This window comes from Bacillus sp. T17B1 (genome assembly GCF_026796395.1).
Taxonomy (GTDB): domain Bacteria; phylum Bacillota; class Bacilli; order Bacillales; family Bacillaceae; genus Bacillus; species Bacillus spizizenii_A.
The window spans coordinates 1-54,682 of record NZ_JALAYA010000005.1; the positions used below are offsets into that span (position 1 = coordinate 1).

Consider the following 54,682-nt stretch of genomic DNA (forward strand, 5'->3'; position numbering starts at 1 on the left):
TAAAATGGATCACAGGTTAAGTTCACCGCATCCTGCGGTGACACCTGTGTGACCTGCGTCGTGCAGGCCTTAGTTTGACTGACTACGCACATCGCTGTGCGATTTTATAAAAATGAATTAACAGGTACGTTTTGTCTTGTTTAGTTTTCAAAGATCATTTCGTTGCTTCTCAATGAAGCAGCTTTATTACTATAACATTTAGCTTCTGTTAAGTCAACAACTTTTTTCAAAGTGTTTAATGAAGCTTTTAGTTATGCCGGCTGTTTATCAGCGACGAATAATAATATATCACGGATATTATCAAAAGGTCAACAACAAATTTAAGCTGTATGTAAAGAGACATTTTATCGGTTATATTCAATCGGCCATGCTCATAAGATGTAACACAGGAATGATGGACAAGATAAGGAGGCATCATCAGTGAATCACTTCTATGTGTGGCACATTAAACGAGTGAAGCAATTTATTATTATACTTATCGCTGCATTCGCAGCAGCCAGTTTTTTTTACATTCAAAGAGCTGTCCCGCTTCCCGTGTTTTCAACTGACACTGGACCTAAAGCCATCTATAAAGGAGAAACGGATTCGAAGGACATCGCACTTACGTTTGATATCAGCTGGGGGGATAAGAAAGCAGAACCCATTCTTGACACCTTGAAAGCGAATGGGATTAAAAATGCGACATTTTTCCTTTCCGCTTCTTGGGCCGAACGCCACCCTGACACAGTGGCACGTATAGTGAAGGATGGTCATCAAATCGGGAGCATGGGGTACGCCTATAAAAACTATGCTAATTTAGAAAGCAGCGAAATCAAAAAGGACATTAACCGTGCACAAACCGCCTTTGGAAAGTTAGGAATCAAAGACATACAGCTATTAAGACCCCCTACCGGACAATTCAATCAGAATGTTCTAACGGTCGCAAAGCAATACAATTATACAGTTGTGCATTACAGTGTGAACTCTCATGATTGGACAAATCCCGGGGTTGATAAAATCATCAACAATGTGACCAAGCAAGTTTCCGGAGGAGACATCATTCTTTTACACGCCTCCGACTCGGCAAAACAAACAGAAGAAGCGTTACCCGATATCATCCACCAGCTGAAAGAAAAAGGATTAAAAAACGTAACCGTAGGTGATCTCATTGCAAATGCAGATGCCAAATCCGCAGAGGTAAAGTAATCACTTCGCTGCAAATTTTGGCAGCATCAGCAGTTGAAAAGCATTACACGCCATTAACGGGAAAAGCATTAAATAAAGCCAGTCCTCATCATTTACTCTTAGCGCAGGGAACCATTCTAATGCGGTAATCACAACCATTAGAAACAACGATGACACAAACGTTTTCTTAGAGGACTGCTTTTGCTTTATATAAGCTGTAATTACTCCAAAAATCAATAAAAACAAAGGTAACCACGCATAGCCAGCCAGCAAATCCCCGCTCTCTCCAAAAAATAAAAAACGCACATACATTAAATCAAAAGCAACAAACAGGATAAAAAACAGCTGAAGCAAGTTCCACATAGACGAGGACCTTAATATCTCAAGCGCAAACCGGTGAACTGTTAAAAACACAAAAAAACCCATTTGGCTGATTACACTGAATATCATGCCTACACCGATAAACCAAAATAAAACAGAGAAAATCTGTCCCGCTTCAAAAGCAAGAAACAGTCCCCTATATTCTCCCCATTTTAGAGCAAAACCCACAATACTCGTGATAACCGCTCCAACAGCTAAAATAGAAAAGAAAAAACGAACTAAACCACGGCTTTTCATTTCTTTATTCATCCCCTCAAAAATCGCAAAGGCGATATTTTGTTATGTATAAATCCAAACAGATGAATCATATTAAAAGTAAGACAAGTATGTGAAAGGAGCTTATGCATGTCAAAAGCCAAAATGCTATTGATGAGCTGTTTTTTGTTATTATCTGTAACAGCTTGCGCTCCAAAAGACCAAGCAGCGGATATGGACTATGATCAGACCAAAAAAATGGTTGTTGATATATTAAAAACTGATGACGGAAAGAAAGCGATTAAGGAATTATTAAACGATGATGCGATGAATGAAGCGCTGGTGATTGATCAAGATGCAATTAAAGGAACAATAGAAAAAACACTCACCTCTAAAAAAGGTGAAGAATTCTGGAAAAACATCTTTGAAGACACTGATTTTGCTCAAGGCTTTGCCAAAACTCTTCAGACAGAGCATGAGAAAGTGATTAAAAAACTGATGAAGGATCCGGATTACCAGAAGATGCTGATGGGCGTTATGCAGGATCCGGGCATGAACAAAAAGTATAGCGAACTGGCAAAAAGCCAAGAATTCCGCAGTTATTTAGAAGAGGTTATTAATGAGACACTTTCTAGTCCGCTTTACAAAAAACAGTTCGAAGATGAGCTAAAAAAAGCAGCAAAAGACACTGCCAAAGAAAGTGAATAAAGGGAGAGCCGGGATCTAGAATCCCGGTTCACCTTTTTTATACTTGCACTGACAATTTTGCAACTATATTTTTTGCAATGTCCTGATATATTTCTCCAATTGGATGATTTTCATCGTAAACAGACGGCGCAAATTGGTCCTGATTCCAATCAGGCTGTTTCAACGGGATTCTGCCGAGCAAAGGCACGTTGAGTTCCTCAGCTAGTTTATCTCCCCCGCCTTTTCCAAAGACATATTCTCTTTCCCCTGTCTTTGCACTTTCATAATAAGCCATGTTTTCTATGACACCAACGACCTCATGATCGGTTTTAATCGCCATAGAACCCGCTCTCGCTGCGACAAAAGCAGCTGTTGGATGCGGAGTCGATACAATGATTTCTTTGCAGCTTGGAAGCATAGTATGTACATCGAGAGCAACATCCCCCGTCCCAGGCGGAAGATCAAGAACGATATAATCTACTTCTCCCCACTCTACTTCGTGGAAAAAGTTGTTTAGCATTTTGCCAAGCATCGGCCCTCTCCACACGACCGGAGCATTTTCTTCTACGAAGAAGCCCATTGACATCACCTTTACCCCAAAGCGTTCAACAGGAAGCAGTTTCTCTCCTTCAATAGTAGGGCGCACAGTGATACCCATCATGTCCGGCACACTGAAGCCATAAATATCCGCATCAATTAAACCGACCTTTTTCCCAAGACGAGCCAGAGAAATAGCAAGGTTTACTGACACAGTTGATTTGCCTACGCCGCCTTTTCCGCTTGCTACAGCAAGAAAGACTGGTGGGTTATCCATATTTAACAATGTTTTTTTCTCAGCTGACGGCGCCCGGAATTTTGCAACCGTTTCTTCAGGCAGCTCTTCAAAACGAAGGCCGACCGTCTCAGCGCCTGCCCCTTTTAAGATGTTTACGATCTCTTGCTGAATCTGCATTTGTTCTGCAGTTCCGGTTTTTGCAAGAGCGACTTTTACACTAACATGCCGTTTTTCAGGCTTTATTTTAATTTCCTTAACGGCATCCAATTCTCCCAGAGGTCTTTGAAGAAAAGGTTCGCGCATTTCACCGACTAGTTTTCTTACTTCATCTTCTCTTATCATCGAACCTCACCCTTTTGTGTATTCGTTTACAAGCATTATTATATCATACATAAATGGCGGGTGTCTTATGCTTAGAACCTAAGAAAACCCTCCTTTACTCCGGAGGGTCTCCTTTTTCTGTGAAATATCGCAAAATGCCTTTATATATGGAAGATGCCACCTTGTCCTGATATTTCGACTTCCCGAGCAGCCTTGCTTCATTTGGATTGGATAAAAATCCGATTTCTACAAGCGCCCCCGGTTTGGTGACGTTTTGCATTAAGTAGATACCATGAATCCGCTTTGCTTTCCGAGTGGTGTTTTCCAAGTTTCTTCTCAACTCATCCTGAATGTATTTCGCGACTTTCTCATTTTCCGCAAATTTTCCATAATAGAAACTTTGGGCTCCGCTCCATTTTTGTGACGGAATCGCATTGAGGTGAATGCTGATATAGAGTTCAGCCTCTGAATGGTTTATTAAATGAACTCGCTGCCTTAAGTCCTCCGCTTTTCGTCTGCTGTAGCCCTTCGTTCCTTCTGGAGCGAGATCAGTATCACTTTCTCTGGTCATGATGACAAGCGCGCCTTGTTCTTGAAGATAATCCCTGACTCTAAAGGCCACTTCCAGGGTTACATCCTTCTCTAACAGCTTTCCGCCGACTGCTCCGCCGTCGGGCCCGCCATGACCTGGATCCAAATAAATAATTTTCCCGCTCAAGGGCAGACTCCACGGCTTCCAAGAATCGTTATCGCTGAACTGATACTTGAATAGAAATAGTAATACGATGAAGCCTAGCAAAAAACCAAGCCATTTAAGCTTTTTCCTCATCCCTTCCCCTCCCGCTTGTCCGTTACTACATAACTATGGGACAGGGCAGGGAAATATGATTAACGCATGCGAAGCTTACACTGTTTTTCTCGTTGGACAAACCCCTCTGTCCACCAGTCTTTAATGAACTTGCGTGCTGCTTCGTATACCGTATTTTTATCAAATGCTGCGTATTGCTCGTGTGTCCAATTATAGAGATAATCAAAAAACTCCATACGAAGCTCTTCTTCTTCTCTTGCAGAGCGGGCACTGATGCTTTGCATGGATTCTCCGTAATAACCGAATATCCCAAATCGCCCGCCTAACAAATAGGCTTCTATCGCAAAATCAATACAGCCTTCGGTAATAATATCTCTTTCATCATGTAGGAATGGAAATAATGGTTCCAAACAGTCCTTAACAGACTGGATAATTTGTCTCAGAGAGAGTTCTTTGAGCAAGTTCTTTTCTAATTCAAAATCCTTTTGGCGTTTCACATCCATAAAAGACAGTACTTCTGCCATACAATTCACTCTCCTTTTACCGGTTATTTTGAGGTTTGGGTGGTGAATCAATGCCCGAATTCGATTGGAAATTCGCCCAAATGAAGGTGCCGAATCGATAATAAGGAGAGGAATAGCAGCTTTCCGCAGATCCAGAACGAACGTTCCTGTTAGTGGTTATTAAAAAAGCAGCCCTTTAACAGGTCGCTGCTTTTTCATAATTTCACGCTTCTTGTTGCAGAATATGTATGAATATACTGGTCCAATACAAACCCGCCTTTATCTTCATAAAAACCTGTGACGATAAAACCGGCATCAATTTGGCCTTTGATTTGGTCTTCTAGAGAATGGCCGAATTCCAGAGCCTCCTGATTTTCAATCAATTTTTTCACTTTATGTTTTGGGAGATCTTCTGAGTCGGCATATGGAATGGAGTGTTTGACTTTTAAAATCCCTTGCTGTTCCAATTCAACATCAAACAGGAACACGACTGGATTTACAAACCCTGAAATGAGAGCGCCGTTTCTTTTCAGCACACGGTGCGCTTCCTTCCATACCGGGAGAACATTCTCAACAAAAACATTGGCAACAGGATGTACAATAACATCAAAAGATTCATCCTTAAACTGACTGAGATCGTCCATGCTTCCTTTGACAGTATGTATTGTGAGACCGTCGCGCTTAGCAACCATTCTATCCTGATCCAGCTGTTTCTCCGAATTATCCAATACAGTGACATCCGCTCCTGCAGCTGCTAAAATCGGGCCTTGCTGGCCGCCACCTGATGCTAAACAGAGTACTTTCAGTCCGTTGACAGGGGGAAACCAATCCCTCGGTACATCTTTCATTGGTGTTACCCTTATATCCCAATTGCCTGTTTTCGCTTGTTCGATGACATGCTGATCAACAGCAACAGTCCATTCATTGCCTGTTTCTACTTTTTGATCCCAGGCTTTGCTATTATGGTTTATTAACGCATTCATGAATCGTTCTCCTTACTTTAATGTATAGAGTATAACAAATATTTCTAGGTTGTTATCGCTTTCCCTTTGTATATCTAGAAAAAAGTTCATAAAAACGCAAAAAAATCACAAAGGAAATGTGATTTTTTTGGCCAGTGAATATCATATCATTTTTTTGAATCATATAAGTGGCAAAACACTTGGTGCTGCTTGGACATATTGCTTAGCATCAGCATCTTTGTTTTGCATTGCTCCATGACAGCAGGGCATCTGGTATGAAATGGACAGCCGGCAGGCGGATTTGAAGGGCTAGGCAAATCACCTTTAAGCAAGATGCGTTCCTTTCTGCGATGCGGGTCTGGGATCGGGACAGCTGACAGCAACGCTTTTGTATACGGGTGCTTCGGATTCTGTATAATTGAATCGCGATCGCCAACTTCAACCAGTTTGCCAAGATACATCACACCTATACGGTCACTTATAAAATCAACGACACTTAAATCATGTGCTATAAACAAATAGGTTAAACCAAATTCCTTCTGCAGGTCCTTCATCAGGTTAAGTATCTGCGACTGAATCGATACATCGAGTGCGGAAACAGCCTCATCGGCAATAATTAGTTTCGGATTAACAGCAAGAGCCCGGGCGATTCCGATTCTTTGCCTTTGCCCGCCGCTGAATTCATGCGGAAAACGACTGCCGTGCTGGCGGGACAGCCCCACTGTATCCAAAAGCTGATGCACTTTTCTTTCACGTTCAGAAGAAGTCATGAGTCCATGAACAATCAACGGTTCTTCTATGATTTCTTTCACTCTCATTCTGGGATTCAATGAGGCATAAGGATCTTGAAACACCATTTGAAAATCTTTACGCAAATTACGCACGTCTTTCTCATTCATTTTCGTAATATCCTGTCCGTTAAACAGAATACTGCCTTCTGTCGGCTCCAGTAGCTTCATTAACATCCGTCCGGTTGTCGACTTTCCGCATCCGCTCTCTCCGACAAGGCCGAAAGTTTCTCCGCGATTAATAGTAAATGATATATCATCCACCGCTCTCACGGGCTTTGATTTTTTAAAAAGGCCGGATGAATCTGCAAAGATTTTTTTCAAGTGTTTCACTTCAACTAAAGGCTCATCATTCATATGCTTGCCCCTCCTTTCCCTCATTTTCATTCAGCCAGCATCGGCTTGTTCTTCCTTCCCCCACGTTTAGCAACGGCGGCTCTTTTTTCAGGCATTTATCAAAGACAAACGGACAGCGTGATGCAAATTTGCATCCGGCCGGCCAATCCTCTGCCATCGGGACATTTCCTTGGATAGAATGCAACCGTTCCTGTCGCCTTCCGATACGAGGGATGGATTCCAGCAGCCCTTTTGTATACGGATGCTTTGGATCATCAAACAGATCATAAACCGAGCCTTGTTCTACAATTCTCCCTGCATACATTACAGCCAGTCGGTCACACGTTTCAGCGATGACGCCAAGATCATGTGTGATCAACAATATCGATGTGCCGTGTTTCTCCTGCATATCTTTCATGACATCTAGTATTTGGGCTTGAATCGTCACATCAAGCGCTGTCGTAGGTTCATCGGCGATTAATAATTTAGGCGAGCAAGACATGGCCATGGCGATCATGACGCGCTGCCTCATTCCTCCGGACAATTGGTGAGGGTACTGCTGTAAAATTTCATCAGCCCTTGAAATACCGACTTGTGTCAGCATTGAAACTGCATGTTGATCCGCTTTCTTGCGTGAATAATTGAGGTGCTTTTTAATCGCCTCTCTTAGCTGATTCCCTATCGTTAAAACAGGGTTTAATGAAGTCATCGGCTCTTGAAATATCATGGCGATCTCATTCCCCCTCAGTTCCCGTACTTCTTTTTCTAAGAGAGCTAATAGGTCTCTGCCGTCAAAATGAATCGATCCGCCGACGACTTTTCCCGGTGTGTCTTTTAACAGTTTCATAATGGATAAAGAGGTGACGCTTTTTCCGCTCCCGGATTCACCGACAATACCCAGAATCTCACCTTCGTTTATCGTAAAATCAACTCCGTCAACTGCAGGAATTTCCTTACCGTTTACAAAAAAGCTCGTCCGTAGCTGATTGACGTTTAATATCGGTTTCATTCATTTACCTCCTAATCCTTTATCTTAGGATCAAGCGCGTCCCGGAGTCCGTCACCAAGCAGATTAAAAGCTAAAACGGTGAGAAAGATTGCAAGGCCCGGAAAAATCGTCACATGCGGAGCTGTGTTTAAGTAGTTGTGCCCATCACTCAGCATAGCGCCCCATTCAGGAGTAGAGGGATCTGCTCCTAATCCTAAAAAACTAAGTCCTGCCGCTATTAAAATAGCGGAACCGATTCTCATTGTGAAATACACGATAATCGTTGAGAATGTACCCGGCAAGATGTGTTTAAGAATAATGCGTGTATTTTTAGCACCTGTTGATTTTGCCGCTTCCACATACAGGCTTGATTTCATATCCAGTACACTGCTTCGAACAATCCGCGCAAATACAGGCACACTGAATATAGCAACTGCAAAGACCACATTCATTAAACCTGTTCCAAGGATTGCGATAATGCCGATGGCCAGCAGCATTCCCGGAAAAGCTAATAAAATATCGCAAAATCTCATAATCAAACTATCAATCCACTTACCAAAATAGCCGCTTATAATGCCAAGTGCACTCCCGGCTAAAGCTCCCAAGAAAACAGAAGACAAGCCAACAAACAACGAAATTCTGGCTCCTACTAAGATCCTGCTGAAGATATCCCTTCCGTATGCATCAGTCCCCGCCAAATGAGCCGCTGAAGGCTTTAAAAATAATTGGCCATAATCTACTTTTGCAGGGTCGTATGGCACAAAATACTGGCCGAATAATGCAACAAGAAATAATAGTAAAAGAAATACAGCGGATATCATCGATACTTTTTGTTTCTTAAAAGAAATCCAAAAATCGTGTAATCTGTTGCTTTTCGCCGGCTTCTCAACATGCTTTACCTCCATTTGAAATCCTCCTTCCTATGATCCGTAGCGTACTCTCGGGTTCAGCCAGCCATATAATAAATCAACAATTAAATTAATGAGTAGAAATTCAAAAGAAAATAATAAAAGTTCAGCTTGTATAACCGGATAATCCCTTGACACAATTGAATTAATTAATAGACGTCCCAGTCCAGGCCAGCTGAATAATGTTTCTGTAATAATTGATCCGCTCAGCATAAACCCGAACTGTAATCCAGTCATCGTGACTACCGGAATCATTGCATTTCTGAAGGCATACTTCATAAGAACCGTATATTCATGCAGGCCTTTGGCTCTGCTCGTCCGGATATAATCATTCTTTAACACATCCATGACTGCAGATCTTGTAAAGCGGGCAATGATAGCTGCAACTCCTGCTCCTAACGTAATAGAAGGGAGTATATAATGTTGCCAAGAGTCCATCCCCCCTGTAGGAAGCCAGCCTAACTGAACGGAAAATAACTGCATAAGCATAAGCCCCAGCCAGAAAGAAGGAATGGATATCGCAGAAACAGCAAAAATCATTGTGGCATGATCCTGCCACTTGTTTCTTTTGACAGCTGAAACTAAGCCGATCGGAATTCCGAATAGCAGTGACCAAAACATGCTGACAACTGTCAGCCAAAATGTCGGCATAAACCGCTCAGACAGCATCTCTGCCACAGGTCTTCCTGCCTGAATAGAGGTTCCCAGATCTCCTTGAAAGAGATTGGACATATATGAAATGTATTGTTGATATAAAGGCTGATCCAAGCCATATTTCTCTCTAACTAATTTGATTTCATCCATTGTTGCATCACTGCCTGCGATTAACCGGGCAGGGTCTCCGGGAATCATATGCACGAACATAAAGACAATGACAGTAATAATGAACAAAAGAGGAATCATCAGCAATAAACGGTTGATTGAGTATTTTATCATTAGGCGCCCTCCTTGACTTCAATAAAAGGAGGCTGACCCACATGAGTCTGCCTCCGGAACACGCTGGATTGGAGTCACCCAAGCGAGCATTATTTTTTTTCAGCCCCGCGAACATCCATCACACCTGATGGCTGCATCACCACTCCATCTACACTGTCTTTTTTCGCATAAATCAAATCTGGTACAGCAAGGAAAACCCACGGAGCATCTTCCCAAATCTGTCGCTGTGCCTTTCCATATAATTCTTTGCGTTTCGCCGTGTCAGAAGTTTGTAACGCTTGGTTCAGAAGACTGTTTACAGTACCACTTTGATAGTAAGACGTGTTATAAGAATTCGGCGGGAATGCTTCTTCTCCGCCAAAGACTGGGCGGAGACCCCAGTCGGCATCGCCGGTAGACGGAGACCATCCACCATTATAAAGCTCTAGATCAGCATCTTTCGCATTTGTAACGCCCCAGATTTTATCCCCTATTGTACCGCTTTCCATAGGAACTGTTTTTAATGTAATTCCTACTTTATCAAGCTGCTGCTTATAAAATTCCATCATTTTAACCTTATCAGAGCTGTTTCCGCCCCAGATTGTTGCCTCAAACCCATTTGGATAGCCCGCTTCTTTTAAAAGCTGCCTTGCTTTTTTGATGTTATATTCGTATGGTGTTTGTTCAGCGTAAAACTGTGTATCAGGTGCAATAGATGACTTCGCTTCAGAAGCATATCCGTTATATACAACTTTCAGGAAAGCTTCTTTATCAATTGCATAGTTAATAGCCTGGCGGACTTTCACATCATTAAAAGGCTTTTTCATTGTATTCATTGAAAAGTACTTCACAATTAAAGACGGCTTTGTAACCAGTGACAGTCCGTCGGTGTTCTCAATCGTTTTTGTATCTGTCGGAGGTACCGGATAGATAAAGTCAGCTTCTCCTGTTTGAAGCATCGCAATTCGTGCCCCATTTTCAGGAACAGGCTTAAAGACAATGTTATGTACCTTTGGAAGGTTCTTGTTCCAGTAATCTTTATTGGCAGTTAATTTAAGATATTCGCCGTGCTGCCATTTTTCTAATGTAAATGGTCCTGTTCCGACCGGGTGCTGTGATACTTTGTCGCCATATTTTTTAATCGCATCAGGACTGATCATCATAGCTGCCGGATGGGCAAAGTTGTTGATCATCGCCGCAAATGGCTTACTTAAAGTAATACGCACGGTATCATCATCTATTACTTTCGTTTCCTTTACTAACTCAAATAAACTATGTCGTTTTAGCTTGGAGTCAGGATCGGCAAGACGGTCAATGTTTGTTTTTACCGCTTGGGCATTAAAGGCCGTTCCGTCTTGGAACTTGATTCCTTTCTTCAGCTTGAACGTAAACTCAGTCGAGTCTTTGTTCACTTCATAGCTTTTGGCTAGCACAGGAATGACTTTGTTATCCTTATCAAAGCCTAAAAGTCCTTCCATCATAGCTGATTCAGCCGTATAAGAGGCATTATCGTTTGTATCATGAGGATCAAGCGTTGTCACATCACTTTCTAAAGCAACCGTGAATGTATCACTTGATGAACCCGTACTTTCTGAGGCTTTATTATTTTTATCGTCGTTACCGCATGCTGCTAAGAAAATACTGGCTATAAGTACAAATGATAAGCTGAATATAAACCGCTTTTTCACTTTAAACCCCCCGTATAAAATTGTTAAAATTTAAACTAATTGAACAATAGTGTATACTACAAGAGAAGCGAGATATTGTCAATAATGCGGATAAGTTTAATAAGCTTTATGGCAGTCTGCAGTAGAGTCAGTTGGAAGGAATGATTTTAGATGAAACCTGTTATCGGCATATCAGGAAGTATCATTATTGATCAAGGCGGGCGTTTCCCAGGTTATAAGCGTGCCTATGTGAATGATACATACGTTCAATCTGTTTTAGATGCGGGAGGCGTCCCTTTTATCGTACCAGTCGTAAATGATGAAGAAACAATCAATCAGATGATACAGCAAATAGATGGGCTTGTGATGTCTGGAGGACATGATGTTAACCCACTCCTTTACGGTGAGGAGCCTCTTGCTAAGCAAGGTTCAGTTTTCCCCGAGCGAGATGAATTTGACCAATTACTAATAAAAAAAGCCATTGCTGCCGGCAAGCCCGTATTTGCTATTTGCAGAGGATTGCAAATTTTGAATGTCGCGTTTGGCGGCTCTATTTATCAGGATCTGTCTTATATGGAGAATGCATCTATTAAACATGATCAGTACAATAATACCGAGGTACCCACTCATACCATTGATATTGAAACGGGTACACACCTTCATTCTGTATTTGGTGATACAGCGCTGGTCAATTCGTTCCATCACCAAGCGATTAAAGATGTGGCTCCCGGGTTTCTCATATCTGCCCGGGCACGGGATGAAGTCATTGAAGCAATTGAAATGGAAAACGGCACATTTGTGCTTGGGGTTCAGTGGCATCCAGAAATGTTGACAAAAGGGTACCCGCTCATGCTGAAGCTATTCGAAACTTTAGTGGAGAAAGCCAAACAGCAAAAAATGGCCGTATTATAAAGTAAAAAGCAGAAGCACTCATATAGAGGCTTCTGCTTTTTTAAACAATTTATAAAAGCTCCCAACACAAGGTCGAGAGCTTTTGAAAACGCAAAATTAACGTTTTGAGAACTGAGGTGCACGACGAGCGCCTTTAAGACCGTATTTTTTACGTTCTTTCATACGAGCGTCACGAGTCAGAAGACCTGCACGTTTAAGTGTTGCACGGTATTCTGGATCTGCTTCAAGCAAAGCACGAGCGATACCATGACGGATTGCTCCAGCTTGACCAGATAAGCCGCCTCCATGTACGTTTACTAAAACATCATAAGTGCCAGCTGTTTCAGTCAAAGTTAATGGTTGTTTGATATCTTCGATTAGAGCTGGAGATGGGATGTGCTCGCTGATTTCACGATTATTAACGACGATACGACCTTCTCCTGGAACTAAGCGCACACGCGCTACAGAACTTTTACGACGGCCAGTACCGTAATATTGAACCTGTGCCAAATTGGTAACCTCCTTTTTAATTAACCGCGAAGTTCGTAAACTTCAGGTTTTTGTGCTTCATGTGGATGCTCAGAACCACGGTATACGTTCAATTTTTTGAACATTTGACGACCTAGAGAACCTTTTGGAAGCATGCCTTTGATAGCAAGCTCAAGCATTTTCTCAGGGTAGTTTGTACGCATTTCAAGAGCAGTTCTTGATTTTAATCCGCCTGGATGTTGAGTGTGACGGTAGTAGATTTTGTCAGTTAACTTTTTACCAGTTAACTCGATTTTTTCAGCGTTGATGATGATCACATGATCTCCTGTATCAACGTGTGGTGTGTAAGTTGGTTTGTGTTTTCCGCGAAGGATAGCTGCAACTTCTGAAGAAAGACGGCCTAAAGTCTTGCCAGCAGCATCAACAACTAACCACTTGCGTTCAATAGTACTTGCGTTAGCCATAGGTGTTGTACGCATTGAATTTCCCTCCTAAATGATCTGTCATTTTCAATAAACTTCGATTACGTTCTATTTCACAACACAATAAGTTCCGGGGCTTATCGTGGGGTTGAAATACATACCATATGATATCTTATAACTTTATGCAGACTCTGTCAAGAAAATATTATACACCTGGTTTAGTTGTCATAGTAAACGTTCCATAAATATAGCCCATGCCCCGGTGCTGTACGCCCTGCCGCTTCGCGATCCTTCGCTGCCAGCATGGATTTCACATCATCGGGAGAAATTTTTCCAATACCTGCATCAAGCAAAGTACCCGCAATAATTCTGACCATATTATATAAGAAACCGCTGCCTGTGATCCGCATTTGCAGGCCGTCATCCGTCTCAGTCCAATCAAGTTCGTAAATCGTTCTTACCTTGTCCTGCACTTCTGTTTTAGCCGCGCAAAAGCTCGTGAAATCATGTGTGCCTATAAGATGCTTTGCCGCTTCTCTCATGCTCTGCACATTTAGTTGATATGAAAAATGGTAAGCGTAATGCCGTTTAAATACGTCCGGGTGTTTCTCCGTATATACAAAGTAGCGATATTCTTTTTTAACTGCGCTAAATCGTGCATGGAACCCATCATCCGCAATTTCTGCCTGTTTGACTGCGATATCGTCCGGAAGCAGTGCATTTAAAGCATATGGCCATCTCTCCGCCGGAATAGACAGCGGAGTATCAAAATGAATCACCTGTCCTGCTGCATGAACCCCGCTATCTGTTCTTCCTGATGAAACGACCGAAATTCTGTCTTTCGACTTATGAAGGACAGCCAAAGCCTTCTCCAGTTCATCCTGAACCGTTCTTTTGCCCGGCTGCACCTGATACCCATTAAACAAATGTCCGTCATAAGAAATTGTGCATTTCAATCTCATACAGCACCTCTACGTTCTTAAGAAAAATAACAAAGCAGCCAAAACCATCAAGCTCACAATGACAGAAGTGTCTTTTCCTGTCCATACAAGCTTTCTGTATTTCGTACGTCCCTCTCCGCCTTGATAGCCCCTGGCTTCCATTGCCACAGCAAGCTCTTCGGCGCGTTTGAATGCACTGACGAAGAGAGGGACAAGAAGCGGGACAATAGCCTTCACTCTGTCTTTGACAGGTCCGCTTGTAAAATCAACGCCCCGCGCCATCTGAGCCTTCATGATCTTATCCGTCTCCTCCATCAAGGTCGGGATAAACCGCAAAGAAATTGACATCATAAGAGCAAGCTCGTGAACAGGAAGCTTTATTTTTTTCAATGGATTCAGCAGCTGCTCCATTCCATCGGTAATCTCAATCGGTGTTGTCGTCAGCGTTAATAAGGTTGTCATAAAAATCAAATAGACGAATCTAAGAGAAATGAATATCCCTTGAGCCAAACCGCCCTCATAGACTTTGAAAACGCCTAATTGAAAAATAACCGGTCCTTCATGTGTCATTAAAATGTGAAGAATGAACGTAAAGAGGACAATCCAGATGATTGGCTTTAGGCCTTTCATTAAAAAAGAGAAAGGAACTCTAGTTAAAGAAACGACGCCTACAGTAAATAATCCAAGCAGCGCATATGTCTGTACATTATTGGCTAGGAATACGATGCAGACAAATAAAAAGATCGTAATGAGTTTTGTTCTGGGATCAAGCCGGTGTACAAGTGAGAAACCCGGTACATACTTGCCGATAATCATGCTGTCCATCATAAGGGCTTTTCCCCCTGGAAAAGTGCACGGATTTCAGCAGCGGCATCTTCCATTGTGAGCATAGGCTCTTTAAATCTGACGCCAAGTGCAGCTTCCAGCTGCCTTTGGAATTTTATCGTTTCCGGAAGATCCAGCCCCCAGCCAGCCATCTCTTCACCTTTTAAAAACAAATCATGCGGACTGCCTGATGCCTGTATCGTTCCTTTATGCATGACGATCATTTCATCAGCGTATGCAGCCGCATCCTCCATACTGTGTGTTACAAGAACCGTCGTCAGGTTTCCTCGTTGATGAAGCTCATAAAACATGTCCATAATCTCTTTTCGCCCTCTTGGGTCCAATCCTGCAGTCGGTTCATCCAAAACAAGCACTTCAGGATCCATTGCAAGTACGCCGGCAATTGCAACTCTGCGCATTTGCCCCCCGCTTAATTCAAAAGGCGATCTGTCCAAAAGCTCATCTGATAAACCTACAAGCTTCAGAATCTCTCTGGCTTTTTGTTCAGCATCCTCTTTTTTCACACCAAAATTCATCGGTCCGAACGATATATCTTTGAGAACTGTTTCTTCGAATAATTGATGCTCCGGAAATTGGAAAACGATTCCGACTTTTTTACGAAGGGTTTTCAGCTCTTTATTCTTTCTCCCTGCCTGAATGACAGTGCTACCTAGTGATATCTGTCCCTTCGTCGGCTTCAGAAGACCATTCAGGTGCTGAAGAAGAGTGGACTTGCCAGAGCCTGTATGCCCAATAACGGCTACGTAGCTGCCTTCTTTAATCGATGCATTGATATCATACAATGCAAGGCGCTCAAACGGCGTCTTCATCTGATAACGATGTTCTACATCTTTGATCGTAATGTCCATAGCTCTTTCACCAGCCCTTCCTGAGTCAAATGATTTTCTTCCAATGCCAGTCCATTTTCTCTTAAAAGCTGGCTAAGCTGGAATGAGAAGGGTAAATCAAGCCCAATTCGAACAAGTTCTTTATTCAATTTGAAAATTTCTTCAGGCAGCCCTTCGGCATATTTCTTACCGTCATTCATCACAATGATCCTGTCTGCTTTTGCTGCCTCATTCAGATCATGTGTGATGGATATGACAGTCGCCATGCCCTGGCCCTTTAAATGTCTTACCGTCTCTAGCACTTCTTCTCGCCCAATCGGGTCAAGCATGGATGTTGCTTCATCTAAGATAATAATATCAGGACGTGCGGCAATAACCCCCGCAATCGCAACTCTCTGCTTTTGGCCTCCGGAGAGATGGTGCGGCTCTTGATCGAGAAAATCTTGCATGTTCACCTGTTTTACTGCCCAGTCTACTCTCTCAATCATTTCTTCGCGCGGTACACCATTGTTTTCTAAACCAAAAGCCACATCATCGCGAACAGTCGTTCCGACAAATTGGTTATCCGGATTTTGAAAGACCATACCTATCTTCTTTCGCACTTCCCAAACCGATTCCTCTGTCAATTGAATCCCGGCAACCTCGATATTGCCTGATTCAGGAAGGATTAAACCATTCAATGCCCGGGCCAGTGTTGATTTCCCTGAACCATTATGACCTACAATTGCAAGCCATTCACCCTCATACACCTGCAGGGAGACGCCGTCAAGTGCCCGTCTTTCTGCGTCTTTCCGATATCGAAAAACGATATCCTCTACCGATATCAACTGATTTTGATTCATGGAAAACCGGCCTCCTCTCAGCTCATGCTCTGCTTTTCTCTTTATATAAAAAAGTTGCAGTATCTAAAAAAAGGGCATAGATCCAGTTAGAAACTGTCCCGCCCTTCTTTAGACACACAAAAATATGTGATTAAACCAATTCGATAATTGCCATTGGTGCTCCGTCACCACGGCGAGGACCAAGCTTCATAATACGTGTGTATCCACCTTGGCGCTCCTCGTAACGAGTTGCAATGTCAGAGAATAATTTTTGAAGTGCATCTTGGTTATTTTCTTCGTTAGCAACCTCGTTGCGGATGTATGCAGCAGCTTGACGGCGAGCGTGAAGATCACCGCGTTTGCCAAGCGTGATCATTTTTTCAACTACAGAGCGAAGTTCTTTCGCACGTGTTTCAGTTGTTTCGATTCTTTCGTTGATGATCAAATCAGTTGTAAGATCACGAAGCATAGCTTTACGCTGTGCACTCGTACGTCCTAGTTTTCTGTATGACATGTGATGTCCCCTCCTTTATTGAAATGCTGTTTCTGAATAATAAACACACGAAAATCCTAGTTCACAAGGGAAACTAGTCAATCGTCTTTGCGAAGTCCGAGTCCAAGTTCTTCTAGTTTCGCTTTCACTTCTTCAAGTGATTTCCGTCCTAGATTGCGAACTTTCATCATATCTTCTTCCGTCTTGTTCGCAAGCTCTTGAACCGTGTTAATACCCGCACGCTTTAAGCAGTTGTAAGAGCGAACAGAAAGATCCAATTCTTCAATTGTCATTTCAAGAACTTTCTCTTTTTGATCTTCTTCTTTTTCAACCATGATTTCAGCATGCTGAGCTTCGTCAGTTAAACCAACGAATATATTAAGGTGTTCAGTTAAAATCTTTGAACCAAGCGCAATAGCTTCTTTCGGTCCAGTGCTTCCATCAGTCCAAACATCAAGTGTAAGTTTATCATAGTTTGCAACTTGGCCTACACGAGTGTTCTCTACCTGATAAGATACACGAGAAACTGGCGTATAGATAGAATCGATCGGAATCACGCCGATTGGCTGATCGTCTCTCTTGTTTGCGTCAGCAGGCGTATACCCACGTCCTCTTTGAGCAGTAAGGCGAACTCGGAAACTCGCATTCTCACCAAGAGTCGCGATATGAAGATCAGGATTTAAGATCTCTACATCACTATCGTGTGTAATATCAGCTGCCGTTACAGTTCCTTCACCCTGTACATCAATTTCTAGCGTCTTCTCTTCATCAGAGTAGATTTTCAATGCAAGCTTTTTAATGTGTAAGATAATCGTTGTAACATCTTCCACAACGCCTTCAATTGTCGAGAATTCGTGCAGTACACCATCTATCTGGATTGATGTTACAGCGGCACCAGGGAGTGAGGATAAGAGGATACGACGTAAGGAGTTACCCAGAGTTGTACCATATCCACGCTCAAGTGGCTCTACGACAAACTTACCAAATTTGGCATCGTCGCTGATTTCAACCGTTTCGATTTTTGGTTTTTCAATCTCGATCATTACTTAAAACCCTCCTTCAAAACGTCGAAACCTCGAATAGAATCATATGAGATTCCATCCGAAATTCCCCATTGTTTAGTCCCGTATGTGCTCAGGCAACGAGTCGGTGCATTCGTTTCATAAATAACTGTATCATAACCCATTATTGACAGGGACACAAAATCTATACAAACAAATTACACGCGGCGACGTTTTGGTGGACGGCATCCGTTATGAGGAACAGGAGTTACGTCTCTGATAGCAGTGACTTCTAGTCCAGCAGCTTGAAGTGCACGGATTGCAGCTTCACGGCCTGAACCAGGGCCTTTAACAGTAACCTCAAGTGTTTTAAGACCATGTTCGATTGAACCTTTAGCAGCTGTTTCTGCAGCCATTTGCGCAGCAAAAGGAGTAGATTTACGAGAACCTCTGAATCCTAAAGCTCCGGCACTTGACCAAGAAAGAGCATTGCCATGAGTGTCAGTGATCGTAACGATCGTGTTATTGAAAGTTGAACGAATATGAGCAATTCCAGACTCAATATTCTTTTTCACGCGACGTTTACGCGTGTTAGATTTACGAGCAGCAGCCATTGTTTAAGAACCTCCCTTACTTATTTTTTCTTGTTAGCTACAGTACGACGCGGACCTTTACGAGTACGCGCATTGTTTTTAGAGTTTTGTCCGCGAACAGGTAATCCTCTGCGATGACGGATTCCGCGGTAGCTTCCGATTTCGATCAGACGTTTGATATTAAGAGAAACTTCACGGCGAAGGTCACCTTCTACTTTCAGTTTGTCAATAATATCACGGATTTTACCAAGTTCTTCTTCAGTAAGATCGCGCACACGAGTATCTTCTGAAACTCCAGCTTCTTTTAAAACTTGCTGAGCCGTTGTGCGGCCAATTCCGAAGATGTAAGTTAAAGAAATAACAACACGTTTGTCACGTGGGATATCTACACCAGCAATACGAGCCATTCTCTGGGCACCTCCTTATAAATTATCCTTGTTTTTGTTTATGCTTTGGATTTTCACAGATCACCATTACTTTTCCTTTTCTGCGAATAACTTTACATTTTTCGCAGATTGGTTTAACTGATGGTCTCACTTTCATGTGTTTCCAACCTCCTTCAGTTTCCGGAGTGCTTTATTTGTAACGGTACGTAATCCTGCCACGAGTTAAGTCATATGGAGATAATTCTACCGTAACTTTGTCTCCAGGTAAAATGCGAATGAAGTGCATGCGGATTTTACCAGATACGTGAGCCAAAACAGTGTGGCCATTTTCAAGTTCAACTTTGAACATCGCGTTTGGCAGTGTTTCGACTATCGTACCTTCCACTTCAATTACATCGTCTTTCGCCATTCAAGTGTTCTCCCTTCTTCAAATCAGTAACTTGCTTTCTGACAAATTTCAAAAGAAGTTTGTCACACGCCCTGTTTCGTTTATACTGTTCTGAACTTCCGGAGATACGCAATCATAAAGGGTTAAATGATTGATATTCTTTTTCTTAGGAGAATGTAATGTACGCTTTTCTCCGTCTGCTGTTAGTACATTGATGATGGTCAAAAATCCCAATGACAACGACAAGATGAATTCGGTCCTGCCAATGTTCATCCAAACTTTCTGCCCTATCAAGCTGGAAAAACATCTGTCTTCGGAATTATTTCATCACCTAGACTCTCGTCAGTATATCAAAACCCGTTTCCGTAATCGCAATCGTATGTTCAAAATGAGCACACTTTTTCCCATCTACCGTTACAACCGTCCAGTTATCAGCCAATGTTTTCACGTAGCGGCTGCCAGCGTTCACCATAGGTTCAATAGCGAGAACCATGCCAGGTTTAAGCCGTGGTCCTTTGTTGGGCGGACCGTAATGAGGAATTTGCGGGTCCTCATGCAAGTCTTGACCAACACCATGTCCGACATACTCCCTAACAACTGAAAACTGCTCATTTTCGACATACGTTTGTATTGCGTGGGAAATATTCGACAAACGTTCACCTGGTTTTGCTTCCTGCAAGCCTTTATATAAAGACTCCTCTGTTACTTCCAGAAGTTTTTTGTCATCATCACTGATGTTTCCTACCGGATATGTCCATGCAGAGTCACCATGATAACCATTTAATTTAGCACCGATATCAATACTGATGATGTCTCCGTCCTTTAGCACCCTGCTGCCAGGAATGCCGTGAACGAGTTCTTCATTAACTGATACGCAAATGCTCCCGCGAAACCCATTATACCCCTTAAAAGATGGGATTGCACCCTGCTTCTTAATAAAACGTTCGGCAATTTGATCCAATTCTTTTGTCGAGATTCCTGGTTTAATGTGCTTTTTTAACTCTTCATGAGTTAAAGCCACGATTCGCCCTGCTTCCCGCATGATATCAAGTTCACGTGGGGTTTTACAGATAATCATTTTTTTAATCCTCCAAGAAGATCCTTCACATCTGCATAAACGTCTTGAATGTCCTGTTGGCCATTCACGTTTGCAAGATAACCTTTCTCAGAATAGAAATCGAGTAAAGGCTGAGTTTGCTTCATGTTTACCTCAAGCCGTTTAGAGACGGTTTCCTCATTATCATCTGCCCGTTGATAGAGTTCGCCTCCGTCTTTATCACAAACACCCGGCGTTTTCGGTGGATTAAAGATTAAATGATAGGTTGTGCCGCAAACACTGCAAATTCTGCGTCCAGTCAGACGTTCCATTAGAGCGTCTTTGTCGACTTCAATGTTAATGACATAATCAATCGGCTTGCCATATTCCTCAAGAATTTCTTCAAGAGCTTCAGCTTGAGCGACTGTTCGCGGAAATCCGTCCAGAAGAAAACCTCTTTCACAATCATCTTTGCCAAGTCTTTCTTTGACAATTCCGATTGTGACTTCGTCAGGTACGAGCTCTCCCTTATCAATATAAGATTTTGCTTCGAGTCCGAGTGGCGTTTCTTCTTTCATAGCAGCACGGAACATATCTCCTGTTGAGATATGAGGAATCCCATAATCCTCAACAATTCGTTCGCCCTGTGTACCTTTACCGGCACCAGGAAGCCCCATTAAGACTAAGTTCATTCGGATTTCCCCCGTCCTCTCTTTATTAAGAGGGAATGGATAAATCCATTTCCTCTAGTTTTTCATAAATCCACGGTAGTTTCGTTTCACCAACTGGCTTTCTAGTTGTTTCATTGTCTCCAAGGCTACCCCGACAACAATTAACAAAGATGTTCCGCCAATTTGTGCACTTTGAGGCAATCCAGCGAATTGAATGAAAAAGATAGGAAGAATGGAAATCACGGCTAAGAATATAGAACCCACAAACGTAAGTCGATACAAAATGCTCGTAATTCTATCTTGAGTCATTTTCCCTGGACGAACCCCCGGGATATAGCCACCCTGTTTTTTAAGGTTATCAGCCATTTGTTCAGGATTGACCTGTACAAAAGCATAAAAGTACGTAAAGGCAATAATCAACGCAACATATATCGCCATACCCACCGGATGCGTATTATCAAAGTAGTTTTGAATCCACTTTGTCACATCGTTTGTTCCAAAGAATGACGCGATCGTCCGCGGCGTTATCAAAAACGCAACCGCAAAGATTACCGGAATAACCCCTGCAGGATTCACTTTCAATGGAAGGTGTGTAGACTGACCTCCGCCAGCAGGTGAACGACCTGTGCCTTTAGCATATTGAATTGCAATTTTCCGTACGGCTTGCTGAATGAAAATAACTCCAACAATAACTGCTAAAATCGCAATCACAAGAAGTGCGATTTTCACAATATGAATAAACAACTGATCGTTGCTGCCGACAAATTGAGTCTCATATATTTGTCCAATTGTTTTTGGAATACTAGCCACAATCCCCGCGAAGATAATGATCGATATTCCGTTGCCTACTCCATGAGTCGTAATTTGTTCTCCAAGCCACATTAAAAAGGCAGTTCCGCCAGTGAGTACTAAAGCAATGATGAGATATGTCGATATACCGGATTTTTCGATCAGCATACCGTTTGCCAGATTGTTGAATCCGTAAGACATACCTAACGCCTGGATGAAACCAAGCACAATCGTAAAGTACCTTGTGAACTGAGCTAATTTACGGCGGCCAACTTCACCTTGCTTAGACCACTCGGTAAACTTCGGCACAACATCCATCTGAAGCAGCTGAATGATGATCGAAGCTGTGATATAAGGAGTAATTCCCATTGCAAAAATGGAAAATTGGTAAAGCGCACCGCCGCCAAATGTATTAAGGAGATCAAAAACACCCATTTGAGACTGTGCCTGTAACACTTCAGCGTTAACATAAGGCACAGGAATAAACGCACCTATGCGAAAGACGATAAGCATGAGTAAAGTGAATATGATTTTATTCCTGATATCACTCACACGCATAAAGTTGGAGATTGTTTTAAACAAGTTAGATCACCTCAGCTGTACCGCCAGCAGCTTCAACAGCTTCTTTTGCAGAAGCAGAGAATTTATTGGCTTTTACAGTTAATTTTTTCTCTAATTTACCGTTGCCAAGAATCTTTACTCCTGCATTAAGTTTGCTAATAACACCAGTCTCAAGAAGAAGTTCAGGAGTGACTTCCGTTCCTTCTGCAAAACCGTTCAATTTGTCTAGGTTGACTACAGCGTAATCCTTGCGGTTAATGTTAGTGAAACCGCGTTTAGGAAGACGTTGGAATAAAGGCATTTGTCCCCCCTCGAATCCAGGGCGTACACCGCCGCCAGAACGAGCGTTTTGACCTTTGTGACCTTTACCAGCTGTTTTACCGTTGCCAGAACCAATACCACGACCTACGCGATTACGCGTTTTGCGTGAACCTTCTGAAGGTTTTAATTCATGAAGTTTCATTAGGACACCTCCTTATCCGATCAATTATTTTTATTGTTCTTTAACAGAAACTAAATGAGATACTTTATTAATCATACCACGGATCGCAGCGTTGTCTTCATGAACAACAGTTTGGTTTGTTTTCTTTAAACCAAGTGTTCTGACAGTAACGCGTTGATCTTCCGGGCGACCGATTACACTTCGTTTGAGGGTAATTTCTAATTTAGCCATTAATATTCCCTCCTTATCCTAACAGTTCTTCTACAGATTTTCCACGAAGCTTCGCAACTTCTTCAGCACGCTTAAGTTCACTTAAGCCTTGAAGTGTTGCACGAATCATGTTGATCGGTGTGTTAGAACCTAAAGACTTAGAAAGGATATCAGCTACACCAGCAAGCTCAAGTACCGCACGTACAGGGCCTCCAGCGATAACTCCAGTACCTTCAGAAGCAGGTTTTAACAAGATGTTACCTGCACCGAAACGTCCGATGATTTCGTGTGGAATTGTAGTTCCAACCATTGGTACTTCAATCAAATTCTTTTTCGCATCTTCAACAGCTTTGCGGATCGCTTCTGGTACTTCTTGTGCTTTACCAGTACCGAATCCTACGTGTCCGTTTTTGTCACCGACAACGACTAGAGCTGCGAAGCGGAAACGACGACCACCTTTAACAACTTTCGCTACGCGGTTAACCGTAACTAAGCGTTCTTCTAACTCTAATTTGCTTGGGTCAATACGACGCATAATCATGTGTCCCTCCTTCTTTTATTAAAATTTAAGTCCAGCTTCACGAGCGGCATCAGCCAAAGCTTTTACACGTCCATGGTATAAGTATCCGCCACGGTCAAATACTACGTCAGAAATGCCTTTTTCAGCAGCACGTTTTGCAACTAATTCTCCAACTTTAGTAGCAGCAGAAGTATCTCCAGTGCTTTCAACGTTCAAGTCTTTATCGAGAGTAGATGCACTAGCAAGTGTCACACCATTTACATCATCGATGATTTGAGCGTAAATGTGCTTGTTAGAACGGAAAACGTTCAGGCGCGGTCTTTCAGCAGTACCGGAAAGTTTAGCGCGAACACGAGCGTGTCTTTTAAGACGAGCAGCATTTTTGCTAGTTTTCGTAATCATCTAGGTCACTCCTTTCTTCACTTTAAGCGATCTTACTTAGCAGATTTACCTTCTTTGCGGCGAACAACTTCACCTTCGTAGCGGATTCCTTTACCTTTGTAAGGCTCTGGGGAACGGACAGCACGAATGTTAGCAGCGATAGCTCCTACACGTTCTTTGTCTGTACCTTTTACAACTACTTTAGTTTGAGAAGGAACTTCGATTTCGATGCCTTCTTCAGGAACGATCTCAACAGGGTGAGAGTATCCAACGTTTAAAACAAGTTTATTGCCAGATTTAGACGCACGGTAACCGACACCGACTAATTCCAAACCTCTTTCAAATCCTTTAGATACACCTTCAACCATGTTGCCAAGCAGACTGCGCGTCGTACCATGCAAAGCACGGTGCTCTTTTTGATCAGAAGGACGAGTGACTGTAAGCACATTGTCCTCTACTTTAATCTCCATATCAGGGTGAAACGTACGAGTTAATTCTCCTTTTGGTCCTTTCACAGCTACAGTATTGTCATCATTTAACGTTACTGTAACATCAGAAGGAATCTCAAGTAGCTTCTTACCTACACGAGACATACCAAACACCTCCATTCATGTTAAACTTCTTACCAAACGTATGCTAGAACTTCTCCACCAGCTTGTTTTGCACGGGCTTCTTTGTCCGTTAAAACACCTTGTGATGTAGAAAGAATCGCGATTCCAAGACCGTTAAGTACGCGAGGTACTTCATTAGATTTAGCATAAACACGCAAACCAGGCTTGCTGATTCTTTTAAGACCAGTGATAACGCGCTCGTTGTTTTGTCCGTATTTCAAGAAAACGCGGATGATACCTTGTTTGCTGTCTTCTACGAACTCAACGTCACGAATGAAACCTTCACGCTTTAAAATTTCAGCAATTTCTCTTTTCAATTTAGAAGCAGGAATTTCAAGCTTCTCATGACGTACCATGTTTGCATTGCGAATACGAGTTAGCATATCTGCAATTGGATCTGTCATAACCATTATATAATTACCTCCTTCCCTTTCTTGGGGATTACCAGCTGGCTTTTTTCACGCCAGGAATTTGTCCTTTATATGCAAGCTCACGGAAACAAATACGGCAAAGTTTAAATTTACGAATGACTGAATGCGGACGTCCGCAGCGTTCACAGCGTGTGTACTCTTGTACTTTAAACTTTGGTGTACGTTGTTGTTTCGCAATCATAGACTTTTTAGCCACGATTTCGCCTCCCTTTCATTGATTATTTCTGGAACGGCATACCTACTTGAGTTAATAGCTCACGAGCTTCTTCGTCAGTATTAGCAGTTGTTACGATAACGATGTCCATTCCGCGAACCTTTGTTACTTTATCGTAGTCAATTTCAGGGAAGATTAACTGTTCTTTGATACCAAGTGTGTAGTTACCGCGACCGTCGAAAGATTTTTTAGAAACCCCGCGGAAGTCACGTACACGCGGTAAAGATACAGAAATAAGTTTATCAAGGAAATCATACATGCGCTCTCCGCGAAGAGTTACTTTCGCACCGATAGGCATTCCCTCACGAAGACGGAATCCAGCAATTGATTTCTTCGCACGAGTAACGACAGGTTTTTGACCTGCGATAAACGTTAATTCTTCAACAGCACTGTCGATTGCTTTCGCGTTTTGAACAGCGTCACCAACACCCATGTTGATTACGATTTTTTCGATTTTAGGCACTTGCATGACAGAATCATAGTTGAACTTTGTCATTAAAGCAGGTGCAATTTCTTTATTGTACTTTTCTTTAAGGCGGTTCATGAGATAGACCTCCCTTCCTTTTAATACTATTTATCTAGAACTTGCCCAGATTTTTTTGCTACACGAACTTTTTTGCCATCTTCCACTTTGTATCCTACGCGAGTCACTTCACCTGTTTTAGGATCGAGCGGCATAACGTTTGATACATGAATTGGCGCCTCTTGATTAGAAATACCGCCTTGAGGGTTAGCTTGAGTTGGTTTAGAGTGTTTCTTCACCATGTTTACACCTTCAACTAAAACGCGGTCCTTTTTAGGGAAAGCAGCAAGGATTGTTCCTTGTTTGCCTTTATCTTTACCAGAGATAACCATTACTTTATCGCCTTTTTTAACATGCATCCTGATCGCACCTCCTTGACTAAGGCATTTATTTCATTAGATAACTTCTGGAGCTAGAGAAACAATTTTCATAAAGTTGTTTTCACGCAATTCACGAGCAACTGGTCCGAAGATACGAGTTCCGCGTGGGCTCTTGTCGTCACGGATGATAACACATGCATTCTCATCGAAGCTGATGTATGAACCGTCACTTCTGCGCGCTCCGCTTTTAGTGCGAACGATAACAGCTTTTACGACTTCACCTTTTTTGACAACGCCTCCTGGTGTTGCTTGTTTAACCGTGCAAACAATTACATCACCAATGTTAGCTGTTTTACGTCCAGAACCACCAAGAACTTTAATAGTAAGTACTTCACGTGCGCCAGAGTTGTCAGCTACTTTTAAACGAGTCTCTTGTTGAATCATTATTTGTTACCTCCCTTCGGAAAAAGAATTCCGAACTTTATTAGATAATAACAGCTTCTTCGACAACTTCAACTAGACGGAAACGCTTAGTTGCAGACAATGGACGAGTTTCCATGATCTTTACGATGTCGCCAATTTTAGCTTGATTATTTTCATCATGTGCTTTGAATTTTTTTGAGTATTTTACGCGTTTACCGTAAAGTGTATGTTTTTTGTATGTTTCAACAACAACAGTGATGGTTTTATCCATTTTGTCAGAAACAACACGGCCTTGGTAAACTTTGCGCTGGTTACGTTCGCTCATGCTCACGACCTCCCCTCAGTGATTATTTATTAGCAGCAATTTCTCTTTCACGAATCACAGTTTTCATGCGCGCGATAGCTTTGCGCACTTCACGAATGCGAGCAGTATTTTCAAGTTGTCCTGTCGCTAATTGAAAGCGAAGATTGAAAAGTTCTTCTTTAAGAGACTTTACTTTTTGTTCAATTTCAGCAGTGGTAAGGTCACGAATTTCATTAGCTTTCATTTGATTCACCACCAATTTCTTCACGTTTTACGAACTTCGTTTTAATTGGCAATTTGTGAGATGCAAGACGAAGCGCTTCACGAGCAACCTCTTCAGATACACCAGAAATTTCAAATAAAACTTTGCCCGGTTTTACAACAGCTACCCAACCTTCTGGAGCCCCTTTACCGGATCCCATACGTACCTCAAGTGGTTTAGCAGTGTAAGGTTTAGAAGGGAAAATTTTGATCCAAACTTTACCGCCACGTTTCATGTAACGAGTCATCGCAATACGTGCAGCTTCGATTTGACGGTTAGTGATCCAAGATGCTTCAAGAGCTTGGATACCGAATTCACCGAAATGTACTTCAGTACCGCCTTTCGCACGGCCACGCATTTTTCCGCGATGCTCTCTGCGATATTTAACGCGTTTTGGTAATAACATATTATTTTCCTCCTTCCTCAGTTTTCTTCTTAGTAGGAAGAACCTCTCCACGATAGATCCAGACTTTCACACCAAGCTTACCGTAAGTAGTGTCAGCTTCAGATGTTGCATAGTCAATGTCCGCACGTAATGTGTGCAATGGAACAGTTCCTTCACTGTAGTATTCAGAACGAGCGATATCTGCACCGCCAAGACGACCAGAAACCATTGTTTTCACACCTTGTGCTCCAGCGCGCATAGTACGTTGGATTTGTTGTTTCTGTGCACGGCGGAAAGAAACACGGTTTTCTAATTGACGAGCGATGTTGTCAGCAACTAGCTGTGCATCAAGATCTGCTCTTTTGATTTCAAGAATGTTAATGTGTACACGCTTGCCAGTAAGGCTGTTAAGGGCTTTGCGAAGTGATTCAACTTCAGAACCGCCTTTACCGATAACCATACCAGGCTTAGCTGTGTGGATCGTAATGTTAACGCGATTTGCTGCACGCTCGATTTCCACTTTAGAAACAGAAGCGTCAGAAAGGCGTTTGCTAATGTATTCACGAATTTTTAAATCTTCGTGCAGGAAGTCAGCGTAATCTTTACCAGCGTACCACTTAGATTCCCAATCACGAATGACTCCGATACGAAGACCAACTGGATTTACCTTTTGACCCACTACTTATCCCTCCTTCTTTTCTGATACAACGATTGTAATGTGGCTCGTACGTTTGTTGATTTGGCTCGCACGTCCCATAGCACGTGGGCGAAATCTTTTTAACGTAGGGCCTTCGTCAACGAATGCTTGAGAAATAACCAGGTTGTTAGCGTCCATTTCATAGTTATGCTCAGCATTTGCAATAGCGGATTTTAATACTTTCTCGATAATCGGAGAAGCAGCTCTTGGTGTAAGGTTCAAGATTGATACTGCCTCACCTACTTGCTTGCCTCGAATCAGGTCCATTACTAGACGTGCTTTACGAGGAGCAATACGGACTGTTCTTGCAACAGCTTTAGCTTGCATTTAAAAGCCTCCTCTCTTAGCGTCTTGTTTTTTTGTCATCACTAGCATGACCTTTGTACGTACGAGTTGGAGCGAATTCACCCAACTTGTGCCCTACCATATCTTCAGAGATGAATACAGGCACGTGTTTACGTCCGTCATAGACTGCGATTGTGTGACCAATAAACTGTGGGAAAATAGTAGAACGACGAGACCAAGTTTTTACGACTTGTTTCTTGTCTGTTTCATTTAATTTCTCGATTTTTGTCATCAAGTGTCCATCGACAAATGGTCCTTTTTTCAAGCTGCGAGCCATTTTGGAACCTCCCTTCGTGATTGCACTACGGTCCGAAGTGAACCGTAGACAACCCCGTTATTTATTTTTACGACGACGTACGATAAATTTATCGGATTTGTTCTTTTTCTTACGAGTCTTGAATCCAAGAGTCGGTTTGCCCCATGGAGACATTGGTGATTTACGTCCGATTGGCGCACGTCCTTCACCACCACCGTGTGGGTGATCGTTAGGGTTCATTACAGAACCACGAACTGTAGGACGGATGCCTTTCCAGCGAGAACGTCCAGCTTTACCAATGTTGATAAGTTCGTGTTGTTCGTTACCTACTTGACCGATAGAAGCACGGCAAGCAGAAAGAATCATGCGAACTTCTCCAGAGTTAAGACGTACAAGAACGTATTTACCTTCTTTACCAAGAACCTGTGCAGATGTACCAGCTGAACGTACAAGCTGTCCGCCTTTACCAGGTTTTAATTCAATGTTATGCACAACTGTACCAACAGGGATGTTGATAAGTGGAAGTGCATTACCTACTTTAATGTCAGCTTCAGGACCTGACATAATTTCAGTACCCACTTGAATTCCTTTAGGAGCAAGAATGTAACGTTTTTCTCCGTCTGCATAGTTGATTAGAGCGATGTTAGCTGAACGGTTTGGATCGTATTCAACTGTAGCAACGCGTCCAGGTATACCATCTTTATCGCGTTTGAAGTCGATAACACGGTATTGGCGTTTATGTCCGCCACCTTGGTGACGTACAGTCAGTTTACCTTGGTTGTTACGTCCGCCTTTTTTGTGAAGGGGAGCAAGCAAGGATTTTTCCGGCTTGTCAGTCGTGATTTCAGCAAAATCTGAAGTTGTCATACCACGACGTCCATTAGAGGTCGGTTTATACTTTTTAATCGCCATTTTGAATTTCCCTCCTTCTTTTTACAGATAATTAAGCTTCAAAAATTTCGATTTCTTTGCTGTCTGCAGTAAGTTTTACGATCGCTTTTCTGCGACGGCTAGTCATACCAGTATAGCGTCCAACACGTTTTGATTTACCTTTGTAGTTCATGATGTTGACTTTGTCAACTTTCACTCCAAAGATGCTTTCAACCGCGTCTTTCACTTCTGTTTTGTTAGCTCTTACATCAACTTCAAAAGTATATTTCTTTTCAGCCATTAAATCAGCAGAACGTTCAGTAATGACGGGGCGCTTTAGAACATCACGAGGATCTTTCATTATGCAAGCACCTCCTCTACTTTTTCAACCGCTGCTTTTGTAATCAGAAGCTTCTCGTGGTTGACAACGTCTAAAACGTTGATTCCGTTAGCTTCAACTACAGTAACTCCAGGAATGTTGCGAGCAGATAAAGCTACTGCTTCGTTAGCATCCGCAGTTACGATTAAAGCTTTTTTCTCAACAGATAATCCTTTAAGGATAGCTGCCATTTCTTTTGTTTTAGCCGTATCAAGAGTAAGATCTTCAAGTACGATGATGTTGTTGTCGTTTACTTTAGAAGACAATACTGATTTGATTGCCAAGCGGCGAACTTTTTTAGGTAATTTATAAGAATAGCTGCGTGGTGTTGGGCCGAATACGACACCACCTCCGCGCCATTGCGGTGAACGGATAGAACCTTGACGGGCACGTCCAGTACCTTTTTGACGCCATGGTTTACGACCTCCGCCGCGTACTTCAGAACGATTTTTTACTTTATGAGATCCTTGACGTAAGGAAGCTCTTTGCATAAGAATAGCGTCGAATACAACACTCTCATTTGGGTCGATACCAAATACAGAAGCGTTTAATTCGATGTCACCAGCAGTAGAACCGTTTTGGTTGTATAATGCTACTTTTGGCATGATCAATTTCCTCCTTTCCTAAGAGAGTTATTTAGATTTAACAGCACTTTTAACAGTGATTAAAGATTTCTTCGCACCAGGTACGTTACCTTTGATCAAAAGAAGATTGCGTTCTGCATCAACTTTTACGATTTCAAGGTTTTGAACAGTGATTTGCTCTCCGCCCATACGTCCAGGCAATAGTTTACCTTTGAATACACGGTTAGGATCTACAGGTCCCATTGAACCAGGACGACGGTGGTAGCGTGAACCGTGAGACATAGGTCCGCGAGATTGTCCGTGGCGCTTGATTGCACCTTGGAAACCTTTACCTTTAGATACTCCTGTTACATCTACGATTTCTCCAGCAGAGAAAATTTCAACCTTGACTTCCTGACCAACTTCATACGCATCCATTTCCACTCCGCGTAATTCTTTAACGAAGCGCTTAGGAGCAGTTTCCGCTTTTGCAACGTGCCCTTTTTCAGGTTTGTTAGAAAGCTTTTCACGCTTGTCGTCAAAACCAAGCTGGATTGCTTCGTAACCGTCGTTTTCAGTTGATTTCTTTTGAAGAACAACGTTGGGAGCAGCCTCGATAACAGTTACCGGAATAAGATCACCATTCTCAGCGAATACTTGCGTCATACCAATTTTTCTTCCTAAGATTCCTTTGGTCATTCGTCACACCTCCTATTAAGATCATTCTATATTTTAGAATTAAAGTTTGATTTCGATATCGACACCAGATGGTAAGTCTAATCGCATGAGAGCATCAACAGTTTGTGGTGTTGGGTTCACAATATCGATTAAACGTTTATGTGTACGCATTTCAAATTGCTCACGAGAATCTTTGTATTTGTGCACCGCACGAAGGATTGTGTAAACTGATTTTTCAGTTGGCAACGGGATCGGACCAGATACACTAGCACCAGAACGTTTTGCCGTTTCAACAATCTTCTCTGCAGATTGATCAAGGATTCTATGATCATATGCTTTCAAACGAATACGAATTTTTTGTTTTGCCATTATTTTCCCTCCTTTTCGCCTACATCAAGTTAGACAGTTCTCCGTGAGAAAAACCTGAACACCTTTGCCATGGCAAAGCGGCCGGGTGTGTCAGCAACCTCTCACTTCATCGCAGTCAAAGACCAACATACACCATTATACAGAAAATAGACGTATGTTGCAAGACTTATTTAAAATATGCATGGTTTGCACACTTTTTTTATTATACAGGTGTTTTTCTTATTTATCAAGGACCTATCATAAGTGGTACAGTGCGTGGCGACTCAGTGTATTTGCGAATAATGACGGCTCCTCGATATGCGGGGTGTGAGCGGATTTCTCAAATTGAAACCAATGCTTTTCAGGTGCTATAAGCTCACGATAATACTGTTTCGATATTTCAGCAGGAACAATTAAATCATGTCTCCCCGAAATGAAAAAGCACGGTACTTTAATAGAAGGAACTGATCTAAATGCATTAAACCGGTATAACTCATCAGTTAAATGTTTTTTGCTGAAGTGCAATCCATTGAGGAAACTGTGCATGTTTCTTATCCCATACTCTTTGCCAGAAAGCATTTGAAATAATATAGCAAGAGATTGACGACGCTGGTGAGTGAATCCTCCCCTGCTCATCTCGACACACAACCGATAGATAAAGTGCTGGATATCCTTCTTCCAAGGTGGAGCGCCAATGAAACGTATGAGAGAGAATACGATACCTGCTTTCTTTGCAACAGAGATTTCACGTATATATTGATAAGCAGCTGATTCTTCATAGTGAGGATTAACAACCTGACTGATTCCGTAATAAGCATAAAACAAGTCCGGGCGCTGTTGCAGTACAAGAAGTGCCAGCAGCGTGCCCCACGAATGACCGGCAAGATACACTTTTGTTTTTGAAAAATAATATAAGAGCCATTGAGTGACTTGAATTGTATCATTAATGAAATGACTTATTGTCATCGAGTGATGAGGAATTCGTTTTGAATATGAAAGCCCAGATCCTCTTTGATCCCAATGTACTATCGTGAAATGCAGCTCCAGCTCTTTTTGATAATGTCTAGCATATCCGATTTGCGGCGCCCCCGGACCACCGTGTAAAAAAAGCAATAATGGATTTTTTACATCAGCCCCATTAATCATCAGCGTTTGCTTTGTATTTTCAATCCTCAGTTCTTTCATAATAGCGATTGATCTCTTTTCAGGAATCATAAGAATTAGCCCCTCAAATATGATAGATCCTATTATACAAGAAAAAGAAAAGCAAACAAAAAAAGAGACCCACAAGGGGCCTCTTTTATAATCATACTATTACTCAGTGATTGTAGAAACAACGCCTGAACCAACAGTACGTCCGCCTTCACGAATAGAGAAACGAGTTCCTTCTTCGATAGCGATTGTAGAGATAAGTTCAACGTTCATTTCAGTGTTATCTCCAGGCATAACCATTTCTACGCCTTCTGGAAGATGGATGATACCAGTTACGTCAGTTGTACGGAAGTAGAACTGAGGACGGTAGTTAGAGAAGAATGGAGTATGACGTCCACCCTCTTCTTTAGAAAGAACGTAAACTTCAGCTTTGAATTTGCTGTGTGGAGTGATTGTACCTGGTTTAGCAAGTACTTGACCACGTTGGATTTCTTCACGAGATACACCGCGAAGAAGGGCACCAATGTTGTCACCAGCTTCAGCGTAATCAAGAAGCTTACGGAACATTTCAACACCTGTAACAGTTGTTTTCTTGTTTTCTTCTTGAAGACCGATGATTTCAACTTCGTCACCGACTTTAACTTGTCCGCGTTCTACACGTCCAGTTGCAACTGTACCACGACCAGTGATTGAGAATACGTCCTCAACTGGCATCATGAATGGTTTTTCAGTGTCACGTTCTGGAGTTGGGATGTACTCATCAACTGCATCCATAAGTTCGAAGATTTTTGCTTCGTAATCAGCGTCACCTTCAAGAGCTTTAAGAGCAGAACCTTTGATTACTGGTACATCATCACCAGGGAAGTCGTATTCGCTAAGAAGATCGCGAACTTCCATTTCAACTAGTTCAAGAAGCTCTTCGTCGTCTACCATGTCGCATTTGTTCAAGAATACAACGATGTATGGTACACCAACGTTTTTAGAAAGAAGGATGTGCTCACGAGTTTGTGGCATTGGGCCATCAGCAGCAGATACTACAAGGATAGCTCCGTCCATTTGCGCAGCACCAGTGATCATGTTTTTAACATAGTCAGCGTGTCCTGGGCAGTCAACGTGTGCATAGTGACGAGTTTCAGTTTCGTACTCAACGTGTGCAGTAGAGATTGTGATACCGCGCTCGCGTTCTTCTGGTGCACCATCAATTTGATCGTACGCCATAGCTGTACCTTTACCAGATTTCTTATGAAGTACTGTTGTGATAGCAGCAGTTAAAGTTGTTTTACCATGGTCAACGTGTCCAATAGTACCAATATTGGCATGTGATTTGGAACGGTCGAATTTTTCTTTAGCCATTCTAAAATCCTCCTTAAGAGCTTTTAATTAGTAATGTATAGAGTGATAGGAAGTGAAAGAAAGCTTTCACTTCCTCATCTTACAATAGTAGTTATACTTGAGTTAAGAGGCAAAATCAATTATTCGCCTTTATTTTTTTTGATAATTTCTTCTGAAACGCTCTTCGGCACTTCTTCGTAGTGATCCATGAACATAGTAAACGTACCGCGACCTTGCGTATTAGAACGAAGTGCAGTAGCGTAACCGAACATTTCAGCAAGAGGAACCATAGCGCGTACAACTTGAGCGTTACCGCGTGCTTCCATACCTTCTACGCGTCCGCGACGTGAAGTAATATCACCCATGATATCACCCATGTATTCTTCCGGAATAACCACTTCTACTTTCATGATTGGTTCAAGAAGAACTGGGTTACATTTTTTGACTGCATTTTTCAATGCCATAGAAGCAGCAACTTTAAATGCCATTTCGTTTGAGTCAACATCATGGTAAGAACCATCGAAAAGTTTTGCTTTAATGTCGATAAGCGGGAAGCCTGCTAGTACACCATTTTCAAGTGCATCTTCCAGACCTGCTTGAACAGCTGGGATGTATTCACGTGGAACTACCCCACCGACAATCGCATTTTCAAATTCAAAGCCAGCGCCTTCTTCGTTTGGTTCGAATTCGATCCAAACGTGTCCGAACTGACCGCGTCCACCAGACTGACGTACGAATTTACCTTCAACTTTTGCACCGGTACGGAATGTTTCACGGTACGCAACCTGAGGGGCACCAACATTGGCTTCTACTTTAAATTCGCGTTTCATACGGTCAACAATGATATCGAGGTGAAGTTCACCCATACCAGAGATGATCGTTTGGCCAGTTTCTGGGTTTGTTTGAGTACGGAATGTAGGATCTTCTTCAGCAAGTTTTGCTAAAGCGATACCCATTTTATCTTGGTCAGCTTTTGATTTAGGCTCAATAGCAACGTCGATAACTGGTTCTGGGAATTCCATTGATTCAAGGATAACAAGATCCTTCTCATCACATAGAGTATCTCCAGTTGTTGTATCTTTTAGACCTACAGCAGCTGCGATATCTCCTGCGTAAACAGTAGCGATTTCTTCACGGCTGTTAGCGTGCATTTGAAGGATACGTCCAACGCGCTCACGTTTGCCTTTAGTAGAGTTTTTCACGTATGAACCGGAATCAAGTGTTCCAGAGTACACACGGAAGAACGTCAACTTACCAACGTAAGGGTCAGTCATAACTTTAAATGCTAATGCAGAGAATGGCTCTTCATCAGAAGAATGACGCTCAATCTCTTCATTTGTGTCAGGACGTGTACCTTTAATTGCAGCAACGTCAGTTGGTGCAGGAAGGTAGTCAAGAACAGCATCAAGTACTAGTTGAACACCTTTGTTTTTGAAGGCAGAACCAACAAGAACAGGGTAGAATTCAACATTCAATGTACCTTTACGAATGCCTGCTTTTAACTCGTCAATCGTAATTTCTTCGCCCTCAAGGTATTTATCCATAAGCTCTTCATCAAGCTCACAAACAGCTTCAATGAGGCTGTTGCGAAGCTCTTCAGCTTGCTCTTTGTACTCTTCAGGGATTTCTTTCGCATCAGAACGAGTTCCGAGGTCATCTTCGTAGTAATACGCAACGTTTTCTACAAGGTCGATGATACCTTCGAAGTTATCTTCAGCACCGATCGGCAATTGAATTGCATGAGCGTTTGCTTGAAGACGGTCTCTTAAAGTTCCTACAGAGTAAAGGAAGTCTGCACCGATTTTGTCCATTTTGTTAACAAAAACGATACGCGGTACTCCGTAAGTTGTTGCCTGACGCCAAACAGTTTCTGTTTGAGGCTCAACGCCTGATTGTGCGTCAAGTACAGCAACAGCACCATCAAGTACACGAAGAGAACGTTCAACTTCAACTGTGAAGTCTACGTGTCCTGGAGTATCGATGATGTTTACGCGGTATCCTTTCCACTGTGCAGTTGTCGCAGCGGAAGTGATTGTGATACCACGTTCTTGTTCCTGCTCCATCCAGTCCATTTGTGAAGCTCCTTCATGAGTTTCACCAATTTTGTGGATACGACCAGTGTAGAACAAGATACGTTCTGTAGTAGTCGTTTTACCGGCATCAATGTGAGCCATGATCCCGATATTACGAGTTTTGTCTAAGGAGAACTCTCTTGCCATTGGGTAATTTCTCCTTCCTTATTGGGAAATTGTGTTTTTAATATATAAATCCTACCAACGATAGTGAGCAAATGCTTTGTTTGCTTCAGCCATCTTATGAGTATCTTCACGTTTCTTAACAGCAGCACCAGTATTGTTGGCTGCGTCAAGGATTTCGTTAGCTAAACGCTCTTCCATCGTTTTTTCTCCGCGAAGACGAGCGTAGTTTACTAACCAGCGAAGTCCAAGAGTCGTACGACGTTCAGGACGAACTTCTACAGGAACTTGGTAGTTCGCACCACCTACACGGCGTGCTTTTACTTCAAGTACAGGCATGATGTTTTTCAATGCTTGTTCGAAAACCTCCATTGCATCATTGCCAGTACGTTCTTTAATGATATCGAATGACTTGTATAGGATTGTTTGAGACTTACCTTTTTTACCATCGATCATCATTTTGTTGATTAGACGAGATACAAGCTTAGAGTTGTAAATCGGATCAGGTAAAACGTCTCTTTTTGCTACAGGACCTTTACGTGGCATCTGAATATCCTCCCTTCATCAATTATGCGTATGTTCGTTTATTATTTTGCTTTAGGTTTTTTCGTACCGTATTTAGAACGGCCTTGTGCACGGTTTTCAACTCCAGCAGTGTCAAGCGCACCACGAACGATGTGGTAGCGTACCCCTGGTAAGTCTTTTACACGTCCGCCACGGATAAGTACAACACTGTGCTCTTGCAGGTTGTGACCGATACCAGGAATGTAAGCAGTAACCTCGATTCCGTTAGTTAAACGAACACGAGCATATTTACGAAGTGCTGAGTTCGGTTTTTTCGGTGTCATTGTACCAACACGAGTACATACCCCGCGTTTTTGTGGAGAAGATACGTTAGTGTGCTCTTTTTTAAAGCTGTTGTATCCTTTGTTAAGTGCAGGAGACTTTGAGTTTTCTACTTTACTCACGCGTCCTTTGCGAATTAGCTGATTAATTGTAGGCATGTATTTTTCCTCCCTTCATTACGTTTTATAACCCACATACCCAGGTGGTTCATCAAAAGGCAAAAAACAATGTCTTTACACAAGAACAATTCTTACGCAAAAACAAAAGTACGTTATAAAATAATGGCAACAGCGGCTGCTCCTACCTCAATTCCGCAGGCTTTGCCGAGCTTTTTCATGGATTCAACCATTGAGACAGAGATACCTTGATCTTCCGCAAGTGAAACAACACTTGACGTGAGTAGCGGATCTGCGTCTTTTGCAACGACTACTTCCTTTACTGAACCTCGTTTTAGAGCTTTCACTGTTTGCTTCGTACCAATAATAATTGATTTGGCCTGTGATACTTTATCATAAGACATAAACATATCCTCCAAAGTAACAGGTTTATTTCGAGCACCTTGGTTATATTATCATTCTAGGAGGCGAATGTCAACAAGGTATGACAATTTTTAGTTTCGCACTTCTCATAGAGTGATTTTTTATTAATTATTGCTGAAAGACTGCTTTTACAGTCTTTCAGCAACATTAAATCAGTTACTCAACCGGAACCATATCTTCAGTCGGCTGAACATTTGAAACTGGTTTTACTTTACGGTATTTCATCATACCTGTACCAGCTGGAACAAGCTTACCGATGATAACATTCTCTTTCAAGCCAAGAAGCTCATCACGCTTACCTTTGATCGCTGCGTCTGTAAGGACACGTGTTGTTTCCTGGAAGGAAGCTGCAGATAAGAATGAATCAGTTTCAAGAGATGCTTTTGTAATACCGAGCAAGACAGGACGCCCTGTAGCAGGACGATTGCCTTCAAGCAATACCTTTTTGTTTGCTTCAGTAAATTGGTGAATATCAAGCAATGTACCTGGAAGTACATCAGTGTCACCGGCGTCAATTACGCGGACTTTGCGAAGCATCTGGCGAACCATTACTTCTACGTGTTTATCGCCGATTTCAACACCCTGCATACGGTAAACCTTTTGAACTTCATGGAGAAGATACTCTTGAACAGTAGTCAGGTCAGTCACTTTAAGAAGCTCTTTCGGATCGATTGAACCTTCTGTCAGTACTTGGCCTCGAGTAATTTTATCTCCTTCCGCTACTTTCAGGCGGGAGTTATAAGGTGCCGTATAAGAACGTGTTTCCACTGCGCCTTGAACCACAATTTCCTGTTGCTTATCACGAACTTCATTGATCTCAACGACTGTACCGTCGATTTCTGTAATTGTTGCCTGACCTTTCGGATTACGCGCTTCGAAAAGCTCTTGGATACGCGGAAGACCCTGTGTGATATCGTCTCCGGCAACCCCGCCTGTATGGAATGTACGCATTGTTAACTGTGTACCAGGCTCACCGATTGATTGGGCAGCAATGATACCGACAGCTTCACCGACTTCGACATCGGAGCCAGTTGCAAGATTTCGGCCATAGCATCGTTTACATACACCATGTGGCGTATTACATGTGAAGGCAGAACGGATCCACACTTCTTCAATGCCGGCTTCAACAATCTCCAGTGCTTTATCTTCATCGATCAGTTCGTTTTCATTTACAAGCACTTCACCTGTTTCAGGGTGTTTCACTTGTTTTCTTGCAAAACGGCCAATTAAGCGTTCTTCTAAGCGCTCAATTGTTTCAGTTCCTTCTTTAAGAGGCTTAGCAAGAATGCCTCGGTCAGTTCCGCAATCAGTTTCACGAATGATAACATCCTGCGCAACGTCAACGAGACGGCGTGTAAGGTAACCTGAGTCAGCAGTTTTAAGGGCGGTATCGGCAAGACCTTTACGCGCACCGTGAGTGGAGATAAAGTACTCCAATACTGTCAGACCTTCACGGAAACTTGATTTGATCGGTAATTCAATGATACGTCCAGCCGGGTTGGCCATCAGGCCGCGCATTCCGGCAAGCTGCGTAAAGTTAGACGCGTTACCACGGGCACCAGAGTCACTCATCATGTAAATCGGGTTGAGCTCATCAAGTGATTTCATCAGTTTGCCTTGGATAACGTCTTTTGCAGCACTCCAGATAGAGATAACTCTCTCATAGCGTTCTTCTTCAGTGATTAGACCACGTCGGAATTGCTTCATGACGTTATCAACTTTGCCTTGCGCTTCCTCAAGAATTTCTTGTTTATCATCGAGTACGACGATGTCAGAAACCCCAACTGTAATACCAGCTTTTGTTGAATATTTGAAACCTAGGTTTTTCATGCGGTCAAGCATTTTAGACGTCTCCGTGATATGGAATCGTTTAAAGATTTCCGCGATGATTTTACCCAGAATACCTTTTTTAAACGGTGCATTGATTGGCTGTTGTTCAATGACAGCTTTTACATCGGCACCTTTTTCTAAGAAGAAACGGTCAGGTGTTTTCTCTTCAATGTTGCTCTTCGTTGGTTCATTCATGTAAGGGAATGATTCCGGCAGAATTTCATTGAAGACAAGCTTACCGACAGTTGTAATTAACAATTTTGAACGCTGTTCTTCCGTAAATGTCACATTCTTAAGGGAGTTAGCTGCAACAGCTACTCTCGTATGAAGGTGAACATATCCGTTTTGATAAGCAAGAAGCGCTTCGTCTGTATTCTTGAAGACCATACCTTCACCGACAGCACCGGCACGCTCAAGTGTCAGGTAATAGTTACCCAGTACCATATCCTGAGACGGTGTTACAACCGGTTTACCATCTTTAGGGTTCAAGATGTTTTGAGCAGCAAGCATCAAGATGCGTGCTTCAGCTTGAGCTTCAGCAGATAGTGGTACGTGAACCGCCATTTGGTCACCGTCAAAGTCAGCGTTGTAGGCTGTACATACGAGCGGGTGAAGACGGATTGCACGTCCTTCAACTAGCGTTGGTTCGAACGCTTGGATACCTAATCTGTGAAGTGTAGGGGCACGGTTCAGAAGTACCGGATGCTCCTTAATAACTGATTCCAATACATCCCATACTTCAGGCTGTACGCGCTCAATTTTACGTTTCGCACTCTTAATGTTGTGAGCAAGACCTTTTTCAACAAGCTCTTTCATAACGAAAGGTTTGAAAAGTTCAAGCGCCATTTCCTTTGGTAATCCGCATTGATACATTTTCAAATGAGGACCAACGACGATTACAGAACGTCCAGAGTAATCGACACGTTTACCAAGAAGGTTTTGACGGAAACGACCTTGCTTCCCTTTCAACATGTGAGAAAGAGATTTTAACGGTCTGTTACCAGGACCTGTTACAGGGCGTCCGCGGCGGCCGTTGTCAATTAAAGCATCGACAGCCTCTTGAAGCATACGCTTTTCATTTTGAACAATGATGCTAGGCGCACCAAGGTCCAAAAGGCGTTTCAAACGATTGTTACGGTTGATGACACGACGGTAAAGGTCATTCAAATCAGAAGTCGCAAAACGTCCGCCATCTAGCTGAACCATCGGTCTAAGCTCAGGAGGAATAACAGGAAGCACATCAAGGATCATCCAAGAAGGCTTGTTTCCTGAGTTACGGAAGGCTTCTAACACTTCAAGACGTTTGATCGCACGAGTACGGCGCTGTCCTTGTGAAGTTTTCAGCTCTTCTTTTAACATATCAACTTCTTTTACAAGATCGATATCTTGAAGAAGTTTATGAATCGCTTCTGCACCCATAGACGCTTGGAACTTATTACCGTATTTATCAAGATAAGCACGATATTCTTTTTCAGACAGAAGCTGTTTCTTTTCAAGCGGTGTGTTTGCCGGATCAGTTACAACGTAAGAAGCAAAGTAAATGACTTCTTCTAAAGCACGAGGTGACATATCCAGCACAAGACCCATACGGCTTGGAATACCTTTAAAATACCAAATGTGGGAAACTGGGGCAGCCAATTCAATGTGCCCCATTCTCTCACGACGGACTTTAGCCCGTGTTACTTCGACTCCGCAGCGGTCACAAACTACGCCTTTATAACGAACTCGCTTGTACTTCCCGCAATGACATTCCCAGTCCTTAGTCGGTCCGAAAATGCGTTCGCAGAATAGACCGTCCTTTTCAGGTTTTAACGTACGATAGTTTATCGTTTCAGGCTTTTTCACTTCACCAAAAGACCATGAACGGATTTTATCCGGTGAAGCAAGACCGATGTTCATATACTCAAAATTGTTCACATCTAGCAAGGGGCCTACCTCCCTTTTTATCTTCGGATTAACCGATGTCACTTGCCTTTATAACTAGAGATTATTCTTTTGTTACTACATCTCGTTCAACGTCTGCAGATGCTGTTTCTTCCGGCTCTTCATCACCTGATAATGCCAGGCCATCAGCTTGTTTCGCATCTTCTTCGTCTTCTAAATCTCTCATTTCTATTTCTTCTTCATCACCAGAAAGGATTTTGACATCCATACCTAAGCTTTGAAGCTCTTTGATTAATACTTTGAATGATTCCGGAACACCTGGTTCAGGAACATTGTCGCCTTTAACGATGGCTTCGTATGTTTTCACACGTCCAACCACGTCATCAGACTTCACAGTCAGAATCTCTTGAAGAGTGTAAGCCGCACCGTAAGCTTCAAGTGCCCATACCTCCATCTCACCGAAACGCTGTCCGCCAAATTGCGCTTTACCGCCAAGAGGCTGCTGTGTAACAAGTGAGTAAGGACCCGTAGAGCGTGCATGAAGTTTATCGTCAACCATGTGAGCCAGTTTGATCATGTACATGATACCGACAGATACGCGGTTATCAAATGGCTCCCCAGTACGTCCGTCGTAAAGCACTGTTTTAGCGTCACGAGACATGCCAGCTTCTTCAAGTGTTTCCCAAACATCCTCTTCTCGCGCTCCATCAAATACAGGAGATGCAATGTGAATGCCGAGGTACCGAGCGGCCATACCCATATGAAGCTCCAATACCTGCCCGATGTTCATACGTGATGGTACGCCCAGCGGGTTAAGCATGATATCAATTGGTGTGCCGTCAGGAAGATAAGGCATATCCTCTTCAGGAAGAATCTTAGAGATAACACCTTTGTTACCGTGACGACCGGCCATTTTATCCCCTTCAGAAATCTTACGTTTCTGAACGATATATACGCGTACTAACTGGTTAACACCTGGAGGAAGTTCGTCTCCATCTTCACGGTTGAAGACTTTAACGTCGTGGATAATTCCACCGCCGCCGTGAGGCACACGAAGTGAAGTATCACGAACCTCGCGGGCTTTTTCACCAAAGATGGCGTGAAGCAGGCGTTCTTCTGCAGTCAATTCAGTTACGCCTTTAGGCGTTACTTTACCAACAAGAAGATCTCCGTCCTTCACTTCAGCCCCAATACGGATAATTCCGCGGTCATCAAGATTGCGAAGCGCATCTTCACCGACGTTTGGAATATCGCGAGTGATTTCTTCGGGTCCAAGTTTCGTATCACGTGCTTCTGATTCGTATTCTTCGATGTGGATAGATGTATAAACATCATCCTTCACAAGGCGTTCACTCATGATGATGGCATCCTCATAGTTGTAGCCATCCCATGTCATGAAGCCGACCATGACGTTACGGCCAAGTGCAAGTTCACCAAGCTCCATAGAAGGACCGTCAGCAAGGATTTCTCCTTTTACCACTTCATCGCCAACACTTACGATCGGACGCTGGTTGTAGCACGTACCTTGGTTAGAGCGGACAAATTTCAGCAGGCTGTATTTATCCAGGTTTCCTTTTACTTTTTGACCGTCGACTTCTTCATAACGGCGAACCCAAACGTTTTTCGCTTCTACGCGTTCAACAATACCAGGGTGTTTACAAATAACAGCGGCACCAGAGTCTTTACCTGATACGTATTCCATACCAGTTCCTACGAATGGCGCTTCCGGCTGCATCAAAGGCACAGCCTGACGCTGCATGTTCGCTCCCATGAGGGCACGGTTGGAGTCATCGTTTTCTAGGAACGGGATACATGCTGTCGCGGCAGAAACAACCTGCTTAGGCGATACATCCATGTAGTCGACACGGTTTCTGGAAACAACGGTGTTCTCCCCGCGGAAACGGGCTACGATGCTGTCATCAATAAATGCGCCTTCGTCATCAAGACGAGCGTTCGCTTGAGCGACAACATAGTTATCCTCTTCATCAGCAGTTAAGTAATCGATTCTGCCTGTTACCTTCCCTGTTTCAGGGTCAACGCGGCGATATGGCGTTTCGATAAAGCCAAAACGGTTTACTTTTGCATATGATGAAAGTGAGTTGATTAAACCGATATTCGGTCCCTCAGGCGTTTCAATCGGACACATACGGCCATAGTGGGAGTAGTGAACGTCACGCACTTCCATTCCGGCACGCTCACGTGTCAATCCGCCCGGTCCTAATGCTGACAGACGGCGCTTATGCGTTAATTCAGCAAGCGGGTTCGTTTGGTCCATGAATTGAGAAAGCTGAGAGCTTCCAAAGAACTCTTTAATGGACGCAATAACAGGACGAATATTGATCAGCTGTTGAGGTGTAATTGTATTCGTATCTTGAATTGACATTCTCTCACGAACCACACGCTCCATACGGCTTAAACCGATACGGAATTGGTTTTGGAGAAGCTCACCTACAGAACGTAAACGGCGGTTTCCAAGATGATCGATATCATCTGTGTCGCCTACTCCGTGCAGTAAGTTGAAGAAGTAGCTGATAGAAGAAATAATATCAGCAGGTGTAATGTTTTTAATCTCTTCTTCAATGTAAGCATTGCCGATTACATTAATAACCTGTTCTCCTTCTTGATCAGTCGGAGCAAAGATTTTAATCGATTGAAGAGTCACTTCATCTTCAACAACACCGCCATTCGGATACAGCTTTCTGAAACCGATTCCGTTTTCTAAGTATGGCAGTACTTTATCTAGTGTTCTTCTATCAAGAATCTGACCTTTTTCAGCCAGGATTTCTCCTGTTTCTGGGTCAACAAGCGTTTCAGCAAGTCTCTGATTAAAGAGGCGATTCTTAATATGAAGTTTTTTATTAATTTTATAGCGTCCTACATTGGCAAGATCGTATCGTTTCGGATCAAAGAAACGAGAATCAAGCAAGCTTTTCGCATTTTCTACTGTAGGCGGCTCTCCAGGACGGAGACGCTCGTAAATTTCTAGCAACGCTTTGTCGCTGTTTTCTGTGTTATCTTTATCAAGCGTATTTCGCAGGTACTCGTTCTCTCCTACGAGATCAAGAATCTCTTGATCGGAACCGAAACCGAGAGCACGCAAAAGAACCGTAACCGGCAACTTACGTGTGCGATCAATGCGGACATAAACAACATCTTTCGCATCAGTTTCGTATTCTAACCATGCGCCACGGTTTGGAATGACAGTTGCGGTAAAACCTTTTTTACCGTTTTTGTCTACTTTACCACTGAAATATACACTTGGAGACCGAACAAGCTGGGAAACGATAACGCGTTCCGCACCGTTAATGATAAAAGTACCTGTGTCTGTCATAATCGGGAAATCACCCATGAAGACATCTTGGTCTTTTACCTCTCCAGTTTCTTTGTTAATTAAACGAACCTTCACTCTTAGCGGAGCTGAGTAAGTCACATCACGTTCTTTTGATTCCTCTACAGGATATTTAGGCTCACCTAAACTATAATCAATGAACTCAAGAGAGAGGTTACCAGTGAAATCCTCAATTGGCGATATGTCTTGAAACATCTCTCTAAGACCCTCATCAAGAAACCACTGATAAGAAGAGGTTTGAATTTCAATGAGATTTGGTAATTCTAACACTTCGCTAATGCGAGCATAGCTTCTGCGCTGGCGGTGTCGTCCATACTGAACTAGTTGACCTGTCAACTGATTCACCCCTCAAATCATGCGTATTATATGTGTAATAAGCATTTCTCTTCAAAGAAAAGAAAATACTTTTACAAGACAAAAGAAAAAAGGGTTTCTAATTAAGAAAACCACATCCAAAAACAAATACCGATTTTATTAGCATTTCCATACTTGTATAATTTATACATAGATATTGACAATTCATCATATCAAGCAAAATATATACATTGGCATTTTATAATATTAACATAGCTAAAATACCGAGTCAAACTTTTTTTGCTTTTATAATATAATAGCCTTTCTTTTTTTGAACGATAGAAACTTCATCGAACAGTTCCTCGAGCTTTTCAATGGCAGAAGGCGCGCCTTGCTTTTTCTGTATGACGATCCACAACTCACCTGAAGCTTTTAAGTGTTCAGCGCTTTTTTCAAAGATAGCATGGACAACTTTTTTTCCGGCTCGGATTGGGGGATTTGTAAGAATAGAAGCAAATGTTTGAGCAGCATCAACGTTCGAAAACATATCACTCTGATAAATCTTAACGTTTGTTATTCCGTTTTGTTCCGCATTTTCATTTGATAGCTCTACAGCTCTCTCATTAACGTCGATCATGTGGATGGTCCGCTCTTTAAAGTCGCTGGCCAGCGATAGACCAATCGGGCCATACCCGCAGCCTACATCCAGAATGCTGCCCTCAACTTCAGGCTCTTCAAAAGAATCAATCAGCAGACGGGATCCAAAATCAACTTCCTTTTTAGAAAAAACCCCGCTGTCGCTTGTAAACGTGAAATCTTTATTACGAAGCCTAAAAGACCAGGTTTGCTTGTTGCTTTTTACTGAAGGTTTTTCTGAATAATAGTGCTCACTCATTATTAGAACCTCCTTTTGTCATGTCTTAAAGAATGGCAAAGAAAAAGCTCGCCTCATAAAAGCGAGCTTCCCCTACAGGTAAGTGAAGATTACTTAACTTCTACAGAAGCGCCAACTTCTTCAAGTTTAGCTTTAAGCTCTTCAGCTTCTTCTTTAGCAATACCTTCTTTAAGTGGTTTTGGAGTGTTGTCAACAAGTTCTTTAGCTTCTTTCAAGCCAAGACCAGTGATTTCACGTACAACTTTGATAACTTTGATTTTTTGAGAACCTGCACCAGCAAGGATAAGGTCGAATTCGCTTTGCTCTTCAGCAGCTCCGCCTGCAGCAGCTCCGCCAGCTACAGCTACAGGAGCAGCAGCAGTTACGCCAAATTCTTCTTCGATTGCTTTTACTAGGTCGTTCAATTCAAGTACAGTTGCTTCTTTAACGGAAGCAATGATTTCTTCGATATTTAAAGCCATTTGTAATTCCTCCATTTTGTTTTAATTTATGAAAAACCGATTAGATTAAGCGCCTTGTTCTTCCTTTTGTTCTGCCACAGCTTTTGCAGCAAGAGCAAAGTTGCGAACTGGAGCTTGAAGTACGCTAAGCAACATAGAAAGCAAGCCATCGCGTGATGGAAGTTCAGCAAGAGCTTTCACTTCTTCAACAGTAGAAACTTTACCTTCGATAACGCCAGCTTTGATTTCAAGAGCTTCATGCTGTTTAGCAAACTCGTTAAGAACTTTAGCTGGAGCGACAACATCCTCAGTACTGAATGCAATGGCATTCGGTCCAGTTAAGACATCATTCAAACCATCAAGTTCAGCTTGTTCAACCGCACGGCGAGTCATTGTGTTTTTGTAAACTTTGAACTCAACGTTAGCTTCACGAAGCTGTTTACGAAGTTCTGTTACTTCAGAAACGTTAAGTCCGCGGTAATCAACGATGATCGTTGATTTACTTTCTTTCAGTTTAGAAGCAATTTCTTCAACAACAACTTTTTTTGTTTCAATTGCGCTGCTCATGGTTACACCTCCTGTAGATTCTTGTGTAACACTTATACCGTTAGGTGATCACGACTGAGACGACGGATTCCATATAAAAAGCCTCCATGAGACATGGAGGCTGTATATACAAGCATACGTAACGTAATAGCTGTGATAATATACACCTCGGTAGGATAATTAAGCGGTTAGGCCCCTACTGTCTACGGTATAAATGATATATTATATTTTACAACATTTTGAATCATATCAGAATGTTGATTTCATGTCAAATTATTTTACGTTGAAAGTTGAAGAGTCTACTTTGACACCAGGTCCCATAGTAGAAGTTACAGCAACGTTTTTCACGTAAACGCCTTTTGCTGCAGCAGGTTTAGCTTTCAGGATTGTATCGTACATTGTTGTGAAGTTCTCAACAAGTTTTTCATCCTCGAAAGAAACTTTGCCGATAGGAACATGAATGTTTCCAGCTTTATCAACGCGGTATTCAACTTTACCAGCTTTGATTTCGCCGATTGCTTTTTCAACTTCGAAAGTAACTGTACCAGTTTTAGGGTTTGGCATTAAACCTTTTGGTCCAAGTACACGACCGATTTTACCAACTTCACCCATCATGTCAGGTGTAGCTACGATTACATCGAAATCGAACCAACCTTGTTGAATTTTGTTGATGTAGTCAGTATCTCCAACGTAATCTGCACCAGCAGCTTCAGCTTCTTTCGCTTTTTCGCCTTTTGCGAAAACGAGAACGCGCTGAGTTTTACCAGTTCCGTTTGGAAGCACAACTGCTCCGCGGATTTGCTGGTCGTTTTTACGAGGGTCAACCCCTAGACGGAATGCAACTTCAACTGTAGCGTCGAATTTAGCTGTGTTTGTTTTTTTAACGAGAGCTACTGCTTCAGAAACATCGTAAGCTTTCGCACGATCTACAAGCTTAGCAGCTTCAACGTACTTTTTACCTTTTTTAGCCATTTTAAAATTTCCTCCTTATGTGGTTATAGCGGAATAACCTCCCACGAATAAGGGTTGCGAACTTGTTAAAACTCGCAACCCGACAAGAAACAAATTAATCCTCGATTACAATACCCATACTGCGGGCAGTACCTTCAACCATGCGCATTGCCGCTTCAACGTCTGCTGCGTTTAAGTCAGGCATTTTCGTTTCAGCGATTTCGCGTACTTTATCGCGCTTAACGGTTGCCACTTTATTACGGTTTGGTTCACCAGAACCAGACTCAATTCCAGCTGCTTTTTTAAGCAATACTGCAGCAGGTGGAGTTTTTGTAATAAATGTAAATGAACGGTCTTCGTAAACCGAAATTTCAACAGGAATGATTAAACCAGCTTGGTCAGCTGTACGAGCGTTAAACTCCTTACAGAATCCCATGATATTAACACCGGCTTGACCTAGTGCAGGTCCAACTGGCGGCGCTGGGTTAGCTTTTCCAGCAGGAATTTGCAATTTTACAACTTTTACTACTTTTTTAGCCACGAGACACACCTCCTTAAGTCCGTGATGTGGTAATAGGGTAAACCCTCCCACTCAAGGTTTCATTCTTTATATGAATGATGAAATATCAAGCTAGCTGCCTTGGATAAGTCCAAGACGTACCTTTGCTATATTATCATTTATATATAGCAATTTCAAGTTTTTTCACATTACAATTTGTCGATCTGGGTAAATTCCAGCTCAACCGGCGTTTCACGGCCGAACATATTAACGAAAACTTTAACCTTGCTTTTATCGTAGTCAATCTCTTCAATTGATCCAGTAAAGTTGGCAAAAGGTCCGTCTATCACTTTCACTGTCTCTTTTAATTCAAAGTCAATGTCCGTTTTGCGTTCGTCCATGCCCATTCTCTTCAGAATGGTTTCAGCTTCACCCGGAAGCAGCGGCGTCGGTTTTGAGCCAGAGCCGGCAGATCCTACGAATCCAGTAACACCCGGCGTGTTGCGGACAACATACCAAGAGTCGTCTGTCATTACAATTTCAACAAGTACATAACCAGGGAACACTTTCTTTTTCACGACTTTTTTCTTGCCGTTTTTGATATCCGTTTCTTCTTCCTCAGGTACGACTACACGGAAAATTTTATCCTGCATCCCCATTGATTCAACACGTTTTTCCAAGTTGGCTTTTACTTTATTCTCATAACCAGAGTACGTGTGAACAACATACCAATTCTTTTCCATTCTCTTCAGGACTCTCCAGTCCTTCCCTCCCCGCATTTGGTTTTTAGTGAATGACCATAACCCTTCAAAAAATAGGCAGCAAACCTATGATAACTTTCATTTTAACCCACAATAAAAAACCCGCTGAACGGGTTTTGGCAAGTGATATTATGATCTATTATAGCACGTATTGCTGATCATTATTCAACTATTAAACGAATTAATTGAGAAATTCCTGTGTCAAGGAGGGCAAAAAAGAGAATAAAAAAGATAACTGTTGAAATTACCGTAATGGTATAACGCGTTAACTCTTTTCCTTTAGGCCAGCTTACCTTTTTCATTTCTTTCCCAACATCTTTAAAGAATCTCATAATACGCATGTAAAAGACCTCCACAATTTAAAAGCGCAAACACTATTTTGTTTCAAGATGAGCTGTATGTGAATTGCAAGTACTGCAGTATTTCTTTACTTCTAATCGCTCAGCCGCTGATGCAGAGCTCTTCATTGTCGTATAATTACGGTTTCCGCATGTCTTGCATGCTAACGTAATCTTTTTTCTCATGTCATTACACCTTTTTCTAAATAGACATTAGTACTTATCTCTAGTAACATATCACAGTCAGAAAATTACTGTCAATACAACATAAAACCATATTACAAACTGATTTCGCGAATTTCCAAGTACTTTTCCAGCTTGCGTTTCACACGCTGAAGGGCATTATCGATCGATTTCACATGCCGGTTCAGTTCATCGGAAATCTCTTGGTAACTTCTCCCGTCGAGATATAAGACGAGTACTTTTCTCTCTAAATCACTTAATAGTTCTCCCATTTTCATTTCAATGTCATCAAATTCTTCCTGATTGATAATCATTTCTTCAGGATTTAAGGTTTTCGCTCCTGAAATGACATCAAGCAGCGTTCGGTCTGATTCTTCATCAAAAATCGGTTTATCTAATGAGACGTAGGAATTCAAAGGAATGTGTTTCTGGCGAGTAGCTGTTTTTATTGCGGTAATAATTTGGCGGGTAATACATAATTCTGCGAAAGCTTTGAAGGAGGTAAGCTTGTCCTCTTTGAAGTCACGAATAGACTTATAGAGGCCTATCATACCTTCCTGAACAATATCTTCTCTGTCCGCTCCTATTAAAAAATAGGATCTTGCTTTTGCCCGAACAAAGTTTCGGTACTTTGTAATCAAGTAATCTAACGCATCACTGTCCCCAACATGAACCTTTTCAATGACCTGCTCGTCCTCCAACTGGCAAAACTGCTCTTTGTTGAATTTTCCCTTGTTGTTCTGTAGATTCACTCCGATCCCCCCGGCGCACGTAGATAGAAATATTATACAGTATTGGGCAAAAAAGCGTCAACTTAATCTAAGTCTCCCCGCCTCCACTTTTCAAACGTTTTCAAAACCTCTTCCGATAAAGCAATTTTACCCGCCGGCTTTTCGGAAGTGATTTTTCTTACCCGTCTCTCTATTCGCCTTTCAATCGCTTCTACCTCTCTCAAAAGCTCCCGGGCCGATTTCCGCAATGCTCCCTGTCCGAAAATCGCCCACTGTTCAGTATAGTCAGAGGTTGCAACATGAATTTGAGTTGCAATATTATTCAAAGCCTGAGCAAGCTTTTCTATCCGCTCATCAGCCGTCTCATTTTCTTTTGTAAAAATCACTTCAACTCTGTGGTTGGTCTGTTTCTTCTCAAGCCCTTTTACGAGATGCGCGTCAAAAACAACAATAATCCTGTTTCCAGTATACGATTGATATTCCGCCATTTTCTGAATCAGTACGTCCCTCGCCTCTTCAAAACTGTTCGCTTTTAAATCCTTCAGCTGCGGCCAGGCTCCAATCATGTTGTATCCGTCTACTAACAGGATATCCATGGGTCTTTATTCTCCCAGAGGGTTTCGTTTCCGATAGACTTCATACATCAAAAGACCAGCCGCGACAGATGCATTCAGTGAAGTTACCTTCCCAGCCATCGGGAGTTTAATGAGAAAATCACACTTTTCTTTTACAAGGCGGCCCATCCCTTTTCCTTCACTTCCAATGACTAGAGCCAAAGGCATATTGCCGTCCATATTGCGGTAATCCTCACGCGCTGATGCATCCGTTCCGACAACCCAGATACCCCGCTCTTTTATTTCTTCTAACGTCCGCGCTAAATTGGTGACTCTCGCTACAGGGATGTGCTCAATTGCCCCTGTTGAGGCTTTTGCCACTGTTGTTGTCAGCCCGACCGCTCTCCGTTTTGGTATCACAATGCCATGTGCGCCAACCGCATCAGCTGTTCTCATAATGGAACCGAGATTATGAGGGTCTTCAAGCTCGTCCAGAATGAGGAAGAAAGGCTGTTCATTTCTTTCTTCGGCTGCTTTATATAAATCGTCCAGTTCTGCATATTCATACGCTGCAACTTGTGCCACTACGCCTTGATGCTGCCCTGTCACCATTTGATCGAGTTTTTTTCTCGGGACATATTGAATCGTGATTCCCTGCTTTTTCGCAAGCTCCATCACCTGCTGTGCTTGTCCCTTTACGGTGTTTTCCGCCATCCACAGCTTATACAGCTTACGATCTGATTTTAACGTCTCGATCACTGCATTTTTCCCTATGACGTAATCATGTTGCTGACTCATTTGTTTTCCTCCCTGACGTCCCGAATTGTATAGCTTCGGCAACGAGCTGACTAAGTCTTTCCTCTTTTTTCTCTAGAAAAAGGTGGCCCAGCAGCGCTTCAAATGCTGTACTGTAGCGGTACGTCTGAACATCTGTATTTTTAGGTGTCGTTCCCGACTTGGCATTTCTTCCTCTTTTCAGCACCGCTTCCTCTTCTTCCGTAAAAAATGATTGATCCTGCAGAAAGAATAGGATCTCAGCCTGTGACTTTGCCGATACAATCCGGCTTGATTTCTTATGAAGATCATTTGGTTTGGTAAAACCCTGCTTAAGCAGGTGATGCCTTACATACACTTCAAAAATGGCATCACCTATATAAGCAAGTGCAAGACCGTTAAGCTGCTTTGAATTTTTTATCGTTTCAAAATCAAGCATCCGTTATTCTCCCCGTTTCCAGCGAGTGCCTTGAGCCGTATCTTCGAGAATGATATTCATGCTTTTCAACTGGTCGCGGATCTGATCTGACAGTGCAAAATCGCGATTTCGGCGCGCTTCATTTCTTTTTTCGATTAAGTCTTCAATCTCTTGATCGAGAAGTTCCTGCTCGCCCAATGAAAAACCGAGAACAGATACAATGCGGTCAAACATGTCGATAAACGCCGTGATCACATGATCAGCAGTATGATCTTTCTGAAGATAATAATTGGCATGCTTCGCTAAGTCGAACAAGACAGAGATCGCATTCGCCGTATTAAAGTCATCGTCCATCGCTTCTTCGAATGCTTTGCGATGCTCTTCGACCTTCTCCAGCCATTGATCGTCATCTTCCGTTAAATTCGTACTGCTGTTCAGACGGTGCTGAAGGTTGCTGTACGCCGTTTTCAACCGGTTAAATGCGCTTTTTGTATTCTCCAGAAGCTCTTCTGAATAGTTAATCGGATGACGATAATGAACAGAAAGCATAAAGAATCTCAAAAGTTGCGGATCATGCTGTTTAATGATGTCATGCACAAGCACAAAGTTGCCTAGAGATTTTGACATTTTTTCATTATCAATATTGATATAGCCATTATGAAGCCAGTACTTCGCAAACGTTTTGCCTGTCAGCGCCTCAGATTGTGCAATTTCATTTTCATGGTGTGGGAACGTCAAATCCTGTCCGCCCGCATGGATATCAATCTGGTCACCCAAATACTTTTTCACCATCGCTGAGCATTCAATGTGCCAGCCCGGACGGCCTTTTCCCCAAGGGCTATCCCAAGAGATTTCTCCTTCTTTTGCTGCTTTCCACAACGCGAAATCAAGAGCATCTTCTTTTTTCTCGCCGACCCGGATGCGTGCACCTGATCTCAGTTCATCAATTGATTGCTGAGAAAGCTTTCCGTACCCTTCAAATGCTCTTGTTTTGAAATAAACGTCACCTTCTGATTCATAAGCGTAGCCCTTTTTCACGAGCTGATCTACGAATTCGATAATCGCATCCATGTTTTCCATCACTCGCGGATGAAGATCGGCTTTTCGGCATCCGAGCGCACCTACATCTTCAAAGTATGCCTTTATAAAACGCTCTGAAATGGCAGGTACATCCTCACCGAGTTCATTTGCCGCTTTAATTAATTTATCGTCTACGTCTGTGAAGTTTGATACATACTGCACATCATAGCCTTTATACTCCAGATAGTTTCGAACCGTATCGTATACGATAGCCGGGCGAGCGTTACCGATGTGAATGTAATTGTAAACCGTTGGTCCGCATACGTACATTTTCACTTTTCCCTCTTCAAGAGGAACGAATGTTTCCTTCTGTCTAGTCAATGTATTATAGAGAGTGATTGTCATTTTTGATTGATCCTTTCTTTTCTGTCTTCAAGTTCTGCCTTCAGCTCTAAAATCTGCTGTTCCAAAGACTTAAAGCGATCAGCAACCGGATCGGGCAAATCCTGATGGTTTAAATCGCGTCTTACTTTCTTGCCATTTTGTACAACGACCCGCCCAGGGATGCCGACAACTGTTGAAAAATCAGGAACATCGTGCAGCACGACTGAACCAGCTCCAATCTTTGAGCCTTCACCGACAGTAATTGAACCGAGCACTTTAGCACCTGTAGCTATCAATGCGTCATCTTTAATTGTTGGGTGCCTTTTTCCCTTTTCTTTCCCCGTTCCCCCGAGGGTAACCCCCTGAAAAACGGTTACGTTATTGCCGATTTCACATGTCTCCCCAATGACAACCCCCATACCGTGGTCTATGAAAAATTTTCTCCCAATCGTAGCGCCGGGGTGGATTTCGATCCCGGTAAAAAATCGGCTTACCTGAGATATAAGGCGTGCAAGGAAATAAAATTTTCGTTTATATAAAGCATGTGCAATCCGATGCGCCCATATAGCATGTAAACCGGAATAAGTTAAAATCACTTCAAAATAACTTCTTGCTGCTGGATCTTGATCGAACACTGTATCAATGTCTTCTTTGAGCATTCTAAAAAACACATGCTTCCCCCCACTTCTCTATTTGATTTCCTCTTCACCCAATAAAAAAAGCGCCTCTGCATGAAAACATGACAGAGACGCTTAAACCGCGCGGTTCCACTCTGTTTGAAAAGCAGACTCCTGCTCTCCCAACTTCAGCCTGTAACGGCGGCGGCCGCCTTTGAATACTGATTTCGAAAAATGTTCTTCAGAGGTCTTAAGGGCGCACTTCTAAAACCCGGCTCATGGATCTCTCTCAGCCAATGAAGATCCTTTCTGTAATGGCCTAAAGCTTTATACTCTTCCCTGTCAACAATCGTTTATTTAAATATTTTTCAAACGCTGAATTGCAATTTCTTTACCGATCAATTCAATTGATTGCGGCAGTTCCGGACCGTGAGT

General features: G+C 42.5%; 72 protein-coding genes and 2 other annotated features (1 of these 74 cut by a window edge). Of the genes, 3 read left to right on the plus strand and 69 right to left on the minus strand.

The genetic code is table 11. The features are described 5' to 3' along the window. The first annotated feature begins 420 nt into the window (after positions 1 to 420). Positions 421 to 1,185, plus strand: a complete 765-nt coding sequence (pdaB, locus tag MOF34_RS03160; protein ID WP_019713071.1) for a polysaccharide deacetylase family sporulation protein PdaB — start codon at positions 421 to 423, stop codon at positions 1,183 to 1,185. Here the strand turns inward: pdaB and kbaA are convergent, their stop codons facing one another. Further along, the gene (gene kbaA / locus MOF34_RS03165; protein ID WP_268398498.1) at positions 1,186 to 1,782 is read right to left on the minus strand and encodes a KinB-signaling pathway activation protein; all 597 of its coding nucleotides are present in this window, start codon (positions 1,780 to 1,782) and stop codon (positions 1,186 to 1,188) included. It abuts the gene before it with no gap. A 108-nt stretch (positions 1,783 to 1,890) separates the two neighbouring features. On the opposite strand from kbaA, the gene gerD reads away from it, so the two are divergent. Beyond that, positions 1,891 to 2,448: a spore germination lipoprotein GerD gene (gerD, locus tag MOF34_RS03170; protein ID WP_014112358.1), complete on the plus strand. Its 558-nt coding sequence runs from the start codon at positions 1,891 to 1,893 to the stop codon at positions 2,446 to 2,448. A 37-nt stretch (positions 2,449 to 2,485) separates the two neighbouring features. Here the strand turns inward: gerD and salA are convergent, their stop codons facing one another. The 9 genes from salA to MOF34_RS03215 form a co-directional block, all read right to left on the minus strand. Continuing rightward, on the minus strand, positions 2,486 to 3,544 hold the full coding sequence (salA, locus tag MOF34_RS03175) for an iron-sulfur carrier protein/transcriptional regulator SalA (protein ID WP_268398500.1): 1,059 nt from the start codon (positions 3,542 to 3,544) through the stop codon (positions 2,486 to 2,488). A 94-nt stretch (positions 3,545 to 3,638) separates the two neighbouring features. Then, positions 3,639 to 4,352, minus strand: coding sequence for an N-acetylmuramoyl-L-alanine amidase CwlD (gene cwlD / locus MOF34_RS03180; RefSeq protein WP_019713068.1), 714 nt, complete (start codon positions 4,350 to 4,352; stop codon positions 3,639 to 3,641). A 59-nt stretch (positions 4,353 to 4,411) separates the two neighbouring features. Beyond that, the gene (locus MOF34_RS03185) at positions 4,412 to 4,855 is read right to left on the minus strand and encodes a YbaK family protein (RefSeq protein WP_019713067.1); all 444 of its coding nucleotides are present in this window, start codon (positions 4,853 to 4,855) and stop codon (positions 4,412 to 4,414) included. Positions 4,856 to 5,049: 194 nt separating this feature from the next. After that, entirely contained in the window at positions 5,050 to 5,817 is a 768-nt protein-coding gene (locus MOF34_RS03190; RefSeq protein ID WP_019713066.1) for a class I SAM-dependent methyltransferase, read from the minus strand. 146 nt (positions 5,818 to 5,963) lie between these two features. Next, positions 5,964 to 6,941, minus strand: a complete 978-nt coding sequence (locus MOF34_RS03195) for a dipeptide ABC transporter ATP-binding protein (RefSeq protein WP_268398502.1) — start codon at positions 6,939 to 6,941, stop codon at positions 5,964 to 5,966. After that, on the minus strand, positions 6,934 to 7,929 hold the full coding sequence (locus tag MOF34_RS03200) for an ABC transporter ATP-binding protein (protein WP_268398504.1): 996 nt from the start codon (positions 7,927 to 7,929) through the stop codon (positions 6,934 to 6,936). Before MOF34_RS03200 ends, MOF34_RS03195 begins: the two co-directional genes overlap by 8 nt. 11 nt (positions 7,930 to 7,940) lie before the next feature. Then, positions 7,941 to 8,813 carry an ABC transporter permease subunit gene (locus MOF34_RS03205; protein WP_268398505.1) on the minus strand — a complete coding sequence of 291 codons (873 nt, stop codon included), beginning with the start codon at positions 8,811 to 8,813 and terminating at the stop codon, positions 7,941 to 7,943. Positions 8,814 to 8,828: 15 nt separating this feature from the next. After that, positions 8,829 to 9,752, minus strand: a complete 924-nt coding sequence (gene gsiC, locus MOF34_RS03210) for a glutathione ABC transporter permease GsiC (protein ID WP_268398507.1) — start codon at positions 9,750 to 9,752, stop codon at positions 8,829 to 8,831. 89 nt (positions 9,753 to 9,841) lie between these two features. Further along, positions 9,842 to 11,419 carry a glutathione ABC transporter substrate-binding protein gene (locus tag MOF34_RS03215; RefSeq protein WP_268398508.1) on the minus strand — a complete coding sequence of 526 codons (1,578 nt, stop codon included), beginning with the start codon at positions 11,417 to 11,419 and terminating at the stop codon, positions 9,842 to 9,844. Positions 11,420 to 11,569: 150 nt separating this feature from the next. Between MOF34_RS03215 and MOF34_RS03220 the strand changes: the two genes are divergently transcribed. After that, positions 11,570 to 12,310 carry a gamma-glutamyl-gamma-aminobutyrate hydrolase family protein gene (locus MOF34_RS03220; RefSeq protein ID WP_268398510.1) on the plus strand — a complete coding sequence of 247 codons (741 nt, stop codon included), beginning with the start codon at positions 11,570 to 11,572 and terminating at the stop codon, positions 12,308 to 12,310. Between the two features lie 96 nt (positions 12,311 to 12,406). Here MOF34_RS03220 and rpsI read toward each other — a convergent pair whose 3' ends face one another. The 59 genes from rpsI to gltX form a co-directional block, all read right to left on the minus strand. Beyond that, the gene (gene rpsI / locus MOF34_RS03225) at positions 12,407 to 12,799 is read right to left on the minus strand and encodes a 30S ribosomal protein S9 (RefSeq protein ID WP_003225846.1); all 393 of its coding nucleotides are present in this window, start codon (positions 12,797 to 12,799) and stop codon (positions 12,407 to 12,409) included. Positions 12,800 to 12,819: 20 nt separating this feature from the next. After that, the gene (gene rplM / locus MOF34_RS03230) at positions 12,820 to 13,257 is read right to left on the minus strand and encodes a 50S ribosomal protein L13 (RefSeq protein WP_003241966.1); all 438 of its coding nucleotides are present in this window, start codon (positions 13,255 to 13,257) and stop codon (positions 12,820 to 12,822) included. A gap of 161 nt (positions 13,258 to 13,418) precedes the next feature. After that, on the minus strand, positions 13,419 to 14,162 hold the full coding sequence (gene truA / locus MOF34_RS03235) for a tRNA pseudouridine(38-40) synthase TruA (protein ID WP_019713063.1): 744 nt from the start codon (positions 14,160 to 14,162) through the stop codon (positions 13,419 to 13,421). Positions 14,163 to 14,171: 9 nt separating this feature from the next. Continuing rightward, positions 14,172 to 14,969 (minus strand): energy-coupling factor transporter transmembrane component T family protein, encoded by a 798-nt coding sequence (locus tag MOF34_RS03240; protein WP_019713062.1) that lies wholly within the window; start codon positions 14,967 to 14,969, stop codon positions 14,172 to 14,174. Then, positions 14,966 to 15,835 carry an energy-coupling factor ABC transporter ATP-binding protein gene (locus MOF34_RS03245; RefSeq protein ID WP_268398513.1) on the minus strand — a complete coding sequence of 290 codons (870 nt, stop codon included), beginning with the start codon at positions 15,833 to 15,835 and terminating at the stop codon, positions 14,966 to 14,968. Before MOF34_RS03245 ends, MOF34_RS03240 begins: the two co-directional genes overlap by 4 nt. Continuing rightward, positions 15,811 to 16,656, minus strand: a complete 846-nt coding sequence (locus MOF34_RS03250) for an energy-coupling factor ABC transporter ATP-binding protein (protein WP_268398515.1) — start codon at positions 16,654 to 16,656, stop codon at positions 15,811 to 15,813. Before MOF34_RS03250 ends, MOF34_RS03245 begins: the two co-directional genes overlap by 25 nt. Before the next feature lie 130 nt (positions 16,657 to 16,786). After that, positions 16,787 to 17,149 (minus strand): 50S ribosomal protein L17, encoded by a 363-nt coding sequence (rplQ, locus tag MOF34_RS03255; protein ID WP_003225836.1) that lies wholly within the window; start codon positions 17,147 to 17,149, stop codon positions 16,787 to 16,789. Between the two features lie 77 nt (positions 17,150 to 17,226). Beyond that, the gene (locus tag MOF34_RS03260) at positions 17,227 to 18,171 is read right to left on the minus strand and encodes a DNA-directed RNA polymerase subunit alpha (protein ID WP_003225835.1); all 945 of its coding nucleotides are present in this window, start codon (positions 18,169 to 18,171) and stop codon (positions 17,227 to 17,229) included. A gap of 176 nt (positions 18,172 to 18,347) precedes the next feature. Then, positions 18,348 to 18,743, minus strand: a complete 396-nt coding sequence (gene rpsK / locus MOF34_RS03265) for a 30S ribosomal protein S11 (protein WP_010332782.1) — start codon at positions 18,741 to 18,743, stop codon at positions 18,348 to 18,350. A gap of 20 nt (positions 18,744 to 18,763) precedes the next feature. After that, entirely contained in the window at positions 18,764 to 19,129 is a 366-nt protein-coding gene (rpsM, locus tag MOF34_RS03270) for a 30S ribosomal protein S13 (RefSeq protein ID WP_003235095.1), read from the minus strand. 22 nt (positions 19,130 to 19,151) lie between these two features. Next, positions 19,152 to 19,265 (minus strand): 50S ribosomal protein L36, encoded by a 114-nt coding sequence (gene rpmJ, locus MOF34_RS03275; RefSeq protein WP_003156543.1) that lies wholly within the window; start codon positions 19,263 to 19,265, stop codon positions 19,152 to 19,154. 33 nt (positions 19,266 to 19,298) lie between these two features. Further along, positions 19,299 to 19,517, minus strand: coding sequence for a translation initiation factor IF-1 (infA, locus tag MOF34_RS03280; RefSeq protein ID WP_003156508.1), 219 nt, complete (start codon positions 19,515 to 19,517; stop codon positions 19,299 to 19,301). 310 nt (positions 19,518 to 19,827) lie between these two features. Beyond that, on the minus strand, positions 19,828 to 20,574 hold the full coding sequence (gene map, locus MOF34_RS03290) for a type I methionyl aminopeptidase (protein WP_019713059.1): 747 nt from the start codon (positions 20,572 to 20,574) through the stop codon (positions 19,828 to 19,830). Next, positions 20,571 to 21,224: an adenylate kinase gene (locus MOF34_RS03295; protein WP_019713058.1), complete on the minus strand. Its 654-nt coding sequence runs from the start codon at positions 21,222 to 21,224 to the stop codon at positions 20,571 to 20,573. Before MOF34_RS03295 ends, map begins: the two co-directional genes overlap by 4 nt. 54 nt (positions 21,225 to 21,278) lie before the next feature. After that, positions 21,279 to 22,574 carry a preprotein translocase subunit SecY gene (secY, locus tag MOF34_RS03300; protein ID WP_019713057.1) on the minus strand — a complete coding sequence of 432 codons (1,296 nt, stop codon included), beginning with the start codon at positions 22,572 to 22,574 and terminating at the stop codon, positions 21,279 to 21,281. Position 22,575: 1 nt separating this feature from the next. Next, positions 22,576 to 23,016, minus strand: coding sequence for a 50S ribosomal protein L15 (gene rplO / locus MOF34_RS03305; RefSeq protein WP_019713056.1), 441 nt, complete (start codon positions 23,014 to 23,016; stop codon positions 22,576 to 22,578). A gap of 30 nt (positions 23,017 to 23,046) precedes the next feature. Continuing rightward, positions 23,047 to 23,226, minus strand: coding sequence for a 50S ribosomal protein L30 (rpmD, locus tag MOF34_RS03310; protein ID WP_003156497.1), 180 nt, complete (start codon positions 23,224 to 23,226; stop codon positions 23,047 to 23,049). Positions 23,227 to 23,239: 13 nt separating this feature from the next. After that, a complete protein-coding gene (gene rpsE / locus MOF34_RS03315) occupies positions 23,240 to 23,740 on the minus strand; it encodes a 30S ribosomal protein S5 (protein ID WP_003156493.1) in 501 nt (166 codons plus the stop codon). Between the two features lie 24 nt (positions 23,741 to 23,764). Next, a complete protein-coding gene (gene rplR, locus MOF34_RS03320) occupies positions 23,765 to 24,127 on the minus strand; it encodes a 50S ribosomal protein L18 (protein WP_003225816.1) in 363 nt (120 codons plus the stop codon). Positions 24,128 to 24,159: 32 nt separating this feature from the next. Then, positions 24,160 to 24,699 carry a 50S ribosomal protein L6 gene (rplF, locus tag MOF34_RS03325; RefSeq protein ID WP_003225814.1) on the minus strand — a complete coding sequence of 180 codons (540 nt, stop codon included), beginning with the start codon at positions 24,697 to 24,699 and terminating at the stop codon, positions 24,160 to 24,162. 29 nt (positions 24,700 to 24,728) lie between these two features. Beyond that, positions 24,729 to 25,127, minus strand: a complete 399-nt coding sequence (rpsH, locus tag MOF34_RS03330; protein WP_003225812.1) for a 30S ribosomal protein S8 — start codon at positions 25,125 to 25,127, stop codon at positions 24,729 to 24,731. A 31-nt stretch (positions 25,128 to 25,158) separates the two neighbouring features. Next, on the minus strand, positions 25,159 to 25,344 hold the full coding sequence (gene rpsN, locus MOF34_RS03335; protein ID WP_003156488.1) for a 30S ribosomal protein S14: 186 nt from the start codon (positions 25,342 to 25,344) through the stop codon (positions 25,159 to 25,161). A 22-nt stretch (positions 25,345 to 25,366) separates the two neighbouring features. After that, positions 25,367 to 25,906, minus strand: coding sequence for a 50S ribosomal protein L5 (gene rplE / locus MOF34_RS03340; protein WP_003225809.1), 540 nt, complete (start codon positions 25,904 to 25,906; stop codon positions 25,367 to 25,369). A gap of 26 nt (positions 25,907 to 25,932) precedes the next feature. Further along, positions 25,933 to 26,244, minus strand: coding sequence for a 50S ribosomal protein L24 (gene rplX, locus MOF34_RS03345; RefSeq protein WP_003156486.1), 312 nt, complete (start codon positions 26,242 to 26,244; stop codon positions 25,933 to 25,935). Positions 26,245 to 26,280: 36 nt separating this feature from the next. Beyond that, positions 26,281 to 26,649, minus strand: coding sequence for a 50S ribosomal protein L14 (gene rplN / locus MOF34_RS03350; protein ID WP_003225805.1), 369 nt, complete (start codon positions 26,647 to 26,649; stop codon positions 26,281 to 26,283). A 40-nt stretch (positions 26,650 to 26,689) separates the two neighbouring features. After that, complete coding sequence (gene rpsQ, locus MOF34_RS03355) at positions 26,690 to 26,953, minus strand: 30S ribosomal protein S17 (protein WP_003225804.1); 264 nt, start codon at positions 26,951 to 26,953, stop codon at positions 26,690 to 26,692. A gap of 22 nt (positions 26,954 to 26,975) precedes the next feature. Next, positions 26,976 to 27,176, minus strand: coding sequence for a 50S ribosomal protein L29 (gene rpmC / locus MOF34_RS03360; RefSeq protein WP_003156482.1), 201 nt, complete (start codon positions 27,174 to 27,176; stop codon positions 26,976 to 26,978). Continuing rightward, complete coding sequence (gene rplP / locus MOF34_RS03365) at positions 27,166 to 27,600, minus strand: 50S ribosomal protein L16 (protein WP_003225801.1); 435 nt, start codon at positions 27,598 to 27,600, stop codon at positions 27,166 to 27,168. Before rplP ends, rpmC begins: the two co-directional genes overlap by 11 nt. A 1-nt stretch (position 27,601) precedes the next feature. Further along, complete coding sequence (gene rpsC / locus MOF34_RS03370; RefSeq protein ID WP_003225799.1) at positions 27,602 to 28,258, minus strand: 30S ribosomal protein S3; 657 nt, start codon at positions 28,256 to 28,258, stop codon at positions 27,602 to 27,604. A gap of 3 nt (positions 28,259 to 28,261) precedes the next feature. Further along, positions 28,262 to 28,603, minus strand: coding sequence for a 50S ribosomal protein L22 (rplV, locus tag MOF34_RS03375; protein WP_003156475.1), 342 nt, complete (start codon positions 28,601 to 28,603; stop codon positions 28,262 to 28,264). Positions 28,604 to 28,619: 16 nt separating this feature from the next. Beyond that, positions 28,620 to 28,898 (minus strand): 30S ribosomal protein S19, encoded by a 279-nt coding sequence (gene rpsS, locus MOF34_RS03380; RefSeq protein WP_003156472.1) that lies wholly within the window; start codon positions 28,896 to 28,898, stop codon positions 28,620 to 28,622. Between the two features lie 57 nt (positions 28,899 to 28,955). After that, entirely contained in the window at positions 28,956 to 29,789 is an 834-nt protein-coding gene (rplB, locus tag MOF34_RS03385) for a 50S ribosomal protein L2 (protein ID WP_003225795.1), read from the minus strand. A 31-nt stretch (positions 29,790 to 29,820) separates the two neighbouring features. Further along, positions 29,821 to 30,108 (minus strand): 50S ribosomal protein L23, encoded by a 288-nt coding sequence (gene rplW, locus MOF34_RS03390; RefSeq protein ID WP_003225793.1) that lies wholly within the window; start codon positions 30,106 to 30,108, stop codon positions 29,821 to 29,823. Further along, the gene (gene rplD / locus MOF34_RS03395) at positions 30,108 to 30,731 is read right to left on the minus strand and encodes a 50S ribosomal protein L4 (RefSeq protein ID WP_268398517.1); all 624 of its coding nucleotides are present in this window, start codon (positions 30,729 to 30,731) and stop codon (positions 30,108 to 30,110) included. Before rplD ends, rplW begins: the two co-directional genes overlap by 1 nt. Before the next feature lie 27 nt (positions 30,732 to 30,758). Next, positions 30,759 to 31,388, minus strand: a complete 630-nt coding sequence (rplC, locus tag MOF34_RS03400) for a 50S ribosomal protein L3 (protein ID WP_003225791.1) — start codon at positions 31,386 to 31,388, stop codon at positions 30,759 to 30,761. A gap of 39 nt (positions 31,389 to 31,427) precedes the next feature. Beyond that, complete coding sequence (rpsJ, locus tag MOF34_RS03405) at positions 31,428 to 31,736, minus strand: 30S ribosomal protein S10 (RefSeq protein WP_003156464.1); 309 nt, start codon at positions 31,734 to 31,736, stop codon at positions 31,428 to 31,430. A gap of 237 nt (positions 31,737 to 31,973) precedes the next feature. Further along, positions 31,974 to 32,930: an alpha/beta fold hydrolase gene (locus MOF34_RS03410; RefSeq protein WP_268398519.1), complete on the minus strand. Its 957-nt coding sequence runs from the start codon at positions 32,928 to 32,930 to the stop codon at positions 31,974 to 31,976. A gap of 99 nt (positions 32,931 to 33,029) precedes the next feature. Next, positions 33,030 to 34,220, minus strand: a complete 1,191-nt coding sequence (tuf, locus tag MOF34_RS03415; RefSeq protein WP_003225787.1) for an elongation factor Tu — start codon at positions 34,218 to 34,220, stop codon at positions 33,030 to 33,032. A gap of 119 nt (positions 34,221 to 34,339) precedes the next feature. After that, on the minus strand, positions 34,340 to 36,418 hold the full coding sequence (gene fusA / locus MOF34_RS03420; RefSeq protein WP_019713054.1) for an elongation factor G: 2,079 nt from the start codon (positions 36,416 to 36,418) through the stop codon (positions 34,340 to 34,342). A 51-nt stretch (positions 36,419 to 36,469) separates the two neighbouring features. Further along, on the minus strand, positions 36,470 to 36,940 hold the full coding sequence (rpsG, locus tag MOF34_RS03425; RefSeq protein ID WP_003225784.1) for a 30S ribosomal protein S7: 471 nt from the start codon (positions 36,938 to 36,940) through the stop codon (positions 36,470 to 36,472). 41 nt (positions 36,941 to 36,981) lie between these two features. Further along, positions 36,982 to 37,398, minus strand: coding sequence for a 30S ribosomal protein S12 (gene rpsL, locus MOF34_RS03430; RefSeq protein ID WP_003225781.1), 417 nt, complete (start codon positions 37,396 to 37,398; stop codon positions 36,982 to 36,984). A gap of 113 nt (positions 37,399 to 37,511) precedes the next feature. Then, positions 37,512 to 37,760, minus strand: a complete 249-nt coding sequence (locus MOF34_RS03435) for a 50S ribosomal protein L7ae-like protein (protein WP_019713053.1) — start codon at positions 37,758 to 37,760, stop codon at positions 37,512 to 37,514. A gap of 175 nt (positions 37,761 to 37,935) precedes the next feature. Further along, the gene (rpoC, locus tag MOF34_RS03440) at positions 37,936 to 41,535 is read right to left on the minus strand and encodes a DNA-directed RNA polymerase subunit beta' (RefSeq protein ID WP_019713052.1); all 3,600 of its coding nucleotides are present in this window, start codon (positions 41,533 to 41,535) and stop codon (positions 37,936 to 37,938) included. A gap of 61 nt (positions 41,536 to 41,596) precedes the next feature. Beyond that, the gene (gene rpoB, locus MOF34_RS03445; protein ID WP_003225770.1) at positions 41,597 to 45,178 is read right to left on the minus strand and encodes a DNA-directed RNA polymerase subunit beta; all 3,582 of its coding nucleotides are present in this window, start codon (positions 45,176 to 45,178) and stop codon (positions 41,597 to 41,599) included. A 247-nt stretch (positions 45,179 to 45,425) separates the two neighbouring features. Beyond that, a complete protein-coding gene (locus MOF34_RS03450; RefSeq protein ID WP_268398522.1) occupies positions 45,426 to 46,031 on the minus strand; it encodes a class I SAM-dependent methyltransferase in 606 nt (201 codons plus the stop codon). An 89-nt stretch (positions 46,032 to 46,120) separates the two neighbouring features. Continuing rightward, positions 46,121 to 46,492 (minus strand): 50S ribosomal protein L7/L12, encoded by a 372-nt coding sequence (gene rplL / locus MOF34_RS03455; protein ID WP_003156436.1) that lies wholly within the window; start codon positions 46,490 to 46,492, stop codon positions 46,121 to 46,123. A 45-nt stretch (positions 46,493 to 46,537) separates the two neighbouring features. After that, positions 46,538 to 47,038, minus strand: coding sequence for a 50S ribosomal protein L10 (gene rplJ / locus MOF34_RS03460; RefSeq protein WP_268398523.1), 501 nt, complete (start codon positions 47,036 to 47,038; stop codon positions 46,538 to 46,540). A 65-nt stretch (positions 47,039 to 47,103) separates the two neighbouring features. After that, positions 47,104 to 47,244, minus strand: a sequence feature (ribosomal protein L10 leader region). A gap of 46 nt (positions 47,245 to 47,290) precedes the next feature. Further along, positions 47,291 to 47,989, minus strand: coding sequence for a 50S ribosomal protein L1 (gene rplA / locus MOF34_RS03465; protein ID WP_268398525.1), 699 nt, complete (start codon positions 47,987 to 47,989; stop codon positions 47,291 to 47,293). Positions 47,990 to 48,083: 94 nt separating this feature from the next. After that, positions 48,084 to 48,509: a 50S ribosomal protein L11 gene (gene rplK / locus MOF34_RS03470; protein WP_003156430.1), complete on the minus strand. Its 426-nt coding sequence runs from the start codon at positions 48,507 to 48,509 to the stop codon at positions 48,084 to 48,086. A 167-nt stretch (positions 48,510 to 48,676) separates the two neighbouring features. Then, the gene (nusG, locus tag MOF34_RS03475) at positions 48,677 to 49,210 is read right to left on the minus strand and encodes a transcription termination/antitermination protein NusG (protein WP_003225764.1); all 534 of its coding nucleotides are present in this window, start codon (positions 49,208 to 49,210) and stop codon (positions 48,677 to 48,679) included. Between the two features lie 179 nt (positions 49,211 to 49,389). Further along, positions 49,390 to 49,569: a preprotein translocase subunit SecE gene (secE, locus tag MOF34_RS03480; RefSeq protein ID WP_003225761.1), complete on the minus strand. Its 180-nt coding sequence runs from the start codon at positions 49,567 to 49,569 to the stop codon at positions 49,390 to 49,392. Between the two features lie 33 nt (positions 49,570 to 49,602). Then, positions 49,603 to 49,752 carry a 50S ribosomal protein L33 gene (rpmG, locus tag MOF34_RS03485; protein ID WP_003156421.1) on the minus strand — a complete coding sequence of 50 codons (150 nt, stop codon included), beginning with the start codon at positions 49,750 to 49,752 and terminating at the stop codon, positions 49,603 to 49,605. A gap of 92 nt (positions 49,753 to 49,844) precedes the next feature. Continuing rightward, positions 49,845 to 50,501, minus strand: coding sequence for an RNA polymerase sporulation sigma factor SigH (gene sigH, locus MOF34_RS03490; RefSeq protein WP_003225758.1), 657 nt, complete (start codon positions 50,499 to 50,501; stop codon positions 49,845 to 49,847). A gap of 62 nt (positions 50,502 to 50,563) precedes the next feature. Continuing rightward, a complete protein-coding gene (gene rae1, locus MOF34_RS03495; protein ID WP_268398527.1) occupies positions 50,564 to 51,076 on the minus strand; it encodes a ribosome-dependent mRNA decay endonuclease Rae1/YacP in 513 nt (170 codons plus the stop codon). A 6-nt stretch (positions 51,077 to 51,082) separates the two neighbouring features. Further along, a complete protein-coding gene (gene rlmB / locus MOF34_RS03500; RefSeq protein WP_268398530.1) occupies positions 51,083 to 51,832 on the minus strand; it encodes a 23S rRNA (guanosine(2251)-2'-O)-methyltransferase RlmB in 750 nt (249 codons plus the stop codon). Further along, a complete protein-coding gene (locus MOF34_RS03505) occupies positions 51,816 to 52,247 on the minus strand; it encodes a mini-ribonuclease 3 (RefSeq protein WP_019713047.1) in 432 nt (143 codons plus the stop codon). The genes rlmB and MOF34_RS03505 overlap by 17 nt, the downstream gene beginning before the upstream one ends. A gap of 3 nt (positions 52,248 to 52,250) precedes the next feature. After that, the gene (gene cysS, locus MOF34_RS03510) at positions 52,251 to 53,651 is read right to left on the minus strand and encodes a cysteine--tRNA ligase (RefSeq protein ID WP_268398532.1); all 1,401 of its coding nucleotides are present in this window, start codon (positions 53,649 to 53,651) and stop codon (positions 52,251 to 52,253) included. Then, the gene (gene cysE, locus MOF34_RS03515) at positions 53,648 to 54,301 is read right to left on the minus strand and encodes a serine O-acetyltransferase (protein WP_019713045.1); all 654 of its coding nucleotides are present in this window, start codon (positions 54,299 to 54,301) and stop codon (positions 53,648 to 53,650) included. Before cysE ends, cysS begins: the two co-directional genes overlap by 4 nt. 70 nt (positions 54,302 to 54,371) lie before the next feature. Continuing rightward, positions 54,372 to 54,602 (minus strand) — a binding site (T-box leader). Positions 54,603 to 54,604: 2 nt separating this feature from the next. Further along, positions 54,605 to 54,682, minus strand: the 3' end of a protein-coding gene (gene gltX, locus MOF34_RS03520; RefSeq protein WP_019713044.1) for a glutamate--tRNA ligase. It continues 1,374 nt past the right edge of the window; only the last 78 of its 1,452 coding nucleotides appear in the window; the start codon falls outside the window, past its right edge — the gene reads right to left on this strand; it ends in the stop codon at positions 54,605 to 54,607.

Excerpts from the sequence above, each read along its gene's own strand:
- rplJ (WP_268398523.1), bottom strand. The coding sequence starts at position 47,038 with ATGAGCAGCGCAATTGAAACAAAAAAAGTTGTTGTTGAAGAAATTGCT.
- rplM (WP_003241966.1), bottom strand. The coding sequence starts at position 13,257 with ATGCGTACAACACCTATGGCTAACGCAAGTACTATTGAACGCAAGTGG.
- MOF34_RS03435 (WP_019713053.1), bottom strand. The coding sequence starts at position 37,760 with ATGTCTTATGATAAAGTATCACAGGCCAAATCAATTATTATTGGTACG.
- rplR (WP_003225816.1), bottom strand. The coding sequence starts at position 24,127 with ATGATTACGAAAACTAGCAAAAATGCTGCTCGTCTTAAAAGACACGCT.
- rplA (WP_268398525.1), bottom strand. The coding sequence starts at position 47,989 with ATGGCTAAAAAAGGTAAAAAGTACGTTGAAGCTGCTAAGCTTGTAGAT.
- infA (WP_003156508.1), bottom strand. The coding sequence starts at position 19,517 with ATGGCGAAAGACGATGTAATTGAAGTGGAAGGTACGATAGTCGAAACA.
- rplX (WP_003156486.1), bottom strand. The coding sequence starts at position 26,244 with ATGCATGTTAAAAAAGGCGATAAAGTAATGGTTATCTCTGGTAAAGAT.
- rplE (WP_003225809.1), bottom strand. The coding sequence starts at position 25,906 with ATGAACCGCCTTAAAGAAAAGTACAATAAAGAAATTGCACCTGCTTTA.
- cysS (WP_268398532.1), bottom strand. The coding sequence starts at position 53,651 with ATGACAATCACTCTCTATAATACATTGACTAGACAGAAGGAAACATTC.
- rplL (WP_003156436.1), bottom strand. The coding sequence starts at position 46,492 with ATGGCTTTAAATATCGAAGAAATCATTGCTTCCGTTAAAGAAGCAACT.
- truA (WP_019713063.1), bottom strand. The coding sequence starts at position 14,162 with ATGAGATTGAAATGCACAATTTCTTATGACGGACATTTGTTTAATGGG.
- rplO (WP_019713056.1), bottom strand. The coding sequence starts at position 23,016 with ATGAAACTTCATGAATTAAAACCTTCAGAAGGTTCACGCAAAACGCGT.
- rplB (WP_003225795.1), bottom strand. The coding sequence starts at position 29,789 with ATGGCGATTAAAAAGTATAAACCGACCTCTAATGGACGTCGTGGTATG.
- secE (WP_003225761.1), bottom strand. The coding sequence starts at position 49,569 with ATGCGTATTATGAGATTCTTTAAAGATGTTGGGAAAGAAATGAAAAAG.
- rplP (WP_003225801.1), bottom strand. The coding sequence starts at position 27,600 with ATGTTATTACCAAAACGCGTTAAATATCGCAGAGAGCATCGCGGAAAA.
- MOF34_RS03220 (WP_268398510.1), top strand. The coding sequence starts at position 11,570 with ATGAAACCTGTTATCGGCATATCAGGAAGTATCATTATTGATCAAGGC.
- rpsS (WP_003156472.1), bottom strand. The coding sequence starts at position 28,898 with ATGGCTCGCAGCTTGAAAAAAGGACCATTTGTCGATGGACACTTGATG.
- rpsE (WP_003156493.1), bottom strand. The coding sequence starts at position 23,740 with ATGCGTCGTATTGACCCAAGCAAATTAGAGTTAGAAGAACGCTTAGTT.
- cwlD (WP_019713068.1), bottom strand. The coding sequence starts at position 4,352 with ATGAGGAAAAAGCTTAAATGGCTTGGTTTTTTGCTAGGCTTCATCGTA.
- map (WP_019713059.1), bottom strand. The coding sequence starts at position 20,574 with ATGATTATCTGTAAAACCCCACGTGAACTTGATATCATGCGGGAAGCA.
- rplQ (WP_003225836.1), bottom strand. The coding sequence starts at position 17,149 with ATGTCATACAGAAAACTAGGACGTACGAGTGCACAGCGTAAAGCTATG.
- rlmB (WP_268398530.1), bottom strand. The coding sequence starts at position 51,832 with ATGAGTCAGCAACATGATTACGTCATAGGGAAAAATGCAGTGATCGAG.
- rpmD (WP_003156497.1), bottom strand. The coding sequence starts at position 23,226 with ATGGCTAAATTAGAAATTACCCTCAAACGAAGTGTAATCGGTCGCCCG.
- rpsG (WP_003225784.1), bottom strand. The coding sequence starts at position 36,940 with ATGCCACGTAAAGGTCCTGTAGCAAAAAGAGACGTTTTACCTGATCCG.
- rpsM (WP_003235095.1), bottom strand. The coding sequence starts at position 19,129 with ATGGCTCGTATTGCTGGTGTAGATATCCCACGTGACAAACGTGTTGTT.
- rpmJ (WP_003156543.1), bottom strand. The coding sequence starts at position 19,265 with ATGAAAGTGAGACCATCAGTTAAACCAATCTGCGAAAAATGTAAAGTT.
- MOF34_RS03505 (WP_019713047.1), bottom strand. The coding sequence starts at position 52,247 with ATGCTTGATTTTGAAACGATAAAAAATTCAAAGCAGCTTAACGGTCTT.
- rpmC (WP_003156482.1), bottom strand. The coding sequence starts at position 27,176 with ATGAAAGCTAATGAAATTCGTGACCTTACCACTGCTGAAATTGAACAA.
- MOF34_RS03260 (WP_003225835.1), bottom strand. The coding sequence starts at position 18,171 with ATGATCGAGATTGAAAAACCAAAAATCGAAACGGTTGAAATCAGCGAC.
- MOF34_RS03200 (WP_268398504.1), bottom strand. The coding sequence starts at position 7,929 with ATGAAACCGATATTAAACGTCAATCAGCTACGGACGAGCTTTTTTGTA.
- MOF34_RS03295 (WP_019713058.1), bottom strand. The coding sequence starts at position 21,224 with ATGAACTTAGTCTTAATGGGGCTTCCTGGTGCCGGTAAAGGTACACAG.
- MOF34_RS03190 (WP_019713066.1), bottom strand. The coding sequence starts at position 5,817 with ATGAATGCGTTAATAAACCATAATAGCAAAGCCTGGGATCAAAAAGTA.
- tuf (WP_003225787.1), bottom strand. The coding sequence starts at position 34,220 with ATGGCTAAAGAAAAATTCGACCGTTCCAAATCACATGCCAATATTGGT.
- salA (WP_268398500.1), bottom strand. The coding sequence starts at position 3,544 with ATGATAAGAGAAGATGAAGTAAGAAAACTAGTCGGTGAAATGCGCGAA.
- fusA (WP_019713054.1), bottom strand. The coding sequence starts at position 36,418 with ATGGCAAGAGAGTTCTCCTTAGACAAAACTCGTAATATCGGGATCATG.
- MOF34_RS03240 (WP_019713062.1), bottom strand. The coding sequence starts at position 14,969 with ATGATGGACAGCATGATTATCGGCAAGTATGTACCGGGTTTCTCACTT.
- nusG (WP_003225764.1), bottom strand. The coding sequence starts at position 49,210 with ATGGAAAAGAATTGGTATGTTGTTCACACGTACTCTGGTTATGAGAAT.
- MOF34_RS03450 (WP_268398522.1), bottom strand. The coding sequence starts at position 46,031 with ATGAGTGAGCACTATTATTCAGAAAAACCTTCAGTAAAAAGCAACAAG.
- rpsQ (WP_003225804.1), bottom strand. The coding sequence starts at position 26,953 with ATGAGCGAACGTAACCAGCGCAAAGTTTACCAAGGCCGTGTTGTTTCT.
- rplD (WP_268398517.1), bottom strand. The coding sequence starts at position 30,731 with ATGCCAAAAGTAGCATTATACAACCAAAACGGTTCTACTGCTGGTGAC.
- rplC (WP_003225791.1), bottom strand. The coding sequence starts at position 31,388 with ATGACCAAAGGAATCTTAGGAAGAAAAATTGGTATGACGCAAGTATTC.
- gerD (WP_014112358.1), top strand. The coding sequence starts at position 1,891 with ATGTCAAAAGCCAAAATGCTATTGATGAGCTGTTTTTTGTTATTATCT.
- rpsJ (WP_003156464.1), bottom strand. The coding sequence starts at position 31,736 with ATGGCAAAACAAAAAATTCGTATTCGTTTGAAAGCATATGATCATAGA.
- kbaA (WP_268398498.1), bottom strand. The coding sequence starts at position 1,782 with ATGAAAAGCCGTGGTTTAGTTCGTTTTTTCTTTTCTATTTTAGCTGTT.
- MOF34_RS03205 (WP_268398505.1), bottom strand. The coding sequence starts at position 8,813 with ATGGAGGTAAAGCATGTTGAGAAGCCGGCGAAAAGCAACAGATTACAC.
- rpsL (WP_003225781.1), bottom strand. The coding sequence starts at position 37,398 with ATGCCTACAATTAATCAGCTAATTCGCAAAGGACGCGTGAGTAAAGTA.
- rplF (WP_003225814.1), bottom strand. The coding sequence starts at position 24,699 with ATGTCTCGTGTAGGTAAGAAGCTACTTGAGATTCCTTCTGATGTTACA.
- MOF34_RS03410 (WP_268398519.1), bottom strand. The coding sequence starts at position 32,930 with ATGATTCCTGAAAAGAGATCAATCGCTATTATGAAAGAACTGAGGATT.
- rplW (WP_003225793.1), bottom strand. The coding sequence starts at position 30,108 with ATGAAAGATCCTCGTGATGTTCTAAAGCGCCCCGTCATTACTGAACGT.
- MOF34_RS03250 (WP_268398515.1), bottom strand. The coding sequence starts at position 16,656 with ATGAATCAAAATCAGTTGATATCGGTAGAGGATATCGTTTTTCGATAT.
- MOF34_RS03245 (WP_268398513.1), bottom strand. The coding sequence starts at position 15,835 with ATGGACATTACGATCAAAGATGTAGAACATCGTTATCAGATGAAGACG.
- MOF34_RS03185 (WP_019713067.1), bottom strand. The coding sequence starts at position 4,855 with ATGGCAGAAGTACTGTCTTTTATGGATGTGAAACGCCAAAAGGATTTT.
- rae1 (WP_268398527.1), bottom strand. The coding sequence starts at position 51,076 with ATGGATATCCTGTTAGTAGACGGATACAACATGATTGGAGCCTGGCCG.
- rpmG (WP_003156421.1), bottom strand. The coding sequence starts at position 49,752 with ATGAGAAAAAAGATTACGTTAGCATGCAAGACATGCGGAAACCGTAAT.
- MOF34_RS03195 (WP_268398502.1), bottom strand. The coding sequence starts at position 6,941 with ATGAATGATGAGCCTTTAGTTGAAGTGAAACACTTGAAAAAAATCTTT.
- rpsH (WP_003225812.1), bottom strand. The coding sequence starts at position 25,127 with ATGGTTATGACAGATCCAATTGCAGATATGCTAACTCGTATTCGCAAT.
- gsiC (WP_268398507.1), bottom strand. The coding sequence starts at position 9,752 with ATGATAAAATACTCAATCAACCGTTTATTGCTGATGATTCCTCTTTTG.
- rpsK (WP_010332782.1), bottom strand. The coding sequence starts at position 18,743 with ATGGCTGCTGCTCGTAAATCTAACACGCGTAAACGTCGCGTGAAAAAG.
- rplN (WP_003225805.1), bottom strand. The coding sequence starts at position 26,649 with ATGATTCAACAAGAGACTCGTTTAAAAGTAGCTGACAACTCTGGCGCA.
- rplV (WP_003156475.1), bottom strand. The coding sequence starts at position 28,603 with ATGCAAGCTAAAGCTGTTGCAAGAACAGTCCGTATTGCTCCTCGTAAA.